The sequence below is a fragment of the Vibrio sp. JCM 18905 genome (genome assembly GCF_055393305.1).
Genome location: NZ_AP043878.1, coordinates 1,150,558 through 1,206,602, shown reverse-complemented (window position 1 = coordinate 1,206,602; position 56,045 = coordinate 1,150,558). Strand labels below are relative to the sequence as shown.

General features: G+C 44.0%; 58 protein-coding genes (2 of these 58 only partly in view). 35 read left to right on the top strand and 23 right to left on the bottom strand.

Annotated features, from left to right (window positions below):
* Positions 1-1,114: the 5' portion of an alpha-amylase family protein gene (locus tag ACZ5ZC_RS05300; protein ID WP_301657613.1), read on the bottom strand. It extends 236 nt beyond the left edge of the window; only the first 1,114 of its 1,350 coding nucleotides appear in the window; its start codon is at positions 1,112-1,114; the stop codon falls past the left edge of the window.
* A 518-nt stretch (positions 1,115-1,632) separates the two neighbouring features.
* Between ACZ5ZC_RS05300 and ACZ5ZC_RS05295 the strand changes: the two genes are divergently transcribed.
* Together ACZ5ZC_RS05295 and ACZ5ZC_RS05290 are read left to right on the top strand one after the other, a co-directional pair.
* Positions 1,633-1,989: a MerR family transcriptional regulator gene (locus ACZ5ZC_RS05295; protein WP_464931462.1), complete on the top strand. Its 357-nt coding sequence runs from the start codon at positions 1,633-1,635 to the stop codon at positions 1,987-1,989.
* 58 nt (positions 1,990-2,047) lie between these two features.
* A complete protein-coding gene (locus ACZ5ZC_RS05290; RefSeq protein WP_053809605.1) occupies positions 2,048-2,425 on the top strand; it encodes a carboxymuconolactone decarboxylase family protein in 378 nt (125 codons plus the stop codon).
* A 77-nt stretch (positions 2,426-2,502) separates the two neighbouring features.
* Here the strand turns inward: ACZ5ZC_RS05290 and ACZ5ZC_RS05285 are convergent, their stop codons facing one another.
* Positions 2,503-2,733: a PAS factor family protein gene (locus ACZ5ZC_RS05285; protein WP_005375384.1), complete on the bottom strand. Its 231-nt coding sequence runs from the start codon at positions 2,731-2,733 to the stop codon at positions 2,503-2,505.
* Between the two features lie 285 nt (positions 2,734-3,018).
* Positions 3,019-5,445, bottom strand: coding sequence for a M9 family metallopeptidase (locus ACZ5ZC_RS05280; protein ID WP_464931461.1), 2,427 nt, complete (start codon positions 5,443-5,445; stop codon positions 3,019-3,021).
* 447 nt (positions 5,446-5,892) lie between these two features.
* Between ACZ5ZC_RS05280 and ACZ5ZC_RS05275 the strand changes: the two genes are divergently transcribed.
* A complete protein-coding gene (locus ACZ5ZC_RS05275) occupies positions 5,893-6,870 on the top strand; it encodes a hypothetical protein (protein WP_464931460.1) in 978 nt (325 codons plus the stop codon).
* Between the two features lie 31 nt (positions 6,871-6,901).
* Here ACZ5ZC_RS05275 and accD read toward each other — a convergent pair whose 3' ends face one another.
* The gene (accD, locus tag ACZ5ZC_RS05270; RefSeq protein ID WP_464931459.1) at positions 6,902-7,765 is read right to left on the bottom strand and encodes an acetyl-CoA carboxylase, carboxyltransferase subunit beta; all 864 of its coding nucleotides are present in this window, start codon (positions 7,763-7,765) and stop codon (positions 6,902-6,904) included.
* Between the two features lie 142 nt (positions 7,766-7,907).
* On the opposite strand from accD, the gene ACZ5ZC_RS05265 reads away from it, so the two are divergent.
* Positions 7,908-8,807 (top strand): LysR family transcriptional regulator, encoded by a 900-nt coding sequence (locus ACZ5ZC_RS05265; protein WP_395185811.1) that lies wholly within the window; start codon positions 7,908-7,910, stop codon positions 8,805-8,807.
* Between the two features lie 131 nt (positions 8,808-8,938).
* Here the strand turns inward: ACZ5ZC_RS05265 and ACZ5ZC_RS05260 are convergent, their stop codons facing one another.
* From ACZ5ZC_RS05260 to ACZ5ZC_RS05250, 3 genes are all read right to left on the bottom strand, one after another.
* On the bottom strand, positions 8,939-10,498 hold the full coding sequence (locus tag ACZ5ZC_RS05260) for a methyl-accepting chemotaxis protein (RefSeq protein WP_464931458.1): 1,560 nt from the start codon (positions 10,496-10,498) through the stop codon (positions 8,939-8,941).
* 345 nt (positions 10,499-10,843) lie between these two features.
* Positions 10,844-11,194, bottom strand: a complete 351-nt coding sequence (locus ACZ5ZC_RS05255; RefSeq protein WP_005392525.1) for a DUF3147 family protein — start codon at positions 11,192-11,194, stop codon at positions 10,844-10,846.
* 51 nt (positions 11,195-11,245) lie between these two features.
* A complete protein-coding gene (locus ACZ5ZC_RS05250; RefSeq protein WP_054867525.1) occupies positions 11,246-12,322 on the bottom strand; it encodes a nickel/cobalt efflux protein RcnA in 1,077 nt (358 codons plus the stop codon).
* 136 nt (positions 12,323-12,458) lie between these two features.
* On the opposite strand from ACZ5ZC_RS05250, the gene rcnR reads away from it, so the two are divergent.
* The 3 genes from rcnR (at position 12,459) to ACZ5ZC_RS05235 (ending at position 14,279) form a co-directional block, all read left to right on the top strand.
* The gene (gene rcnR / locus ACZ5ZC_RS05245) at positions 12,459-12,731 is read left to right on the top strand and encodes a Ni(II)/Co(II)-binding transcriptional repressor RcnR (protein WP_046873754.1); all 273 of its coding nucleotides are present in this window, start codon (positions 12,459-12,461) and stop codon (positions 12,729-12,731) included.
* Positions 12,732-12,927: 196 nt separating this feature from the next.
* Positions 12,928-13,854, top strand: a complete 927-nt coding sequence (locus tag ACZ5ZC_RS05240) for a zinc dependent phospholipase C family protein (protein WP_203342775.1) — start codon at positions 12,928-12,930, stop codon at positions 13,852-13,854.
* Positions 13,851-14,279 carry a hypothetical protein gene (locus ACZ5ZC_RS05235; protein WP_145472132.1) on the top strand — a complete coding sequence of 143 codons (429 nt, stop codon included), beginning with the start codon at positions 13,851-13,853 and terminating at the stop codon, positions 14,277-14,279. The genes ACZ5ZC_RS05240 and ACZ5ZC_RS05235 overlap by 4 nt, the downstream gene beginning before the upstream one ends.
* Before the next feature lie 124 nt (positions 14,280-14,403).
* On the opposite strand, the gene ppiC is transcribed toward ACZ5ZC_RS05235, so the two are convergent.
* Positions 14,404-14,682, bottom strand: a complete 279-nt coding sequence (gene ppiC / locus ACZ5ZC_RS05230) for a peptidylprolyl isomerase PpiC (RefSeq protein ID WP_005375342.1) — start codon at positions 14,680-14,682, stop codon at positions 14,404-14,406.
* A gap of 277 nt (positions 14,683-14,959) precedes the next feature.
* Between ppiC and ACZ5ZC_RS05225 the strand changes: the two genes are divergently transcribed.
* The gene (locus tag ACZ5ZC_RS05225) at positions 14,960-15,874 is read left to right on the top strand and encodes a chemotaxis protein (protein ID WP_054867523.1); all 915 of its coding nucleotides are present in this window, start codon (positions 14,960-14,962) and stop codon (positions 15,872-15,874) included.
* Positions 15,875-15,981: 107 nt separating this feature from the next.
* Here ACZ5ZC_RS05225 and ACZ5ZC_RS05220 read toward each other — a convergent pair whose 3' ends face one another.
* From ACZ5ZC_RS05220 to hutW, 4 genes are all read right to left on the bottom strand, one after another.
* Positions 15,982-16,518: an ATP:cob(I)alamin adenosyltransferase gene (locus ACZ5ZC_RS05220; RefSeq protein ID WP_048625311.1), complete on the bottom strand. Its 537-nt coding sequence runs from the start codon at positions 16,516-16,518 to the stop codon at positions 15,982-15,984.
* A 97-nt stretch (positions 16,519-16,615) separates the two neighbouring features.
* Positions 16,616-17,146, bottom strand: coding sequence for a heme utilization protein HutZ (gene hutZ / locus ACZ5ZC_RS05215; RefSeq protein WP_046873758.1), 531 nt, complete (start codon positions 17,144-17,146; stop codon positions 16,616-16,618).
* A gap of 56 nt (positions 17,147-17,202) precedes the next feature.
* On the bottom strand, positions 17,203-17,706 hold the full coding sequence (gene hutX, locus ACZ5ZC_RS05210; protein ID WP_047008487.1) for a heme utilization cystosolic carrier protein HutX: 504 nt from the start codon (positions 17,704-17,706) through the stop codon (positions 17,203-17,205).
* A 29-nt stretch (positions 17,707-17,735) separates the two neighbouring features.
* Positions 17,736-19,106, bottom strand: coding sequence for a heme anaerobic degradation radical SAM methyltransferase ChuW/HutW (gene hutW / locus ACZ5ZC_RS05205; RefSeq protein ID WP_447820369.1), 1,371 nt, complete (start codon positions 19,104-19,106; stop codon positions 17,736-17,738).
* Positions 19,107-19,266: 160 nt separating this feature from the next.
* Between hutW and ACZ5ZC_RS05200 the strand changes: the two genes are divergently transcribed.
* From ACZ5ZC_RS05200 to ACZ5ZC_RS05175, 6 genes are read left to right on the top strand one after another with little or no spacing between them, the layout of a single operon-like run.
* On the top strand, positions 19,267-20,016 hold the full coding sequence (locus tag ACZ5ZC_RS05200; RefSeq protein ID WP_046873760.1) for an energy transducer TonB: 750 nt from the start codon (positions 19,267-19,269) through the stop codon (positions 20,014-20,016).
* Entirely contained in the window at positions 20,016-20,714 is a 699-nt protein-coding gene (locus tag ACZ5ZC_RS05195; protein ID WP_258676684.1) for a MotA/TolQ/ExbB proton channel family protein, read from the top strand. The genes ACZ5ZC_RS05200 and ACZ5ZC_RS05195 overlap by 1 nt, the downstream gene beginning before the upstream one ends.
* Positions 20,711-21,124 (top strand): ExbD/TolR family protein, encoded by a 414-nt coding sequence (locus ACZ5ZC_RS05190; RefSeq protein ID WP_005392512.1) that lies wholly within the window; start codon positions 20,711-20,713, stop codon positions 21,122-21,124. Before ACZ5ZC_RS05195 ends, ACZ5ZC_RS05190 begins: the two co-directional genes overlap by 4 nt.
* Positions 21,125-21,152: 28 nt before the next feature.
* Positions 21,153-22,022, top strand: a complete 870-nt coding sequence (locus ACZ5ZC_RS05185; RefSeq protein ID WP_054867522.1) for a heme/hemin ABC transporter substrate-binding protein — start codon at positions 21,153-21,155, stop codon at positions 22,020-22,022.
* 9 nt (positions 22,023-22,031) lie between these two features.
* A complete protein-coding gene (locus ACZ5ZC_RS05180; RefSeq protein ID WP_464931457.1) occupies positions 22,032-23,069 on the top strand; it encodes a FecCD family ABC transporter permease in 1,038 nt (345 codons plus the stop codon).
* Positions 23,069-23,851 (top strand): heme ABC transporter ATP-binding protein, encoded by a 783-nt coding sequence (locus ACZ5ZC_RS05175; RefSeq protein ID WP_447820371.1) that lies wholly within the window; start codon positions 23,069-23,071, stop codon positions 23,849-23,851. The genes ACZ5ZC_RS05180 and ACZ5ZC_RS05175 overlap by 1 nt, the downstream gene beginning before the upstream one ends.
* 191 nt (positions 23,852-24,042) lie before the next feature.
* Here ACZ5ZC_RS05175 and ACZ5ZC_RS05170 read toward each other — a convergent pair whose 3' ends face one another.
* A complete protein-coding gene (locus ACZ5ZC_RS05170) occupies positions 24,043-24,504 on the bottom strand; it encodes a TetR/AcrR family transcriptional regulator (RefSeq protein ID WP_005392508.1) in 462 nt (153 codons plus the stop codon).
* Positions 24,505-25,111: 607 nt separating this feature from the next.
* Between ACZ5ZC_RS05170 and ACZ5ZC_RS05165 the strand changes: the two genes are divergently transcribed.
* Positions 25,112-25,411, top strand: a complete 300-nt coding sequence (locus ACZ5ZC_RS05165; RefSeq protein ID WP_005375307.1) for a YfcZ/YiiS family protein — start codon at positions 25,112-25,114, stop codon at positions 25,409-25,411.
* Positions 25,412-25,485: 74 nt separating this feature from the next.
* Here the strand turns inward: ACZ5ZC_RS05165 and ACZ5ZC_RS05160 are convergent, their stop codons facing one another.
* Complete coding sequence (locus ACZ5ZC_RS05160) at positions 25,486-25,758, bottom strand: YnjH family protein (protein WP_046873765.1); 273 nt, start codon at positions 25,756-25,758, stop codon at positions 25,486-25,488.
* A 317-nt stretch (positions 25,759-26,075) separates the two neighbouring features.
* Between ACZ5ZC_RS05160 and ACZ5ZC_RS05155 the strand changes: the two genes are divergently transcribed.
* Positions 26,076-26,675 (top strand): hypothetical protein, encoded by a 600-nt coding sequence (locus tag ACZ5ZC_RS05155; RefSeq protein ID WP_464931456.1) that lies wholly within the window; start codon positions 26,076-26,078, stop codon positions 26,673-26,675.
* 74 nt (positions 26,676-26,749) lie between these two features.
* On the opposite strand, the gene ACZ5ZC_RS05150 is transcribed toward ACZ5ZC_RS05155, so the two are convergent.
* On the bottom strand, positions 26,750-27,859 hold the full coding sequence (locus tag ACZ5ZC_RS05150; protein WP_464931455.1) for a 1-acyl-sn-glycerol-3-phosphate acyltransferase: 1,110 nt from the start codon (positions 27,857-27,859) through the stop codon (positions 26,750-26,752).
* Positions 27,860-28,050: 191 nt separating this feature from the next.
* Between ACZ5ZC_RS05150 and ACZ5ZC_RS05145 the strand changes: the two genes are divergently transcribed.
* A complete protein-coding gene (locus ACZ5ZC_RS05145; RefSeq protein ID WP_047008435.1) occupies positions 28,051-28,659 on the top strand; it encodes a cupin domain-containing protein in 609 nt (202 codons plus the stop codon).
* 127 nt (positions 28,660-28,786) lie between these two features.
* Here the strand turns inward: ACZ5ZC_RS05145 and ACZ5ZC_RS05140 are convergent, their stop codons facing one another.
* Both ACZ5ZC_RS05140 and ACZ5ZC_RS05135 read right to left on the bottom strand, forming a co-directional pair.
* Positions 28,787-29,269, bottom strand: coding sequence for a hypothetical protein (locus tag ACZ5ZC_RS05140; protein ID WP_006742203.1), 483 nt, complete (start codon positions 29,267-29,269; stop codon positions 28,787-28,789).
* Positions 29,270-29,283: 14 nt separating this feature from the next.
* Positions 29,284-29,817 carry a nicotinate-nicotinamide nucleotide adenylyltransferase gene (locus tag ACZ5ZC_RS05135; protein ID WP_104973047.1) on the bottom strand — a complete coding sequence of 178 codons (534 nt, stop codon included), beginning with the start codon at positions 29,815-29,817 and terminating at the stop codon, positions 29,284-29,286.
* A gap of 177 nt (positions 29,818-29,994) precedes the next feature.
* On the opposite strand from ACZ5ZC_RS05135, the gene nadE reads away from it, so the two are divergent.
* Positions 29,995-30,825: an ammonia-dependent NAD(+) synthetase gene (gene nadE / locus ACZ5ZC_RS05130; RefSeq protein ID WP_054867518.1), complete on the top strand. Its 831-nt coding sequence runs from the start codon at positions 29,995-29,997 to the stop codon at positions 30,823-30,825.
* Positions 30,826-30,907: 82 nt separating this feature from the next.
* On the opposite strand, the gene ACZ5ZC_RS05125 is transcribed toward nadE, so the two are convergent.
* Complete coding sequence (locus tag ACZ5ZC_RS05125) at positions 30,908-32,725, bottom strand: hybrid-cluster NAD(P)-dependent oxidoreductase (RefSeq protein ID WP_085344543.1); 1,818 nt, start codon at positions 32,723-32,725, stop codon at positions 30,908-30,910.
* A 268-nt stretch (positions 32,726-32,993) separates the two neighbouring features.
* On the opposite strand from ACZ5ZC_RS05125, the gene ACZ5ZC_RS05120 reads away from it, so the two are divergent.
* Positions 32,994-33,158, top strand: coding sequence for a YqaE/Pmp3 family membrane protein (locus tag ACZ5ZC_RS05120; protein WP_005375297.1), 165 nt, complete (start codon positions 32,994-32,996; stop codon positions 33,156-33,158).
* 155 nt (positions 33,159-33,313) lie between these two features.
* Positions 33,314-34,342, top strand: a complete 1,029-nt coding sequence (gene pyrC / locus ACZ5ZC_RS05115; protein WP_048625318.1) for a dihydroorotase — start codon at positions 33,314-33,316, stop codon at positions 34,340-34,342.
* 98 nt (positions 34,343-34,440) lie between these two features.
* Here the strand turns inward: pyrC and ACZ5ZC_RS05110 are convergent, their stop codons facing one another.
* A complete protein-coding gene (locus ACZ5ZC_RS05110) occupies positions 34,441-35,346 on the bottom strand; it encodes a DUF808 domain-containing protein (RefSeq protein WP_005392495.1) in 906 nt (301 codons plus the stop codon).
* 172 nt (positions 35,347-35,518) lie between these two features.
* Between ACZ5ZC_RS05110 and ACZ5ZC_RS05105 the strand changes: the two genes are divergently transcribed.
* The gene (locus ACZ5ZC_RS05105) at positions 35,519-36,436 is read left to right on the top strand and encodes a M14 family metallopeptidase (RefSeq protein WP_167427679.1); all 918 of its coding nucleotides are present in this window, start codon (positions 35,519-35,521) and stop codon (positions 36,434-36,436) included.
* Here ACZ5ZC_RS05105 and ACZ5ZC_RS05100 read toward each other — a convergent pair.
* Positions 36,431-37,219 carry an AraC family transcriptional regulator gene (locus ACZ5ZC_RS05100; protein WP_005385013.1) on the bottom strand — a complete coding sequence of 263 codons (789 nt, stop codon included), beginning with the start codon at positions 37,217-37,219 and terminating at the stop codon, positions 36,431-36,433. The genes ACZ5ZC_RS05105 and ACZ5ZC_RS05100 overlap by 6 nt on opposite strands.
* 98 nt (positions 37,220-37,317) lie before the next feature.
* Between ACZ5ZC_RS05100 and ACZ5ZC_RS05095 the strand changes: the two genes are divergently transcribed.
* The 3 genes from ACZ5ZC_RS05095 (at position 37,318) to ACZ5ZC_RS05085 (ending at position 39,271) form a co-directional block, all read left to right on the top strand.
* Positions 37,318-38,223: a DMT family transporter gene (locus ACZ5ZC_RS05095; RefSeq protein ID WP_046873773.1), complete on the top strand. Its 906-nt coding sequence runs from the start codon at positions 37,318-37,320 to the stop codon at positions 38,221-38,223.
* 145 nt (positions 38,224-38,368) lie between these two features.
* On the top strand, positions 38,369-38,854 hold the full coding sequence (locus ACZ5ZC_RS05090) for an acyl-CoA thioesterase (RefSeq protein WP_005392490.1): 486 nt from the start codon (positions 38,369-38,371) through the stop codon (positions 38,852-38,854).
* Positions 38,855-39,025: 171 nt separating this feature from the next.
* Entirely contained in the window at positions 39,026-39,271 is a 246-nt protein-coding gene (locus ACZ5ZC_RS05085; RefSeq protein WP_005375277.1) for a hypothetical protein, read from the top strand.
* A gap of 363 nt (positions 39,272-39,634) precedes the next feature.
* Here the strand turns inward: ACZ5ZC_RS05085 and malG are convergent, their stop codons facing one another.
* From malG to malE, 3 genes are all read right to left on the bottom strand, one after another.
* Positions 39,635-40,525: a maltose ABC transporter permease MalG gene (gene malG / locus ACZ5ZC_RS05080; RefSeq protein ID WP_005375275.1), complete on the bottom strand. Its 891-nt coding sequence runs from the start codon at positions 40,523-40,525 to the stop codon at positions 39,635-39,637.
* Positions 40,526-40,537: 12 nt separating this feature from the next.
* A complete protein-coding gene (gene malF / locus ACZ5ZC_RS05075; RefSeq protein ID WP_031780258.1) occupies positions 40,538-42,112 on the bottom strand; it encodes a maltose ABC transporter permease MalF in 1,575 nt (524 codons plus the stop codon).
* 79 nt (positions 42,113-42,191) lie between these two features.
* Positions 42,192-43,370: a maltose/maltodextrin ABC transporter substrate-binding protein MalE gene (gene malE, locus ACZ5ZC_RS05070; RefSeq protein ID WP_005375272.1), complete on the bottom strand. Its 1,179-nt coding sequence runs from the start codon at positions 43,368-43,370 to the stop codon at positions 42,192-42,194.
* 672 nt (positions 43,371-44,042) lie between these two features.
* Between malE and malK the strand changes: the two genes are divergently transcribed.
* From malK to ACZ5ZC_RS05015, 11 genes are all read left to right on the top strand, one after another.
* Positions 44,043-45,161, top strand: coding sequence for a maltose/maltodextrin ABC transporter ATP-binding protein MalK (gene malK, locus ACZ5ZC_RS05065; protein WP_005375271.1), 1,119 nt, complete (start codon positions 44,043-44,045; stop codon positions 45,159-45,161).
* A 423-nt stretch (positions 45,162-45,584) separates the two neighbouring features.
* Positions 45,585-46,985 (top strand): undecaprenyl-phosphate glucose phosphotransferase, encoded by a 1,401-nt coding sequence (locus ACZ5ZC_RS05060; RefSeq protein WP_048625323.1) that lies wholly within the window; start codon positions 45,585-45,587, stop codon positions 46,983-46,985.
* A 10-nt stretch (positions 46,986-46,995) separates the two neighbouring features.
* Positions 46,996-48,201, top strand: a complete 1,206-nt coding sequence (locus ACZ5ZC_RS05055; protein WP_464931454.1) for an outer membrane beta-barrel protein — start codon at positions 46,996-46,998, stop codon at positions 48,199-48,201.
* A gap of 12 nt (positions 48,202-48,213) precedes the next feature.
* Positions 48,214-48,747, top strand: coding sequence for a polysaccharide biosynthesis/export family protein (locus ACZ5ZC_RS05050; protein ID WP_145472145.1), 534 nt, complete (start codon positions 48,214-48,216; stop codon positions 48,745-48,747).
* Between the two features lie 15 nt (positions 48,748-48,762).
* Positions 48,763-50,943, top strand: coding sequence for a GumC family protein (locus ACZ5ZC_RS05045; RefSeq protein WP_464931453.1), 2,181 nt, complete (start codon positions 48,763-48,765; stop codon positions 50,941-50,943).
* Positions 50,921-51,730 carry a putative capsular polysaccharide synthesis family protein gene (locus ACZ5ZC_RS05040; protein ID WP_395218283.1) on the top strand — a complete coding sequence of 270 codons (810 nt, stop codon included), beginning with the start codon at positions 50,921-50,923 and terminating at the stop codon, positions 51,728-51,730. Before ACZ5ZC_RS05045 ends, ACZ5ZC_RS05040 begins: the two co-directional genes overlap by 23 nt.
* A 2-nt stretch (positions 51,731-51,732) precedes the next feature.
* A complete protein-coding gene (locus ACZ5ZC_RS05035) occupies positions 51,733-52,785 on the top strand; it encodes a glycosyltransferase (protein WP_395209691.1) in 1,053 nt (350 codons plus the stop codon).
* Entirely contained in the window at positions 52,751-54,004 is a 1,254-nt protein-coding gene (locus tag ACZ5ZC_RS05030) for an O-antigen ligase family protein (RefSeq protein ID WP_237309034.1), read from the top strand. The genes ACZ5ZC_RS05035 and ACZ5ZC_RS05030 overlap by 35 nt, the downstream gene beginning before the upstream one ends.
* Before the next feature lie 15 nt (positions 54,005-54,019).
* Complete coding sequence (locus tag ACZ5ZC_RS05025; protein WP_006742218.1) at positions 54,020-54,853, top strand: putative capsular polysaccharide synthesis family protein; 834 nt, start codon at positions 54,020-54,022, stop codon at positions 54,851-54,853.
* On the top strand, positions 54,850-55,881 hold the full coding sequence (locus tag ACZ5ZC_RS05020) for a glycosyltransferase family 4 protein (RefSeq protein WP_054867509.1): 1,032 nt from the start codon (positions 54,850-54,852) through the stop codon (positions 55,879-55,881). The genes ACZ5ZC_RS05025 and ACZ5ZC_RS05020 overlap by 4 nt, the downstream gene beginning before the upstream one ends.
* Positions 55,882-55,889: 8 nt before the next feature.
* On the top strand, positions 55,890-56,045 hold the 5' portion of the coding sequence (locus ACZ5ZC_RS05015; protein ID WP_464931452.1) for an oligosaccharide flippase family protein. The gene runs 1,152 nt beyond the window's last position; only the first 156 of its 1,308 coding nucleotides appear in the window; it begins with the start codon at positions 55,890-55,892; the stop codon falls past the right edge of the window.

Here is a 56,045-nt window from a genome sequence, read left to right as displayed (position 1 = left end):
GGATCATTTTCGCCATTCGCGGATCGTTCCATGCGCCTTGCCATCTTGGTTTGCCATTTTTATCTGTAATACCGCTAGTGTTTAAGTCGGTATAAACCAATGGCACACCACCATCGCGGCCTAGAATGTAGGCATAAGCTAACCATTCGTTTTCCTCATCCATGATCAGATCAAGAAAAACGTCATTGTTAGGAATGTCATGCGTGACAACAAATGTAATCGCGCGACCAGGCGAAAGGGCCTGACCGAAACAGTATGGGTCAATCAACGACTTGAAACTGCCCTTTTTAGCAAACGCCTTAAAAATGGTCGAGAACAACGGGAAATCGTAAGCGCCTAAGCGTGTTTCCTGCAAATACGGCTCAAGAAACAACTGATACTCTTCTTCTGTCGCACCGCCATCGGTAATAATTTCACCAAATATATGCACATCGCGCGTGATGTCGTCTGTCCAAACACGTTTAAGGTGCTCTAGCGTCATGTGTTTCGCGGCATCAATACGAAAACCTTTCACACCAATGGCTTTCAGTGCTTTTAGGTAAGCGCGTTGCTGCTCAACGACATGGTCACAAACACGGAGGGTTGGCAAGCCAGGATCGGTTGGTCCACCTGTGATGCGTCCATTTTGTACCTGCCATTTATCTTTCCAGTCTTTAATACCGAACGCTTCAACAAAGTCCTCTTCATCAAAAAGCGGTTGAGATAAGTCGCCAAATAACGTTAGCGACTGATATTTCTGTTTGTTTTGTTGGTATTCCTCCAAGACCTCTTGCCTTGGGTATTGGAGGTCTCGGCGAAGGTGGGCCTCATTTGCCATATGGTTAAACACCACGTCAGCGTAAACCCACACGCCAACTTGCTCCAGTTCACGAACCATACGGATAAAGTCTTTGGTATCACCCAACGCATTGTCGATGACACGGTAATCTTGAGGTTGATAGCGCTGCCACCAGCGATCATCCTGGGCGCTTTTCATTGGTGGCGAAACCAGCACAGAGCCGTAACCTAGCTCGTGGATTTCTTTTGCTCGTTGGGCAATGTCAGCATACTTCCAATCAAACGCATGTAAGATAACATTCGCACCGAATGATTGTATTTCCTGTGAGCCACTCATGTTGTTCTCCTACTCGTTTTCACTCACGATTACTTGTTTGCATTTTTTTGTGAGTGAATTCAATAGTCGAAATTATAAGAGCTATTCATCAGACGCCCTCACCCTTTTCGCCCTAACTCAAGGCTGAAAATGAAGGCGTAGTGACTCCTCCATTGCCCAAGTAGAAACGGTTCTGGACGTAAACGAGTAGATGACATTCAAGCACACCGCACATAAAACAAACTAAATCATTGTTTTGTATTGCAAAAAATTGCATTCAAAATATATAAAAGAAAATGCCCGGGTACGCCCTAAAGGAGGCCAAAGACTAAAAACAGCCAAACCACTCTATTGAGTAACTAATTTTTAATAAAGTGAAACTGGCAGGTGGATCACGTTTGGCGCGTATTCAAAACAGCCCCCTTCTGCGTATCCCACCTTAAAACATGGAAGATTACCGTTTGTATCTATCCCGAAATGACTTCAAAATGCGGAACTTAGCTTATGCCTATTGGTATGAATTACCTTGGAGGGTAATCATGAATATCAAAGAGTTTTCTAGCCTCGTCGGCTTGTCTGCTCATACACTTCGATACTATGAAAAAATTGGCTTACTTAAACATGTCCATAGAAACGCGAGTGGGCATCGAGTGTATGGTGCGAAAGATCTAAGCTGGATTAGCTTCGTAAAGCGATTAAAAGAAACTGCAATGCCGCTTGAAGAGACTCTGGAATATGCAAAATTAAGGGAAGTCGGCTCAGAGTCTGTACGACAACGCCAAGCCTTGTTAGAGCAACACCAAGAAAACCTCAAGCTCCACATTGAACAGCAGCAAAAGCACTTAACGGCTCTAGAAGAAAAAATTGCCTTGTATAAAAGCGGAAAAGTTCGTTGACTTAGAGTTAACTCTAAGGATTAAGGTATGTTTGCATTTATTCACTAGGAACATATCAATGGAACAATCACGCTTTAACAAAGGATTAGAACTACTCTCTCACATTGATGGCGACGCTGGTCATAACGTCATCGAAAGCTTACAAGATATTTGCCCAGATTTAGCTCAGTACACCATTGAGTATCCGTTTGGCGATATTTATGCTCGCCCAGGCTTAGACCTAAAATCGAGAGAAATCGCAACCGTCGCCGCGCTAACGGCAATGGGGAATTGTTCGCCACAACTGAAAGTACATCTCAATGCAGCACTGAATGTAGGCTGCAGCGAGGCTGAAATTAAAGAAGTCATCTTACAGATGTCCGTCTACGCAGGGTTTCCAGCGGCATTAAACGGCATGTTTGCATTCAAAGAAGTGCTAGCGGAAAGAGCAGAGTAATAACGACGTTGGAATCAATTTAAAGGTAATTAAAAACGGCCCTTGGGGATCGGGCCGTGATTTAAACAACGAGTGAATTAGCGCTCAGGTGTTTCAAGCAGTTTAACCGCGCAATCTACCGCGTTGTTAATGCCTTGACTACTCTCCAACTTGCCTGAACTTGCAGGACCAAGGGCACAAGAATACAAAGCCAGCTGCTTATCGAACGGCAGATCCAACTGTTCATATAGATTTTGTCGGATTCTTGCATGTTGTTCTGGTTCTTGGTTAGCAAGGCTAATCAACGTTTCATAAATAAGCGTTTTCATGTCTTTCCCTTTTCACTTTATTGCACGGGGTGCATATATATTGTATCCGTTTGGAAAGCACAAATCAGAAGCTAGGTCACAGAACGCGTCGCTAAAAAAGTTTATGTGCGCGGTAAATTGTAATACAAACCTAAAGCCGTTTAGAAAAAGAGCAAAGGATAACTCGATAAATCAGCCGATTAACTGGCATTCGCCGCTGTTTGATCACAATGGCATCCGATACAAACAAAAACGCCGCTCTATGAGCGACGTTTTTTATCTCGATTTCAGCTAATCGAGCATGTTTTAGTTGAAGTGCACTAACATTTCAACGTCATCACCTTGTTCTGGTGCTTGAAGAGAGAAGTGCACATAGCCCGCTTCAGTAACAGGAATCGCAAGGTATTCGTTGCTACCTGCATAGTTGGAGACGTACTCGTGTTGCTCAACCGTAGGCCAATGCTCTCTGCTGGCGTATAGATCGACATTACCAGTTTGAGAGTGAGCCGTTAGCCATACACGAATCTCTTCAACACCTTTAGGTACATACACTGCCGCATAACGCTGCTTGTGAACGGTCAGCATTTTTGCTTCACCAGACTCTAATACCACCGGTGCCAAATCGTCTTGCACTTGTGTTGGCGGTGTTTGCGCTTCAACGTCTAAAGCAGCCACAAGATTCACTGAGTCATAGTTATCACGGCCAGTTAAACTGATGTAGTAACGACCTGCTTTCACGTAACCATCCTGCTCTGGCTCAAATACAATCTCTTCATTGCTGCCATCGCCATACTGGCTCATTTCAAAGTCGTAGTAATGCGCAACTTTGTTGTAGCTCATGTAAAGATCCGCATCCCCCGCACCTTCAATAGATACATTAAAGCGAACGGTGTTGGCTGGTACGTCAACGTAGAACAGTTTTTCGCTGTACGCTTCGCCACTGAGTTGAAGGCTTTGGTTCGCCGTCAATTCAGTCACTTGTGCTTCAGGTTCTGTTGGTTCTATTGGCTCTTCTGGGTCAGTAACTGGTTGCTCTGGCTCCACTTCTAACGTATCCAACCAGCGTTCAAACTCTGCGTCATATTGTTGACCTAATGTCGTCACCTGTTGCGCCCACTGTTCAAACTGACCAGTACGCGACAACGCCAACAAGCTTTCTACGTCTTGCGGATGATTTTCTAGCATGAATCGAACGGCCAAGTAACCCCAACGATAGATACGATTAGTATCGTGAGAATATGTGGTATCAAACACAGTTGAAAGGCTCAGTTTACCGCCTGCAATCAGTTCGATCGCCGCTTGGTAGCCTTGTTTGTAATGCATGTATTCAGCAAAACCTTCCAGCCACCACACGATATGACCGTGGGCTAAGTTATCACTGAACGAGCCGTACTGGTTAAATCGCGCGTCCAAATAGTGCGTGTACTCATGCTCTAGATTCAAGATCGATAAATCTTCGCCATTCGCATAGCGATAAGCCACGAAACGGGCGGTATTGTCCGCTTTTGATGGATTCCCTTCAAGGTACTGACCACCGTTGTCCGTTGTATTACCAAACAGGAACGAAGAATAATCAACGTAGCTGTCGTTACTAGCAAACACCGCCACCTCAACACGATCATTCAAGTCATCAGCGACAGGTTGATTGCCCGTATTCGCCACTTGATGGAAGTCGGCTTCTTTCGCAGCCAGTACTTCACACGCTTTCGCAGCTTGAGCATCGGTTAGATCTTCAGAGCGAATGATGGCAGGTCCCTGACACTCAAAACGATTTGGCATCACGCGCGCTGCTAGATCTTGCTTCGCTTGATCTAGGTCCAGACCGTTTAAACCTTCAGGTGCGTAGTAGCTCATCATTTCTACGGCAGCAAGCCACAGTTTGTCATGCTCACTGCCCAATGGGTAACGCTGCATCACTTGTTGCATCACAGCCAAGGCTTTGCGTTTGGTCTCCTGATCTGGGCTCGCAAGCAAACGACCAGTTTCACGTAATGCATTGAAAACAATAAAGCTCGCATCCGCATCCAATGCCCAAGCGTTATCAGATGCGAATCTCGCTAATGTATCAATATGGTGAGTATTGTTTGCCATGTAGCGGTAGAACTCATCGTTTGCTACATGACCTGCCATAGAACGGAACAGGTTGTTTAAACCATCGACCCATTGCGTGTCCTGCGCGGTTTTACGGTTAAAGTGCATCAACGCGGCCATCATGCTATCCATGGTCAGCGGCAACTGCTTCACGTTATCAACCATCAACGTCAGGCTCTTCATTGCGCCAACTTGTTCACGGCCTTGATCCAAAGCATGAGGGTTGTTAAGGAATAGGTTCGTCGACTGAGCAAAACGCTGACTCAACGCTTCTGAAAACTCAGGTGTACCTGTGCCAGCATTGTAACGAACGTAGTATGCAGCACGAATAAACTCGCCCAGATTTTCTAGAACACGAGCTTGCTCTGCTTCTCCACGATAGCGGGCAATTTCTTGATCCAACGCGACTTGGATACGGCTTAAGCTCACTTCGCTGTAAATATCGTTCAGCGTTGCGGAAGGAGCTGAAAACCAAGCGTGGTAGCAATCATACTCAGCACCAGAAACGGCAGCAGCCAAGTCTCTCGATTGTTGTAAATCAGCAACAGCGCACTGGTTTTGTGCAAAAGAGAAGCTAGACACACTCGCTAGCATACAAGCAAGCGCCAAACGATGGCGCGGGAAAAAACGGATATGAGACATAACAACACTCATTGATTATTAACATACATGGAGTGGGGGTTTATATTCTTTACAGCTCAAACAGTGAAATCAGTGTCATAAAATTTATGAAATCGCTCCCAAAAATAGGCTTTTTACTCTAAATTTATGGGATCAATCCCAACCCAAGATTTCTCATAATTATCAATAAAAACATTAATTTACCTTTTTCTAAATAACGACTTTATGAGGAAAATTGCCCTTAAACGCCCCCTTAACTCTTCCAGATAGAGTTCACGACAATCAAAGGTTCTAAATTAAATTTTGATGCTTGATACCATCTATTTTTATTTGTGACTCATTCCCAATAAGTCATCGAGTGCATATCAAAAGGTTGGCATTAATGGTAAATTCTCCGCCAAATCAAACACATTTACTCCTCGAGTCATTGATGAGTGAATAAAGCAGATATTTGGCTAGGGATAATACATGTCACTTTGGGGATTTTTGGGAGCGGGGATTGCCTACTTCATGACAACGTTTGCCTTTGTTTTTGGCGGCATTTTTTGGTTATGTGCTGAAGGTAATACATTAAGAGAAACAAAGCGCCAATCATCAATAATGTCCGGGGTTATTGCTTGTACTATTGGAACTTGGGTGCTTGCTTTTGGTGTTTACGTTTACGGTTACTTTTGGGATAACTCTTCTCACTATTATTTTTATTTGCTCGCTCCATGGGGACTTGCCATTTTTGGGGTAAAACTTCGTAACCGCTGGGTTAAGCAATACGCTCGTGTAAAACACTCAAAAGAAGAACAGTGGCAAAAGCGCTGGCGAGAATTATTAGGGGAAAATACTGAAGATCTTCCACCATATCCACATGATTACGAGCTCTACTCGGGCATTTGGCAAGCCAATGAAGCGCTCCGAGAACAGTGCTTTGCAGCGCTTCCTCACGGTAAAGCAGTCTACGAGAGAGTGAAAGCCTTCCAAACGATGGCCTCCCCCGCTGGTGACATAAACGATCAAGTTTTGCTGAGTAAACTCGATCAACTAGAGGATGAAATCATTCAAGTTCTTGAGCAACACTCGCAAAAGAAAGTAAGCATTGAAACTGGCTCAGGTACTTTACGCAAAGAGTCAAAACGCAATGTTTATCACCATGAGAATGGCCCAACAGAAGAGCAACTGTACGACTCAATCAATCTCCAACATGATTTGGATCGAGAGCTACGCAACATTATCTATGATCGGCTCGGTTACGATGGCGAAGATGAGTACTTTTTCCTCCAAGCGCAACTCGAAGAGCTTACCGAGAATGAAACCGCAATCAACTGGATGCTCTGGGGTTTAGTAAGCGACCATTTTGCTGTTGACCCATACCAAACGGCGTTGGATCTCAGCCTAATGAATGCGGAACCAAGATGGGGGCAAAATGAACGGTTTGTAATGATTACGGCTCAATAAACGCAAGTACTAAGCCTAACTTTAATACAACCTATCCTGAGACCACCCTCGCGTTGGTTAACTTAGCCAATAAGCCGCCAACGCGATCACGCATTTCACGTCTGTCCACAATCATATCTAATGCGCCATGTACCAATAAAAACTCACTTCTTTGAAACTCGTCTGGTAGCTTTTCACGTACCGTTTGTTCAATAACACGCCTTCCCGCAAAGCCGATGCTTGCTTTAGGCTCACCAATATTGATGTCTCCCAACATGGCTAAACTCGCCGAGACGCCACCATAAGTTTGGTCCGTCAATACTGAGATATAGGGTAATCTGTGCTCAGATAAGTGGTTTAACGCGACGCTGGTTTTTGACATTTGCATTAGTGCTACCAAAGACTCTTGCATGCGCGCCCCTCCGCAAGCAGAAAAACACACTAGCCCAGATTTTATATTAATCGCAGTTTCAACGGCGCGGACAAATTTCTCGCCAACCACCGCCCCCATCGAGCCAGCCATGAAAGAGAATTCAAACGCACAAGCTACAACAGGCAAGCCTAGTAACTTCCCCTGCATCACAACCAAGGCATCTTTTTCTCCAGTCGTTTTCTGCGCGATGGCAATTCGCTCTTTATATCGTTTTAAATCTTTAAAACCCAAAATATCCTGCGGTTCCAACTCACTTGCCAACTCTTGTTGTGTTCCATGGTCCAGAAAAGAGATCAACCTTTGACGCGCAGCCATTCTCATGTGATGAGAGCACCTAGGACATACTTCCAAATTCTCTTTTAATGCCGCGCGATAAAGTATTTGTTCACATTCAGGGCATTTTGTCCAAACGCCCTCAGGAATAGACGCTTTGCGCGAACCTATTATATTCTTATTCTCAAATAACCTTTCTAGCCAACTCATGAGTACCTCATTATTGATCACCTCGTAGCACGACATCTGCATCGTTTGCCCGCTCTGACTGTTAAATAAAATTGTATGCAACTCAGTCTGAGGATAAAGTGCAATATGCTGGCTTGATAATCCAATAAAGTGGGACAATAGAATGTTTGATAACGTCGACCAAATCTGGTTAAAAAGTTTTCACTGTGTGTATGAAAACAACAGCTTTAAGCGAGCCGCTGAGTGTTTGAATATACCAACATCGAATGTCAGCCGACATATTGCCCTGCTTGAAGAAAAGTTAAACATCAGGTTGTTCAATAGAACGACAAGGCGAATGACGCCTACCGAGGCTGGAGAAGAGCTCTATAGCAGCACTCGTCCATTATTGGAACAACTCAACAACGCGCTAGAAACCGTGACTCGCCACTCGCACACCGTAACGGGAGAGCTACGTATTCTTATGCCAGACACACCTGTACTGGCCAAAGCGGTTGTCACCTTTTGCACGCAATACCCGTCAATCTCTTTGTCTTGCGATACAACGCTAAACCCTAAAGATGATGTTATTGATAGCTTTGATGTCATTTTGAGTTTTCATAGAGGGACTTTGTCTGACAGCAATTGGGTAGCAAGGGAAATCAAACGCTGGCCCAGTGCTATTTTGGCTGCGCCTCAACTGCTTAATAAGTACGCCAGCCCTTACAAAATTACGGATTTAAATCATGTTACCTGTATCACGACACTTACCGCAGTAAATGGTGCTCCCTGGGTGTTTAAAAACCCCGACGGAGGTCATATTACGCAAACAGTACAATCCTCGTTCAAAGTAAACAGTGGCCATCTCGCTAAATCTGGCGCGTTATCAGGGCTTGGATACGCAATACTTCCAATAGAATCATGCAAAGATGAGATCGAGAGCGGCAAGCTTGAAGTCATCCCTCTAGAATACGAACCTGAAGATTTAGTGCTTTATGCGTTTTACTCTTCTAGAAAGCACTTAGCCAAGAAAATCTCTATGTTTGTTGAGCACTTAAAACAACACGCGAAGCTTAACGCCTAGTTAAGCACTAATCATTTATCCCAATAACTATAAAAACTGGCATAGTAGAGCAAATCGACATTCGATTTTCTCAAATAAAAAAGCCAGCAATCGAGATTTACTGGCTTTTGCAAAAGGATTTCCGTTGGCGTTTAAATTCTAAACGCTCCTACGTGGCGATCGAGAGTTCTCGATAATTCCGCAAGTTGTTGACTTGATTCTTCCAATTGCTCACTCGCCGTTAGCGCGTTTTTCACGGAGTGACTGACGGTATCCATATTCATGTTAATTTCATTTGCTACCGTCGATTGCTGTTCTGTTGCCGTTGCCACTTGAGTATTGATATCCAAAATAGTAGTAACTTGATCAGCAATTGCCTCTAGTGCTTGTCGAGCCAGCTCCGTTTCTGCAGTGCCTTCTTCAATAAGGGTTCTACTATTACTCATTGAATTAACCGCACTTTGGGCTTCGGTTTGCAACTGATGGATCATATTGTCAATTTCATCAGTGGACTGAGCCGTTTTAGTGGCAAGATTACGGACCTCGTCTGCCACTACGGCGAAACCTCGTCCGGCATCACCGGCGCGCGCTGCTTCAATAGCGGCATTTAACGCCAATAGGTTCGTTTGCTCAGAGATCCCTCTAATGACTTCGAGAATACTACCAATCGACTGAGTGTTGTCCGCAAGACTTACGATAATATTGGAAGTACTGTTCATCTCGTTTTCAAGATTCGTCATCGCCGTCTTGGTGCGTTCTAGCGTCTTGTAGCCATCTTGAGTCTCATTACTTGCCGTGCTCGCAGCACTTGCTGCACCAGCAGCATTTGACGCGATTTCGTTGACGGTCGCGATCATTTCGTTCATAGACGTGACAACCAACATGGTTTGCTCATTCTGCTCCTGCCCTCTTGCGAGCGCTTGTTGAGATTGTCCACGCAGCGCAACAGCAGAACTATTCAGCTCTACACCAGTATTTACAACTTGTGTAATGATTTCATGTACCTTGCTAACAAACACGTTGAACGCCGAAGAAATTTGTGCGACTTCGTCATTACCTTTTGCTGGCAAACGAACCGTTAAGTCTCCGTCACCTTTCGAGATGTCTTGCAACGCCTCCTTAAGCGCAGATAGCGGTCGCATCAGCTTGTTGAGTAGAAGCGATAGAGCCAAAACACACAGAACGAAGATCACCACCATGGAAATCAGTTGGGAAGTAATAATTCCATTCGTCGCTTGGCTTACTTCTGTAATAGGAATACCAATATCAAACGTTCCGTACAACTGACCATTCACGTAGATCGGCGCCATGATATCAAACACCCACACTTTCTGGACATCGGCATACCACTTTGAATACTGTTGTACACCCTTGGTTGCACCTTCAACGGTGTAGTTATCATTGTAGGTTTTATTTAGCTTTTGCTTATCACTGTGAGCAACCGCCGTCACATTGCGATCAATTACGACTGCATAGCTTACGTCTGAACGTTGTTTCAACCCCTCAACGAGCGATTGTAAGTCTTGCATTGGGTTGGCTGAGTTCTCCAAAATATAACTTGCATTTCCTGCTAAAAACTCAGCTTGAACTTGGGATTTGTTTAAGATGATGTCATCGATTTTCTGACTCGAAATTAGGTACGTTGATGCCATACTTGCTACGACAGCAATACCAAACATGGCGCAAACGGCTAATAAGATGATTCTTTTCATTTTAATTGTCTCGGTACAATTCAATGTGATGCTCACGACAGAGCGTTAAGCCTTTCGCCTCTTATAACCAACACAAACTATATTTTTAGCCTGTCTGGCAAAGCTAGACGTAACTTTGTAGCCACTGTATCTGCCTGATTACCGATAACTTTAGAATGAAGGAAGAAAAGTCTTCAAAACGTCACATTTCTACGAGGTTTGGCTGAAAGACAAGAGAGCAATCGCTAACTTAAAGTAAGCGGCCACACTAGCATCGAGCGTTAAAGAAAGAGTTCTAGTTAGAGCCTTGAAAATATAAATAAGCGAGCGCTTCGACCTATATTCTTACAATTCTCCTTTGCTCAATTAAGTTAATTCTATTCCAAACTCTTTGATAACGATGGTCACAATGAAGAAACAAACGATTGAAATAATGGCGCAAATTCCCAAAGAGAACCAAAACGAATATCGGCTCAGTAAGAAAGGAAAAACTAGAAACATCGGCAATGTAGGCAGTACATACCAAAAAGTATAAAACGCGTGGTTCGCGAGCTTTTCCTGACCTTGACCTTCAATATACATCCAAATCAAAGCTAAAATAGTGACCGTCGGGAGCGCGGCAATCAGCGCTCCCGCTTTATCACTTCTCTTGGCAACTTCAGATATCAGCACCACTATTCCTGCGGTTAACGCGTACTTAGTAATCATCCACAACATGAAAGAGCTACCTTTAATAAACAAAAAGCGACGTAATAATTACAACAGAGCTTAGCTCATTAACGTCGTAAACCCGTGCATGCCCATATACATACCAACGGCACTAATCAAGATCCCCGATAGATAAGGTGCACGACGAGCCACATCGTTCAAACCACTCCACTTCGATGTTGCTTTTTGAACGCCCACTGCCGCGACAACACCAACCGCAACTAAAGTTAACGCTAGACCAATACTGAACGACACCACCAAGGTTGCACCAAGTGTCATGGCCTTAAGTTGCAAACAAATGAGTAAAACAGTGACCGCCGCCGGGCATGGTATTAACCCACCCGTCAAACCAAACAGAAGTATTTGTCCATTGGTAACATCTCGATCGCCAAAGCGCTTTTGAATATCTAGAGCGTGAGCACGCTCATGAGCATCTTGGTACTCTTTATTCTCACCTTCCGAGTGGGAATCCGCATGAAAATGCACCTCGAAATCGTGGGTGTGATCATGGTGCCCGACCATCAACGTGACGAAAAAATCATCAGAGGCTTCAATACAGGAGGCGGATTCCAAATAGCCATCGCGCTCAATAAAGTGATAAATATCAGAAGGCTGCCTGATTGCGTTAGGTAGCACTAGTTTAACGTTTTCAGCCGTTAAAGGCTTACCGTTAAGTGTGCGTAACTGAAAACGGCAGTGATGCCCTTCTTCTACGATAGAAAGCGATAGATGCCCATGACCAGTATCGACAACTTGCGTTCTCCAGTCTCGAGCTTGCTTATGAGCTTTGTGCCAAGCTCGCTCATCGCTCCACGTTCTCCAGAACATCCATAAACCCGTCGAGACGATAATTACCCCAGAGATAAGCTGCATCCATGGCTCCGCAGCTTCTGCAGTAAATCTTTGGCTTATATACATCCCACCCGCAGCAATTATCCATACGATCGCCGTATGGGAAAGCGTTGCAGCCAGCCCCAACATCACCGCCTGCTTCACTGTTCCTTTTACGGCCACAATAAACGCCGCCATCATCGTTTTTGAATGTCCTGGCTCTAATCCATGTAACGCTCCTAATAAAATGGCGCTGGGTATAAAAAACCATCCGTTACCTTGTTGTAATAATGCGACAAAATCCATTGTTATTCTCAATATGCTCTTCTAAAGTTGCCCCAAACTATACTCCCCCCTAGTATTTAATACTACCCCCCAGTATAAGATGAGTGCTACATTATCAGTTAGAATCTCGCAGTCAGTAACTTAAAGAAGATAAGTCATGTCCCATACAACCAGAGATCAAAAGAAGCTCAATACCCGTGTCAGCAAAATACAGGGTCAGGTGAATGGTCTTAAAAAAATGCTGGAAGAAGAACATGAGTGCCAAGATGTGTTGCAACAAATCGCTGCAATTCGAGGGGCTGTAAATGGCTTAATGAAAGAGGTGATCAAAGGCCATCTCATCGAACACGTCGTATTGGAGGAAGAATTAGAAAAGCGTGAAGCTGATATGGAAGTTGTACTGAAAGTGTTGGACTCCTATATCAAATAACACGATTTCACTAATTTTTTGAAGTGCCATTATCGATTTTCATTAAAATAGATAACGCAAGTCCTAAGGCGATAATTTGCAAATGCCTCGCTCGATATCCAACACATAAACATTTATTTTTATAAGACTCGAGTCGCAGCGAACATATTGTCCTCATAGTAAACTCCATGCATTTAAACTGTACATGGAGGTTACTATGCCTGGTGCTTTCGCACATATCACAGCGGTAAATGAAGCTTCTGCTAATAATGCATTGATGAAGTTAAACATACCTCAAGAAGCAAAAAAGGCTTTAGCTCAAAATAAACGGTATTTAGAGCTCGGTTGTGTGAGCCCCGACTATCCTTACCTTGCTCTAATGAATTCTGCGCAAAATAAATGGGCAGATAAAATGCATTACAACCACGTTGGTAAGCTAATTGATGCTCTTATTCAGCAGGTAAAAGCCGCAGATAACGAACACTTTGAAAAAACCTTCTCATGGTTATGTGGCTTTGTAGCACATGTAGCAACCGATATTACTCTTCATCCTGTTGTTGAATTAAAAGTGGGCCCTTACGCAGAGAACGCCCAGCACCACAGAATTTGCGAAATGCACCAAGATGCTTATATTTGGCCATCCAGGATGCAACTCGGAAGTATTGGCCTTGCAGATAGAGTCAGAGAAAACATCGGCAGTTGTGTGGACCAGAGTAACAACAACCTAATAGATCCAGTTATTCGTACTATTTGGTCTAGTGCCCTTTCAGCTACTTACCCTGAATATGCTAAAGAATGTGAACCTGACGTAAACGTCTGGCACGAAGGATTTCAATCCGTTGTGGACAATGCTGAGGAGTCGCATCGCTTATTTCCTTGGGCGAGGCATGTGGCTTCCAAGCTAGGGTTAACTTACCCGCTTCCAAACGAAGTTGACTCTACTTATATTCAGGATTTAGAAACGCCAGATGGTATTAAGCACTACGATGAAATTTTTGATAAGGCGATTAAGACAATCCAAATATTTTGGGAAAAGCTGGCAGCTACCATTTATGAAAACCAAGATACTGGCTTTTTTGAAAATTGGAATTTAGACACTGGCCGAAATGAAAGCGGACAGCTTAGTGCTTGGAGAAATCTATGAAGCTAATCATCGTTATCACCCTTCTTCTCTCATTGACTTCTTGCGCTAACAGCTCTCAATATCCTGAAGAGGTCATGTTTGATATGGCCTCGATTTTAAAAGATGTAGCCCAAGCTGTTGACGGTGAGCTCAAGTTTGGAGACACAGCAGGACTAACAGAGAAAGAAATATTCGAAAATGCGATGTCAGCTAATCCAGCTCAAATCACCAAACTCTCACAGTTAGCTATCGATGGAAACATTTCTAATTATCGAATTCTTTCAGAGTTTCAAGGTAATAATGCAGTTATGTTGATATGTGACGGGGATACAGCACTAATGGAAGATGCAGGTTGCAACTCAGAATTTGATAAGATCTATTGGGACTCCCCAAAACCTTACTCATGCCAAATCAAACTTGATGCGGCAGCTCTTTGTACTGATTAACAGTAGGGGAAATAGAGGAAATTTATGAGTAATACATGACTTTAACTTATGCCTGTCATGTATTACTCACAATATGCAGAAACAGGTAATATTTAAAAAGCTCAAGCTTACCTGTAAGAAATCACTACGTTCTGTAAAGCACCTTTACAACATGCCAGCCGAACTTGGTTTTGACTAGATGTGGCGTCAGAACCTCGCCAGAAAAGCACACTTTGTCGAACTGAGGTACCATTTGACCACGGCGGAACTCACCAAGATCACCACCGCGCTTACCTGACGGGCAAGTGGAATACTTTTTCGCTAGTGTCTGAAACTTTGCGCCTTTTTTCAGTTGCTTGATAATGTCTTCTGCTTGCTCTTTGTGCTTCACAAGAATATGTAATGCGGCTGCTGTATTTGCCATTGATCTATCTCTCACTATTCTGGTCGCGCAAGTGTACCCAATCCCTTTTAACACGCCAAACATTTCTTGTTTATACCTAGGCGGCTTCAAGGCTCAAATACATGGGGCTATCAAACTTTCGGCATGACAAGATTAAAATACAACCAAGTTTTGCTCAGTTAATCACTATTCTTTAAGAGATTGTCTAAAAAGCTCACATTTGTCTCTCCGATGGTTGAAGCCTTCGTCTGATAAGATTAGATTAGACACAATTCGGTGGTATTTATAAGGTTATTTCATGGCAAAAGTCGTTAGTAAAGCGAATCAATCTCAGGGCATGTTGATGTTCAAACTCACCCTGCAACAGAGTTTCGCGATAGGCACGCTAAAAGTCCGTGAAATCGTTCCGTATATGCCAACCACGAAGATCCCTTACTCGCATCATCACGTCATTGGCACCGTTACAATACGTAACTTAACAGTGCCTGTGATCGACATGTCAGCGGCTGTCGGCTTTCGTCCTATCAGTGAAGAAGAATACAAGAATTGCTACTTGATCGTGACAGACTGTTTGCGAACCGTGGTCGCCTTTATGGTTCGTAGTATTGAGAAGATCATTGAATGCGATTGGAAAGCCATTGAAACCCCACCAGCGAGCGCTGGGAAAAATATTTTCGTAACAGGTATTACTCGCTACGAAGACAAAACGGTTCAGATGCTGGATGTAGAACTGCTACTTTCCAAAATTTATCCGCAATACGAAAACTCAAAGATCCCGATGCTGACAGATGTTGAACGTGAGCGCCTAAAAGCATTAAGCATTCTTTTGGTGGATGACTCTTCCATCGCTCGTAAACAGCTGTGTGATGCTCTTGATAGTATCAATATCGGATACCAAATTTGTAAAAATGGTTTAGACGCATTAGAGCTGATGAAAAGCGAGGCTGAGGCTCATCGACCAATCGATATTTTGGTCAGTGATATTGAGATGCCAGGGCTTGACGGCTACGAGCTAGCATTCGAAGTACAAAATGACTCCGCTCTTAATTACTCATACCGCATTTTGCATACGTCGTTATCGAGCGAAATCTGTGTAGACAGAGCTCACCAAGTTGGCGCACACGAGGCGCTTGAGAAGTTCAATGCTGGTGAGCTGATTGAAGCCATGCTGCGCGGTGCAAAAGAACTAGAAGCCAAAGCTATGGCTTCTTAACTCTTAACTCTTAACTAAACAGCCAAGAAGCAAATTGTCGAATATGGTGTTTTGCGGCCATTTTTTCGCGCAGAAGCTTTGATGTTCGCAGCTGCTAGTTTCTCAGGTCACTTCTTTGGCATCGAGTAACTACGAGATACAAACTCTGTCTCTTCGACTTGATTGATGTGATTAATATAAGAAGCCAAGCTATAAAGTACATTCGCCAATAAGTTCGCGTAACGAAATAGAATGGGGGCAGGTTGCTTCTTACCTGCATGTTCGATCGCAACTAATGCTCGTACCGTTTTTTTAGCTTGGCAACGGCACAAATGCAATTGACTGGATGCAGGGTGCCCTCCGGGTAGAACGAAACCTTTGAATCCACCATCAATGCGTTGCTTAAGCAATTCATAATCTGCCTTTAGCTCTTCAACTTCCGCTTCTGTAATCGCTAGCTTTCCGCGAACCGAACCATTTAGGTGATAAACATTAGGCTGCATTCTTGTCAGTATGTCGCGGCTAAACTCGTCCAGATCCATCGCGAGAACTAAACCAATACGACTACAAAGTTCATCAGCCGTGATTTCAAAGTCACAAACCGGACTGTCCTCGTAAATAAACGGATAGCAAATCTCGCTCAATTCCTTGCTCACAGGCTTCATGCTTTTGTTCCAATATAAAAAAGGGAGCCAGTATAACCTAACTCCCCTTATGCGTTCATTATTCCGAATATTCGATATTTACATGACCGGTTTACAATCAAGCACTTTCGATTTTCTTGTGACCTTCTTGAAGGTGAACAAAGTCCACTAAATCGTCGCCAGAGACTTGATACGCTTGACCAAAGCCTTTAACAAACAGTCCCGATTCTGGCTTTAAGTTAAACAACACGAAATCCTCTAGTTGGCTGAGACCATCAATAATCTCACCAAAACGCTCTTTCATTTGTCCAACAACTTGTTGCCACATCTCTGTGTCTCGCTCAACCACATTTGCTACCGCATCAAAAGTTAAGCGCTTACGAGCAAACAACTGCTTTGAAGATTCTTCATCTTCGATCATCATCAAAGAAACGTTGGGATTTTCTAGAAGGTTACGAGCATGACGAGCGATTTTAGAAATGAGTACGAAGTAGCCTTCCTGATTTTGGACATAAGGCGCGTAACTTACATTAGGGCGACCTTCTGCATCGACAGTTGCAAGCTGAAGCGTACGACGCTCCTGACGAAACTCTTTGATCTCTGGCCCTAAACGACCTTGCAAACGCTCTTGTTTAACTTGTTGATCCATATTGATACCTGACTTTACTAATTAGTATTCGAGTTGAGCCTCGATTATGTTTGTGATTACTTTTTCAATTCGGCTTGTAAGGCGCGGAATGCGGTGACTTGATCTTCAAGTAGCTCGCGCTTTTCGTTACGGCCTAAATAAACTTTGAAAATATTGCTTCCGCACTCAGAGAAAAAGCCAAAATAGTGACTCTCTCTACCCATAAACGGTTTGCTGACCAACGCTACATTTTTAACATTATCTAGCTTCAAGTGACCGTGTAGCTCACCTTCTCTGCCCATTAAATTGTAATAGCCACGCGCCACTTTTCCCTTTGGGAATGGCGCTTTGACTTCAAAAATAGAGCCAAAAGAGTGAACAATAGTCGTCACCGGGCCGAAACCAACCAAACCTTCTAGAATGCTTTGTGCTTGCGCTCCTGGAGCGATGGCCACCATTTCCTGCGGCAAAGCCGCAACAACCTCAAATTCAGAAATACCGAGACGTTCTGCCATCGCTGCTGGCAATAATTGCGGTTCTTGCTCTAGTAATGCTTCAACTTGTTGTTTGATTGATTCCATATGTTTTCCGTCTTTTTTCAATTTTTTCATTAATTATTGGATACTTTCGGTACGGTTTCGTTCATCTCTGACGTAAGTACCTGAATACAACCTTGAGCCAATGAAACGGCCCAGAAACTGCCTGCAAGAGTAAGAAGTAGGCTACGTTCATGCAGTTCCACTAAACCTTTTTGCTGCCACACTTTAAATAGAGGCATTAAAAACCCGAACGTGTCCTCCCCCATAAACGATGGCAGTTGGTTTGCCTGAACGATACCGCGATCAAACCCAGATTTGAGTGCAGCAAATAGTGGCTCTAGAGGGCTTTGCTTCATCATCATAGCGATGGTGCTTTGCCCTTCTTTGATGGCTTTAATATAGGTCGCCAATGTGCGATGTTGCATCATTCCGTAACCACCGATATTACCTCCAGCGCCACAGCCAATTGGCAGTACCTCTGCATATGTCTTGGCTAAACTGTTGTATAAACTACGTTCACGGTTATCGATTGCCCAATGGTTCACACTCAGTTGCTTCATATGGTGTTTGGCCATAAAGTTCACACCGAGCTCATACATGCCTGCTTTTTCTGGCGTGGTAGCTGGTGGGGGGATTTTTCCTTTTTCTACAAGGTTAAGCATGGGTGCTGAACCACCGACTACCAACTGATATAAGTCCAACCCGTGTGCGCCAGTCGAGAGAAAATCATTTAAATCTTGCTCTAACACTTCTTTGGTTTGATAAGGCAAGCCGTAGAGTAAATCGATAATGACAGGAATTTTGTCTTCGTTGGCAATCTCGCTAACTCGCTTGAGCACATCTTCTCTATCATCTAATCGTTTCGCGCTGCGACGCACTTGTGTATTAAAACTTTGCACACCAAAAGAGAAACGATTAAATCCACCGTCGAGAGCGCCTTGGTATAGCTCATCAGAAAAACGGTTGATGCGACCTTCTAAGGTGATTTCACAATCCGCAGCCAAAGGAAAGTGCTCATGAATCGCCTGACCCAACACGCGAACCTGTGCTGGAGACAGATCCGTTGGCGTTCCACCACCAATATACACAGCATGGAAAATACCGTTTTGTGTCCAAGGCAATGCAGCTTTCTCCTTGAGCTCCTGCATCAGTGCGTCAAAGTACTCATCAACCAGTGCGCGGCTCGCAGCATTTTGAAAGAAGTTACAAAAGGTGCAACGTACGCGACAAAATGGAACGTGAATATAAAGACAACGTTTATTGGTCGCTTTAACCGAGTTAGCGGTAACGCTTGAAAAAATCGCCTGTTGCTGAGGTGGAGGTACAGGCACGCTCGCTCCGCCAGCGTGCGCCGAATGTTTCTTAACAAAGGCAAATCGCAATGGGTCAGGGCTATCGCTTCCCAACACTAATTCGTCAAATTTATCGATATCGACGCTCATATATACTCGCTTAGCTCCCACCATATAAGGGGTAGAGGCTGGTCTTTAAAAATCTGCAAGAATCATAATTTGAGCGTAATGATAATGCAATTGATAATTGATCTTATTTCGGTTGTGAGTAATAATCTGCTCAAGTTTTCATAGTTTCCCGAGATATTCCGTGAACGTACAAAGATATGTCATTGCAGGAGGTGCTTCCCTTGCCATCCATGCCGCACTTCTTTTTGTTTCTCAAGAAACGAAAGTGTTCGCGATGCCTGCTGGAAATCCAGCAAGTTCGGTAAGTTTAAACCTTGTATCGGCTCCACCACCTACCGTCGAAAAATCCACGCCAGAAAATGTGGCGCCACCAAAAGAGCCGCAGCCTCAGGAGCAGCCTGAGCCAGAAAAGAAGATCGTAAAGAAACAGGTCGTTAAGAAAGACGCTGTTAAGAAAAAGGTAGTGAAGAAAAAAACAGAGCCGGTTAAACAATCTAAGCCTAAGACGGTGGAACCAGCCAAAGCCATAACAAAACAAGAGAATCAGCCCGAAGCCAAACCGAAGAAAAAAACGGAACCGGCGAAGAAAGAGATGGTCGCTCAGCAAACCGCGCCAGCGAGCCAATCCAAAGGGGCAACGTCTCAACCTATTTTGGTCGACAAACCAACGTTTGTGAATCAACCAACTCAGCCTCGCTACCCAAGATCTGCACAAAGGCGAGGTATCGAAGGCGTAGCCCTATATGAAATATGGCTCGATGAAAATGGCAATCAAATTAAACAGGTTTTGATTGAGTCTTCCGGCACAGAATCGCTGGACGCCTCAGCGCTTCGTGCCATCAAACAGTGGCAATTTACACCACATATTTCGGGCGGGCTAAAAGTGGCTCACCGAGTACAAGTACCTGTTCGTTTTAAGTTGGATGGATAATGGAACAACTACAAGAATTACAAACTCAACTTGGCCTAATGACATGGCCTTTGATCATTTGCTCAGCCCTCACCGTCATGATCATTACCGAGCGGTTATTCCACGTTTTGATTAGCCTTGGCGTCGGGAAACGAGCCATTCGCCAAAAACTCATTGGGTTAGACCCAACGAATGGAAACGATCTTGAGACGCTTGCAGAAGAATTGTCGCATAAGCGACCGCTCCTTTATCGTGGCGTTGCCATGTTGCTTGCCCATCACTCTTTCTCAAAGTCTCTAAGAGAAGATGCCGCAGGCATTTGGCTACAAGAAAAACGTCATCAGCTGCATTCTGGCCTTCGCTTACTGACGTTGATTGGCGTCATTAGCCCTTTGATTGGTTTGCTTGGTACGGTACTTGGCTTAATTGAGATGTTCAAAGGCATCGCTGTCTCAACGGGGAATATCACCCCGAATGATTTGGCAGACGGTCTAGGTTTGGCCATGCGCACTACTGCAGCAGGTCTTATTATCGCCCTTCCTGCGATTTCAGGAGCACAAATCATTGGTTTGTGGGCGGATCGTGTGATCGCCAAACTCGAACACACATTAAACTATGTCAACTTATGGCTTGAAGGTATCTCTCTGCAACACGTGTCGCCAGAAAATTCAACATTAGCAGTGCGCTCTTCTGCAAAGGTCGAGGCAGAAGCACAATGATTAAAACGCCACAAGACAACACTCGTAACGACTTAACTCCAGATTTAACACCGCTCTTGGACATCATTTTTATCGTAATGGTTTTCCTGATGTTAACTGCAGCGGTCAAGCTCGATTCATTAGATGTCAATTTACCGAGTACAGAATCTCAGGCCGTTGCAGATGTCGATAAGCAATCCATCACGGTAAATATTCTCAAAGACGAGCCTTACTGGGCCATTAACGGCAAGACATACATCGATTGGGACAACTTTACCCTCGCGCTGCTAGAAGAGAGTAAATCAAGCGATAAACCGATTGTGATTGGAGCAGAAAAAACCGCGAACATTCAGTCGCTAGTTCAACTTCTCGGCTTTTTACAAGAAAACGGAATTCAGGCAACTCAGTTACTCACTGAAGAGCCATCATAAAAATAAGTAAGATAGAGATCCTTTCAAAATGAAGAACACACGTGCCACCATTCATGCTGTTGTTACGGCAGCCATTTCCCTACTTGCGAGTAGCCAACTTTTTGCCAATGAAACACCATCATCAGAGCGTGTTGTTAGTGCAGGCAGTGCCGTCACTGAACTGTTGCTTGAACTCGACGCCAAAGATAGCTTGGTTGCTATCGACGTAACCAGTCAGTTACCAAAAGGCATGGAGCTGCCCAAAGTAGGCTACCATCGCCGCCTTTCAGCAGAAGGGTTGCTCGCCTTACGTCCGACAAAAGTCATTGGCTCTGATGAGATGGGACCGAAAACGGCATTGAACCAATTAAAATCGGCGGGGGTAGATGTAGAAATCGTCAATACCGATGCCAACGTTGAGGGCCTTTACCAACGTATCGATCAAATTGCGAACCTTATGAATCGCCAGGCTAAAGCGGAAGATTTAAAGCAAGATGTGAAAGCACAAGTTCAAGCACTCAATGCAAATCAACCTGCTCAAGCTCAGAAAAAGAAAGTACTGTTTCTACTCATCCATGAAGGTCGACCTGCGAACGTTGCAGGATCAGAAACCACACCCGATGCAATTATTCAGCTAGCAGGCGGACTAAACCCAGCTGCTGACCAGCTGTCTTCTTACAAGCCTTTATCCACAGAAGCCATGGTAGAGATGCAGCCTGACGTTATTCTCGTTAGCGGTCGCAGCTATGAAACGCTGGGCGGTGCCGATGCGATTTTAAAAGCAATGCCACTTCTCGCCGCAACACCTGCGGGAATGAATAAAAATATCATCACGATTGACGGTCACGCCCTTGTTGGTGGTTTGGGTCTTAAAAGCCTTGTAGAAGCCGAACGTTTGAATGCGCTGCTTTACCCATAGAGACATGACATGTTGTTAAGACGTATCTCCCTTTCAACGACGTTATCCGTACTTAGCGGCTTTTTAGCATTTGTTGCTATCGCCTCTATTACCGTTGGTCCAATGAGCATTAGTTTCACTGACAGTTTGCGTAGCCTAACAGGAAGCAGTTCTGATCTCGCTCCTCACATTCAGTTGGTGATTAATGAGATCCGATTACCTCGCACCATTTTATGTATGTTCATCGGGGCTATTTTGGCGATTTGTGGCGTGGTTATGCAGGGCTTATTCCGTAACCCGTTGGCCGAGCCCGGCATCATTGGCGTGTCTGCTGGCGCTGCTCTTGGTGGTGCATTCGCTATTGTTGTATTTGCTGAGTTTAGCCAAAACTATCCGCAACTGATGAACTTAGCTGCGCTGCCTCTTTTTGCTTTCCTAGGTGGTGCGTTGACGACCATTCTCGTTTATAAACTCGGCACAAGTAAGTTTGGTACCTCAGTTACGATTATGTTGTTAGCCGGCGTTGCCATCAGCGCGCTCTCGGGTGCTGCGATTGGCTACATGAACTTTATCGCAGATGGTCAGATGCTGCGAGACTTGACGCTTTGGTCGATGGGCTCATTAGCTGGTGCAAATTGGTCAGGGATTGCTCTATCTGCTGTAACACTCGTCATCCTATTACTCTGGTTCCAGAAGAAGTCGATGGCGCTGAATGCTCTTCTGCTAGGGGAATCAGAAGCAAGACACTTGGGAGTTCCGGTCCAAAAACTCAAACGACAGCTTATTTTGCTCTCTGCATTGGGGGTTGGTATTACGGTGAGTATTAGTGGTGCAATTGGTTTTATCGGGCTCGTGATTCCTCACTTAGGACGCATGCTAGCAGGCCCCGACCATCGAACGCTACTGCCAATCTCTGCACTCATGGGAGCGCTGCTTCTTACCGCTGCTGATATGTTTGCTCGTATTGCCGTGGCACCAGCAGAATTACCCGTCGGTATCGTGACCGCCTTGATCGGTGCCCCCTTCTTCATCTACTTATTGTTCCAGCAGAAAGGGAAGATTTTGTAATGAACCAGATCGTTTTATCGGGTAAAAACATTTCAATGAAATTTGGCAAGCGCGTTGTTCTCGATGACATCAATATTGATATCCGAGCTGGTGAAGTGACCGCCCTACTCGGCCCCAACGGTGCGGGCAAAAGTACTTTGCTCAAGCTTCTGTGTGGTGAAATCTCTTCAAATCATGACATCGCCTACTTCGGTAAACAAAAGCATGATTGGGAGCCTGAAAAAAGCGCAAAACACATTGCGATGCTCCCACAGCACAGTACGTTGACCTTCCCATTTTTAGCCAGAGAAGTGGTCGAATTAGGCGCGATTCCGCTATCGCTGTCCAATAAAGAAACCACTAAGTTAGCTTTACATTACATGAAACAAACCGATGTAATGCATTTGGCAGAAAGCCTCTATCCATCTTTATCTGGTGGCGAAAAGCAACGATTACATCTAGCACGCGTGATGACACAGCTACACCAATCTGGCGAGGAACGAATCTTGATGCTTGATGAGCCAACCTCTGCGTTAGATCTCGCCCACCAACACAACACGTTAAAGATTGCTCGTGAGGCCGCGAAAACACAGAACGCCGCGGTCGTTGTCGTGTTGCATGACTTGAATTTAGCCTCCCAGTACGCAGACCGACTTGTACTTTTACATAACGGAAAACTGGTTTGTGATGACACACCATGGAATGCACTGACGCCAGAACGCATTGAGCACGTTTATGGCTACCGCTCCATCGTGACAAAACATCCAACTTTAGACTTTCCTCAAGTTCACGCCGCCGCTTAGCGTGTATCTCTTCTGAGCCGTCTCTTCTGCTTTCCAAACGACAAAGGCCCGCAATAATCATATTGCGGGCCTTTGCTTTGATATTTAATCGAATCTTGGGCTCAAAAGAGCGGCGAGAAAATTACTGTGTTCTGCCTTGGCTTTACAACCAAAGCAGCAAACAAGTGTTCATCTAGCGCTCTCAATTGCGATTACTTACTCATTTGGATCAATGAACGACCAATCAACCACTCGAGCTCTTTGTCACCACCTGCGCCAAACTGGCTTTCAACCATTTTGTATAAACGGTCAATTCCGTTAGCAGCAAATTCTTGCGCATTTTCGGCCGTGACAATGTGATGGAATAGCAGTCGTAAAATCGCGAGGAACTCAGCATCTTCCAGTGCTTTAATCCAACTTTGTGAAAATGCACTTAGCCCTTTATCAAACTCTAGGTGTTCAATAAACATTTTAAAGATACGGCCATCCAGTGCGGCGGTGAAGTCCGTTTTCTTAGGGAAGTGATGGCTAATACCGGTACGAGATATACCTGTCTGCTGACTTAGAGTCGTGTACGACATTTTGTCGTAACCTAGTCTTAGTAGCTGATCAACAACGGCATCCATGATCTTTTGGATAGTGATTTCGGTATCTTCTTTACTACGCTTTGGCATATTTTAAGCTCTTCTCTTTGTAAATCCATCTAACTCACTATTAAATGAGGCCAGAATGAAATCATTCTTAGCATTATACCCAAGTTGCCCAAGGCACTTCGTTAAGCGAAACCTAAAAATTGAACCGCTAACACCTGCGCATTAAGGCCATTTGGATATATGTACTGCGACTACTTAATATAAAGTTAAGTTCCAAATCATAACGTCTTTACACTGCGTAATGTGCAATTTGCAGTTATGTTTTTGTCAATACATGCTACTCAAAATAAGGCGAAAAGTTAGTCTCATCAAAACCTTGCGCCAATTATTCATCGAAACTATTCAAAGACCAAGAATGATAATTATTAAAAATAATCAATCAAGAAATAGTCTTATAAATTGTCCATTAGTTCAACTGGGCTGAGCGAAATCTCGTCACTATGTTCGTTAATTGATTTTAAATGTTGATATATATCACATTAACGTTCTTGATGATTTAGTAATCCAATCTTTAACCCTTACTTAACAAGCGCCTATTCTGTTCTTTTTTTATTCAAAACTCGTCATTTTTGTAGATACAGATCAAATACCTGATAGAATACCCTTAGTATTTACAAGAGGATTCGTTATGAGTGTCGAATTAGAAAAAAACCAAGTATGTGAAGCTTGCGGCTGCGCAGGCGAGATTGGCTTCATCATCAAAGAAGGTGACGAAGTTGCCGACGTAACGGTTTTCGCACAGACAAAAACAGAGCTAGAGTCTGAACTACAAAAATACATTGAGCTCGCTAAATCAGTATGTGCTGATGTTGAATACAATGTTTCTGAAATAACAGAAGAGTCAAACCAAGCGACGGCTCGATTCAAATTTGAAGTAAGTGCTGAAAAGCTTATCTTTGAATTAAAAACTCGCTCACTCGCGCGTTAATGGAAAAAGCGAGCTCTGTGCTCGCTTTTTTATTTTTCCGTTATCCTAATATTAAACAGACCGTTTTTTGGCGTTTATTTATCTTTTTTGAATACCACCCACTTTAACGAACCATTCGTTTCAAAATCGTTCTCAGCTGTACACATCAGTAATACACCCTCAACATTAATCACGGCTCCGGTGGTGTAGGCTTTATCATCGTAGTAACAGATACGCTGACCTACCTTGCCGTCAGCGACCACCAGCGCTTTGCTTTCTGGCGTACTGTATGATTTAGCAAAAGCGGCCCCAGATAGTAGTACTGCTACAACACCAGCGACAAAAATAGACACTCTTTTTAACTTCATGAAAATCTCCCTCAGACGCTCATGATACTAACAAGGACGCTTGTTCAGTTCTTGGCAGAACCTCATATTCTTCATATCTCTACTGATATTTTTCTCACATTTACTTTTAAATAAACTATATAATCAATCACTTAATCATTCCCTAACTTGCACACTGAAGCAACTCGGCATCGTGAGAGCGTGTATGCTTTCAGATAAAGCCCTAATTTGAAGTTCTTGGGCTAAAAATCAAAAACTGTTAACAAAGTATGCATAATGAGTCTATTTAAGTATAAGATGAGCACTTAAGATCTCTATGTTTAACTAAGTCTCTGGCTATGCGTTTTGTTTCCCTTTTCCTTACTTTGATGCTGCTCTGCTTCTCATCTTACGCATATGAGCTAGATTACTACTCTAAGTTTGGTCACACCGATAATTACGGTAATCTTGATCTACGAAACAAACCTTACACCCAATTACCTTCTGGGTTAGTGGTCAAAGGCAACTTAAATATCTCGCAAACCCCGATCAAAAAGCTGCCTAAGGGGCTTGATGTTGGAGGCAGTTTGGAAGCAACCAACAGCGCGCTCAAAACCATTCGCTCAGGTACAAAGATAAAAGGTTATGCGAATCTACTGGGTAGTCAGATCGAAAGCTGGCCTAGGGGCATCAAACTCGGCGGTTATCTGAACTTGACGGATACACCATTAAAAACGCTCCCAGCTAAACTTCGAGTCAAAGGCGATTTAAGTGTTATTCGCACTCCTATCTCTGCTCTTCCTGAAGGATTGGTGGTTGATGGTAACCTTTATATAGGAGGATCCGCGCTACAAGTATTTCCAGACACGATGACGGTGAAAGGGAATATCTTTTTAGGTGGTAACAAGATCACCAAGTGGCCTAGCAATTTAACCCTTGGCGGGGCTGTTGCACCTTAAAAAGCAGACAAGAAAAAGCCCCGGGAAACCGAGGCTTTAAGGCGTTCATAATCCATCAAGTTCAGTGATGAATATTACTCTTGATTGTTCACTGGGTTGGCATAGCTCGCCACCAAATAAGGTCTTGCCCCTTCAGGTAACTGCTCCAATTTATCCGCGAGGTGACGCTTCACCGCCTCTGTGATGATGCTTGAATCTTCGCGTCCAGCAGCTAGCAAGTTGATTGGGTACAACTTGTAGTTGTTGTGAATTTGGCGGTCGATTTCGCCGGCAAGAGATTCTGGCGTTTCAAACTCTTGATCAATCACATCACCAAACGCGACATGCACACGGCCTTTATAACCAATGATGCCCTGAATGATGCTTTCGATATCTTCAAATTCACCTTTTTCATAACGGCCATTTTCTGCTTTTTCGTACAGCTCTTTTGCTTTGGCAATGTCACATGGATCATTTTCATAGGCAATCGAGACAGGAACGATTTTCAAAGAACGCGTGTATTCACCAAAGCTGATCTTCTGCTTGCGGCCTTCAACATGGAACATTTTTAAAATCGCAGGATCAGTAAAGTCGTTTCCATCTTTGGCACGACCTTCCTTTTGGGCAATCCAAATTGAATTACCGGTATCAAGCGAGTGTTTAATGTAGCTCGACAGTTGTCCTAATGCTTTCATCATTTCTCTAGGCGCCTTAGCAGAGCGCTTAACGATGAAGCTTTTATTGAGTCGCATCAATTCAGTCGCACATGGCTTCTTCAGCAGGTTGTCACCAATCGCAATACGAACTGTACGGTGCCCACTTTGGTACAAGCCATAGTTTACTAGCGCAGGGTCCATCGCAATATCACGGTGGTTAGAAACGAATAAGTACGACGTTTTTTTATCCAGCTTATCCAAACCAGAAAAAGTGACGCCATCCGTTGTCTTATTCAATGTATCTTTCAGATACTTCTTCACTTCAATCTGAATCGCTTCTACAGAATCAAGCTTGCTCCATTTAGCTTTCAGGTAGATGCGCAGGATCGGGCTCATTAGCGTTTTAAACCACGCTGCTTTATTAGCAAAGCGATGATCGAGAATAGCAGTGATAAATTCATCATCTTGGATTAGACGATCCAGCGCTGCTGGAATTTCTTCGTCATTGTAAGGACGAATTTCAATATAAGGATCGGTATTGGCAGTCATTGTTCATTACATATCAAAAAAAGCTGGCACATTTTACGCATAGTTTTGCTGACAAGCAGCATTTCAACCCATACTTTTAACATGGTCATACCAGTTAGGCTACAATTTCTCATGCTAAAAAATTCTCTCAGCTGGTTGGAATCGTATAGGTTTAACGTTACCCTTAGCGCCAAAAAACACTGGTACTCATAATGAACTACGCAATTGAATTTCACGACGCTAAATACCCCTTTCTTGAAGTAGCTGCGCGCAAAAAAGCACTGAAGCACAGTCTACTGTCTGTCGTAGAAGGGTTAGCCGTCATTAAATTGGGTAAGCAGGAGTATGCCATTGAACCAGGCCAATATTTTTGGATTCCTCAAGGATGTTTGAGCTCCCTCACCTTTTTACCTAATTCTCGTGTATATCGTTGTGATTTTTCTGTGCGTTTAAATGATGACTTCTCACAACAAGCAGGTTTTGTGAAACCTTCACCGCTGCTAAAAGCCCTCGTCGAGAAACTAGCAACAACAGCCGAGCGCTCAGATCTGCAAACCGATCTGCTGACGGTAGTAAGACATGAAGTATTGACTCTCTCTCCTAAACTAGCGCACTCAACGTTAACAAAAACCATCAATCAGTGGACGCCTGGTTGTGACATGGACATTTCTAAAGAGCTGTGCTTGGTACTCACACTCCGTGAAGCAAGAAAAATGAAGCTGTCGGGAAAAAAAGAAGAGCAGATTGTCGATACGCTTTTTGCGGGTAACACAGAAGAATATGAGCAACTTTGCTTTTTGGTCTTTGGAGAAGCGCTATAACTCGCATTCTAAAGAGTCATCTTTTCAGTATTACGCAGAGTGACGCGCGCAGAAAATAGAGACTCAGATAAAAATAAAAAGGGCGTACATGGATGATGTACGCCCTTTTTATGTTCGCTCAAGGTGACTAGAAGGGAACTTCTATCTGCATCATCCAGTCAGCGTCGTAATATTCGTGCCAACGATAATCAAATCGCATTCTCGGCTGTCCGTCGGATTTATCACCAAAACCCACGCTGAACATCAGGCCATGACTACGGAGCCACTCTTCTGTGTCCATTTTGCTCTCTTCGTCTCGGAGCTCTTCCGGCATCCAAAAACCAAGCCCAAAATAATTCTTTTCTAGATTCTGGGTTAGGAGTGGTGTGTCTTCCGGCTTAATCGCCCACTCTTCCCAATAGTTTTCTGTTGGCCCTTCGAATTTCGCTTCCGCAGCATACCAAATCAACGCATCCGTACTTAATACGCCAATGGAATCTAAAATTTCTTCACAGATAGGAAGGGTGTTATCTTCAAACACAACAGAACGATCAGAAAAATAGTTACACGCAGAATGAGCTTGTGTGACCACAAGCAGCGCACATGCACTAAATACGGCTAATCTGACCATGAAAATCTGACCTCTCAGTTCCCAGATAATGTTTCTTTGTATAAGCCTTCGTTAAGCAACAATTCACAAACGGACGGGGTTGTGTAGGCGTTTATGTCTTCACCCGTAACCAATGCGTTACGTATATCCGTGCTTCTGACTTTTACTTTTTCAGGGCACGCCATAACAGTCCAACGTTCCATAATCTCGTCTGCTCTACTAAATTTAGCAAATTTGAAGAAATTATCAGGACCTATGACAAAAGTTATATCGGCTGTTGGGTAGATTTCTTGAATTTTTTCTAACAACGCATAGGTTGTCACACTTTGTCCGGGTTGGTATAAAGCTTGCTCTGCATCAGAACGCTGAACATTAGAAAGCCCCATGTCTTTGATGAATGCATCAACCATTTTGCACCGAGTTGGGTAATCGAGCATATTCTTGCCCCAAGCGTGTGCAATGCTAGGTTCAAGTAGCACAAGGTCAAAGTGGCTCAATGACTCAATAACACTTTTATGCCCTAAACTAGGTGGGTTAAATGCACTACCAAAAATGGCGATTTTTTTCATATCCGGTGATTACCTGGTTGAAGAGAGTTTTCTAATCTGATGATTTCGGTATGATACTACTAATCTTTACAGCTTTTGACCCTAAAGTCGTGTTTATCAGTCTCAATTGCATGGTTTATCACCATTTGAGCAAGCGGGCTTTGGTGTCTGAAATATTTGCAGGAAAAGGAACCCTAAATGGAACAATCCATCCGTGATGAAATGCGTGTACTCCCTTCAATTGATCCGCATTTTGAAATTGAACGCCGTATTGCTTTTATTAAGCGTAAGCTACAAGAAGCAGGTTGTAAGTCACTCGTGCTTGGCATTAGTGGCGGTGTTGACTCAACCACGTTAGGTCGCCTTGCCCAGCTTGCAGTAGAACAATTGAATGCGGAATCTGGTACTGACAAATATCAGTTTATCGCAGTACGTCTGCCTTACGGTGAGCAAAAAGATGAAGATGAAGCGCAACTGGCACTCTCTTTCATCAAGCCAACACACTCTGTGTCTGTGAACATTAAAGATGGTGTTGACGGTTTGCATGCGGCGATTGATACCGCGTTGCAAGGGACGGGCCTGCTTCCGACTGAAGCCGACAAAATTGATTTCGTAAAAGGTAACGTAAAAGCGCGAGCTCGTATGATTGCACAATATGAAATCGCTGGTTACGTTGGCGGCTTAGTATTGGGAACAGACCACTCAGCAGAGAACATCACTGGTTTTTACACTAAGTTTGGTGACGGCGCGTGCGACCTTGCCCCTCTATTTGGTTTAAGCAAGCGTCAAGTCCGCGAGTTGGCTGCAACATTAGGCGCACCAGAGCTACTTGTTAAGAAAGTACCAACGGCAGATCTAGAAGAACTAGAGCCGCAAAAAGCAGATGAAGATGCTCTGAACTTAACTTATGAACAGATCGATGACTTCTTAGAAGGCAAACCCGTTCCACAGCAAGTGAGTGATCGTCTGGTAGCGATTTACAAAGCAACGCAGCACAAACGTCAGCCAATCCCAACGATTTACGACTAAGCGATATTTTCCGTTCACTTTTAAACTCAAAACGCTGCTAAAGTTAGCAGCGTTTTTATTGAGAACCGGGGAGCCTTCTCGCTTAGTTTGTTACCGTCACGTCCGTCTCTGGAACAGCACAACACGCCAATACGGTTCCCATCGCACGTTCCTCATCTGTCAACGCAGGCACGTCCGGATGATGTACTTGACCCGACGTAAGCTGAACCTTACACGCTCCGCATAAGCCAGCACGGCAGCTATTGCTAACAACCTTCCCTGCGTCTTCAAGCTGATCTAACAACGTTTTCTGATTATTCCCTACAACTTTCGTCCCATTAAAATCGATCGCTATGCTCTTCTCTGGTCTTGAAGTGACTGAAGATACGCCAAACGCTTCTTGATGGTAGTTTTCTTCTGGCAGCCCTTTTCTTAGTAGGAGATTTTTCGCTTTCTCCATAAAACCATCAGGACCACACACAAACACTTGGCGCTGTTCAATATCTTTGATTTGCTTAATGTGTGACAAACTTAAACGCCCTTTTAACCCAAACCAATCAACGGCAGGCTGCGTCAAGCAGATTTTCACTTCTAACCCCGGGTGCTTACGCTTTAACTGCTCCAACTCAGAGCGACAAGGAATATCATTTTCGGTACGACATTGATGGTAGAAAACCACGTTCTCCAACTGATTGTGATCCGCTAAGTAACGTACCATCGATAGCATTGGTGTTACTCCACTGCCTGCAGAGAGTAACAATAGAGGCTGCGCTTCATGAGTTTTTAGGTGGAACTGGCCATCAGGTTGTTCTGCCTCTAAAACATCACCGACTTGTAAATTGTCTAAGAGCGAATTAGAGACTCTTCCACCTGCAATACGCTTAACAGAAATAGCATAGCGACCCGGACGAGACGGACTGGATGATAGCGTATAGCGTCGACCTACTTTCTTACCATCAATATTCACTTCTATTGGCAGGTGTTGTCCTGGCAAGTAATTAGGTAAAGAACCTTTGTTTGGTTCTAACCATAAGGTCACGAAGTCTTGGGCGATTTCTTCACGCTCAACACATGTTAACGTCATGCGCACTGGCGAGTTATCTGCGTAAAACTCCGGCTCTTTGTACTCCAATACTTCAACTTTATCGCCTTGACGAATAATGCCTTCATTTCGCGCGACAAGATTCTGGCCAAAGAACACACCACCGACATCGTTTGCACGGAACTGTTGCAAGGTTTTGAGCGGCTCTTTGCTCTCACGGAATGTGCCTCTTTGGGTATTCACCGTAGTCAGGATACAGCGCTCGCAAGGTTTGAGAGACTCAAACTCTACCTCACCGATTCGTATGCGCTTCCATGAATCTTCTTCAAACGGCTTGGTATCAGAGACCACTAAGTTAGTACGGAACTGATCCATAGAGTGTTGCTCAGAGCTTCTTCGGTTCAGTTCATCAAGGGAAGCCTGGCTAATCACTAACACCGGATAACCATCGGCAAAGCTAACGTTTTGTCCTAGCTTTTCGCGAACACGATTCGATTGCTCACCACTAAACAACAACTCAACACGTTGACCCAATACACGACTAAACCAATCATCTGCATCATCTGTAGTGGTATATGCAGTAAAGGTGTCTTTCCAAACTGTTGCTGGCGTTTCCTGCATTTTAAAGTCTTGATAACGGATTTTAAGCGGCTCCATCCCCAAACTGCTAAACACAACCCCATCGGATAATAAGGCGGACTTAATGGTTACCATTTGCGGATACTTTCTCGCGGTAATCATAGCGCCATCAGCTTTCGCAATCATAAAACGACGATCGAAGCTCAATCCTTGCTTCTCAACCCATACTGACGACAGCGATAATCCGCCAACTGACTTAACCGGAAAAACATTAATTTGGGACAAAATGGGTTGCGACATAGCCTTCTTCCTACAGGGTGTTTTTTATTTGTTGCAGTATTGTATACCCAAATCACATTAAGGTGCAGAGTCTATTGCCGCTTCATCCAACTCAATTTTTTCTGAATGCTATTCTTATAAATTTGGTTTGAGCGACAAGTATTTACTACACTCAACATTCGCGTTTTTTAACATCGTTCTGACCAAATACCGTTTGATAAAGTGTGATACGGCACACATAATTCATCTGAGTTATCACTGCCCCCATTTATTGATTTGGAGCTTAATTATGGATACAAGAAAACTGGTTCTGATTTTGTTATGTATCTTTCTTCCGCCTGTCGCGGTGTTTATGGAGAAAGGTCTAAATAAAGACTTTTTGATTAACCTAATATTGACGTGTTTCTTCTTTCTGCCGGGTACGATCCACGCGCTTTGGTTAACAATGAAGTAATCACTTACACTCTCACTCTGTAGAAAAGTGAAAAATGGGATGAAATGTGAGGGCAATTCCTCTATCATCCTGTCGCCTAAGCGCAAGCGTTTGCTCAAAAGCAAATACGGCGCTTGGGCTCCAATCAGACAACTTTTCAATGGTGGGAGCAATTAATGACAACACTGACAATCACTCGTCCTGACGACTGGCACGTTCACTTACGCGATGGGGAAGTTCTTAAAGACACCGTTCGCGACATCAGCCGCTACAATGGCCGTGCGCTGATCATGCCAAATACCGTCCCACCAGTTACTACAACTGAGCTCGCCCTAGCCTACCGTGACCGAATTCTAAAAGAGCAACATGGCGAACAGTTTGAACCTTTGATGGCGCTTTACCTCACAGACAACACCACACCAGATGAAATACGTAAGGCTAAAGCCACCGGAAACATTGTTGCTGCCAAGCTTTATCCTGCTGGAGCTACCACAAACTCAGATTCCGGTGTGACCAATGCGAAGAACATTTACCACGTTCTCGAAGCGATGGAAGAAGTCGGAATGTTACTTTTGGTTCATGGCGAAGTAACACATCACGATGTTGATATCTTCGACCGAGAGAAAGAATTCCTTGATACTGTCCTCGCTCCTATCGTCAATGACTTCCCTAATCTTAAAATCGTTCTAGAACACATCACTACCGCCGACGCAGCAAACTTCGTTAATAACGCCTCAGATAACGTAGCTGCTACCATCACTGCTCACCATCTTCTTTTCAACCGTAACCATATGCTTGTGGGTGGTATTAAACCTCATTTCTACTGTTTGCCAATTCTTAAGCGCGGAACCCACCAGCAAGCGCTGATAGAAGCAGCAACTAGTGGTAGCAAGAAGTTTTTCCTAGGTACAGACTCGGCACCACATGCGAAAGGGGCAAAAGAGTCCGCTTGCGGTTGTGCTGGTTCTTACACTGCACACGCAGCGCTAGAGCTTTATGCAGAAGTATTCGAGAATGAAGGCAAGCTGGAAAACTTGGAAGCGTTTTCAAGCTTCAATGGTCCTGATTTTTACGGCATTGCGCGCAACACAGATACGGTAACGTTAGAAAAATCCGCTTGGGATGTGCCGGAAACGATGCCATTTGGCAATGATATCGTTGTGCCTATTCGAGCAAATGAACAAATTGAGTGGAAAGTGAAGTAACCACTTTACTGACGTTCCATCCATAAAAGAGGGTCATGCCTTTCTGTGAAAAGAAGTCATGACCCTTGTTGTTCTTGTCTTGCTTTGGGCTGTGATTACTAGTGGCCGCGAATTTTTTCTACAGCAGCCCACACAGCAACCACAATCAACCCCGCCACAAAGCCGATAATGCCGTTAAGCAAAATAGGCAGAATCGCTGTAGCAACCGAATGACCACTAAAGTTCATAATAATCGGCTCTACAAAGTGATGAATGGCAGGTACGTTGTGCACTACAATCCCCCCGCCAACTAAAAACATCGCGGCAGTTCCCACAATCGTTAACAACTTCATCAGCTTTGGTGCAAAAGCAACTAAAGCACTGCCGACTTTCGCCATCCAGCCCTTACCTTTTGAGCGAATTTCAAGGTAGAAGCCCAAGTCATCCAATTTCACGATGCCTGCTACTAAGCCATAAACACCAATGGTCATGATGACTGCAATTAAGCTCACCACTAAGATTTGCGTCACAAGGCTCGCCCCAGTCACGGTACCCAACGCAATCACAATGATTTCCGCTGAAAGAATAAAGTCCGTTCGAATCGCACCAGCAACTTTGCGTTTTTCATACTCTTCTATCGACTCGCCAGTATTAACTAACTCTTCTTTTTCTTCGTGCGGATGGGAGTGAGGGAATACTTTCTCAAGCACCTTTTCTGCCCCTTCAAAGCAGAGAAACAAGCCGCCAATTAGCAATAGTGGCATGATAAGCCATGGAATAATCGCGCTAATTAGCAATGCTGAAGGAACTAAAATCAATTTGTTTTTGAACGAGCCTTTCGCAACCGCCCAAACCACTGGAATTTCTCGCTCAGATGCAACACCAGACACTTGTTGAGCGTTTAACGCTAGGTCATCACCCAACACACCTGCGGTTTTCTTTGCCGCCATTTTCGACATTAAGGCGACATCGTCGAGTACCGTGGCAATATCATCCAACAGTGTGAGTAAACTTGCTCCAGCCATTTTTTGTCTCTTATATGAAATTGAGTAAGTAACAAAATGTAACACCAATAAATCACTCATCAAAGTGATGATTTTGCAAAGAATACTATCCCAAATGGTGTTTTATATTGCCGTTAAGATAAGACAGGTCTAGTCTTGTGGTACCTTTCAGCAGTCAAAAGAAAAAGTATAGATGAAAAGTGGATACATTTACCCAATCGGTACCCCTGGCCAACCTTGGAGCGAAGAAGAACGTCAAGCTTGGTTAGCAACGCAAGAAGTAAAACGTAGCTACCAAGATGAAGTTGTCAGTAAAATCGATGCTCTACGCGAGCGTTTTGATATTGAACAATACGGTGCACTCTCATACAACGAGGCACGTTTCCCTCTGTTTTGTATCAAAACTCGCAACTGGGATTCAACGAAGCCTGTTGTTTTGGTCACAGGTGGCGTGCACGGTTACGAGACGAGTGGTGTACATGGCGCTTTAAAGTTTGTAGAAACAGAAGCAGAGCGCTACGCAGAGCATTTCAATATTGTCGTTGCACCTTGCGTGAGCCCTTGGGGTTACGAGGTGATCAACCGCTGGAATCCAAACGCGATTGATCCAAACCGCTCTTTCTATAAGGATAGCCCCGCCGAAGAATCCGCCAACCTCATGAAGCTCGTTGCGACATTAGGCGATGTATTAATGCACATTGATTTGCACGAGACGACAGACTCCGATGAAACAGAGTTCCGTCCTGCGCTTGCCGCTCGTGATGGCATTGAGTACATCGAGGGCATGATCCCAGACGGTTTTTACACAGTTGGAGATAGTGAAAACCCTCAACCCGAGTTTCAAAAAGCGGTGATTGAATCGGTTGCGAAAGTGACTCACATTGCACCTGCAGATGAAAATGGCGAAATCATTGGTTCACCAGTCGTACAGTTTGGCGTTATCAACTACCCAATGGTGAAGCTGGGTCTGTGTGGCGGCGTAACAAATTGCGTTTACGGCACGACAACGGAAGTGTACCCAGACAGCCCAACGGTGACCGACGAAGAGTGCAACGATGCGCAAGTTGCAGCCGTGGTCGGTGGTCTGAATTACGTTCTGGCTCAGTTATAATAAGCGGTTCTTATATTGCTCCGGTGTCATGCCGGAGTATTTCTTGAACATTGCGATAAAAGGGCTAGCTTGGTTATAACCTAACGTCAACGCGACTTCCTTTACGGTCTGCCCTTTACGCAGCAACTCCATAGAATGTAAATATCGCACACGTAAGCGCCACTCAGTAAAGCTCATGCCCAACTCACTCTGGCAATGTCTCGCTAACGTGCGTTCTGTGGTATGCACTTTTGCCGCCCACTCCGCCAAACTGATCTCATCCGTCGGCGATTCTTCTACTGCTTTTAAAATCGGTTCAAGATACTTATTGTCGGTTGTCGGTAAAAAGTGATGTTCGACTTCTTGCTTTGCAAGCTGGTCCAATAACACTTGTACCAATCGCTTGTCTTCATCAGTTTGCGCCACGTTAATGTCTCGCTGACGAAAGTCCTCAATAATCGATGACACGATTGGAGTCACTTTGATCAAGCTCGTTTTAGTTGGGAAATGCGCCGTCAATTCAGGGGCAATATTCAAAGAACAATATTCGATTGGCTTACGGTTGTAGCTCGTGTGACGGATTCCGGCGGGAACCCAAATTGCAAGATGCGGAGGCGCTAGAAATCTTGTATCTTCTGCATCCATCTCTAGGATCCCACCGCTGATCAGCTGCACTTGCCCCCAAGGATGGCTATGAATTCGCGTTTCTGTATTAGAGAGAAAGGCTTCAAAATTCATAAATACATCCGATGGTGCGCGGTCGATTGATAATGAGGGATGAAGATTTCTGGCGCTCTTTTTCAAAATTGTCTTCCTATCGCTTACGATGTCTTTTAAGAGATACTTTTTATTATAAAGACCTGCCAGACTAGCGCCATCAATAATTGTGCTATAGGGTTCTCATGATTTATTTACTTCCGTTTTTCACCGTTATGATTTGGGGTGGTAACTCAATTGTGAATAAGATGGCAGCAAGCGCCATTGAACCAAGTGCGATGAGTTTCTACCGTTGGTTTGTCGCAATGGTACTTCTAACTCCATTTTGTCTGCCTGCGATCATCAAACAACGACACATTATTCGACCTTACTTAGCTAAGTTGGCGTTTCTTGCGTTACTTGGTATGGTTCTCAACCAGTCACTTGGATACTATGCCGGTTTAACAACAACGGCCTCTAATATGGCCCTAATCACCTCTTTAGTTCCTTTGATCAGTGTGTTTTTAAGTGTTCCTCTGTTAGGCAAGTCTGTATCAATGTTAAGTATCGTCGGTGGTGTGATTTCGCTCGGCGGCTTGGCGTTTATGCTTGGTCATGGTGATATCACCTACTTTTTACATCAAGACATGACCCAAGGTGATAGCCTTATGCTGATTGCAGCCATGGTATACGCGGCTTATTGCGTGCTGCTAAAACGCTGGAAGATGCCTTTCAGTAGTTTGACTCTGGTTTACATGCAAGGCTTCTTCTCGGTTGTGATGCTTACACCACTTTGGCTATCTAGTGAGCAACTGTTACCAAGCCAAGACGCGCTACCATTAATCGCCTATGCTGGCATTGCGGCTTCCATTTTTGCGCCGTTAATGTGGGTGAAAGCGATCGATTCAATTGGCGCTGATTCAAGTGCCATGTTCATGAACTTAATGCCCGTGGTTTCTGTCGTACTTGCTTCAACGTTGATTGGTGAGAAAATTTACGCTTACCACATTATTGGCGGGCTGTTAGTCATCTCTGGCGTTATCCTGTCGCAAATAAAAATACGACACAGAAAGCCATTGCCCAATTCCGAGATTGCCTCCACCGCCAATTAATCCCAGTTCCCCAAGCCACAGAACTACGCTGTGGCTTTTTGTTTTCATCGTTCGAATAAAAGTTAATATTTTGTTTCATTCTCTATTCCCGAAAATTCATCTTGCTGCTAAATTGGGAAAACAATAACCCATCAAGGAAAGACAGATGAGCAGTGGTCAAAGAGACATTACCCTTCGCTTTTTAGCAGAACCCAGTGACGTCAATTTCGGCGGAAAAGTGCACGGCGGCGCCGTAATGAAATGGATCGACTTAGCAGCCTACGCCTGCTCTGCAGCGTGGAGTGGCAAGTATTGCATTACTGCATACGCAGGTGGTATTCGTTTTGTTGCGCCGATTCATGTCGGCAACTTAGTCGAAGTTAGCGCGAAAGTCATTTATACCGGACGAAGCTCAATGCACATCGCGATTGATGTGCAAGCCAGTGACCCAAAGCAAATGAAAAACAGACTCACCACCCACTGTATCGTTATTATGGTTGCTGTGGATGAAAACGGAAAACCAACCGACGTACCGAAATGGGTTCCAGAATCTGATGAAGATAAAGCCTTGGAACAATCCGCTATCCGCCTTATGAACATGCGCAAAGAAATCGGGGAAGAGATGGAAGCGCACGTAAAGTATCTCAAGTAACCTACATCCGTTAAGAACGCTATTGACTACCTCAACGTTACTTATAACCAGAGTGTGGAGCAACATCATGGTTTTGCCATTTGCTTCACACTCGGCCTCCTCTGTCATAAATCCTTCACCTAGCTTTGCTTAAATCCATCCACTATTTTGGAGTTGGATAGAGTTTGGATCTTGAGACTAAAAGAAACGACCTTAAGTGAAGAGACGTTGACCAATTTAAAAGCGGTCGAGTACCAGTGGGTAAGAACCATGTACGTCGAGGGGTATAACGAAACAGAAATTAACCATTACATTCAAACCTGCTTTGGCGGTGATGTCACCTTTGCAAATTTATTTCGTCGCGTCGCACTACAGCAAGAAAGCTTATACACGCTGCTTCAATACGTTGGATGCGCCCCATCCAGTCGAGAGTTTTAATCCTTACCTACCTTAATTTTACTGATACCTGAGCTCAGGTTATTTATGTGAAGTGCTACGCAGGGCATTCCCCTAGCCCTGTGTAATCCATTGCAAAGCCGCTAATCTTTACCTGCTTATTGAACAACTGTATTTAACAAGTATAAAAAAACCTGAGTCTAGACTCAGGTTATGGTTACAAGAAACTGTTAGTGATTGAATCGTAAGGAACTAAGCTAACAGCCAGCTATGCGTAACGCCAATAAAAGCCAAGATATTACTGATCGGCGGCCAAACCAAAATTGTAATATCCGTGCTACGTATAAGGGCGACCATGTGGTCGCCCTTTTCTAGTTATTCTTATCAATCTCAGACCACAAGAGATTATCCTTTCACACCACCAGCGGTTAGACCACCAACCAACCAGCGTTGAGCAAGTAAGAATACGGCAGTGATTGGCACTGCTGAAAGTACAGCAGCTGCAGCAAAGTCACCCCACAAGTAGTTTTGTGGATATAGGTATTGCTGCATACCCACTGCAAGTGTGTACGAGTCTACATCAGAAAGTAGTAGTGATGCTACAGGAACTTCACCAATTACCATGATGAACGACAAGATGAATACTACCGCTAGGATTGGCACAGACAATGGAAGCAATACCAAACGGAATGCTTGCCATGGTGTCGCACCATCCAGTGCCGCCGCTTCTTCTAACGAAGAGTCAATACTTTCGAAGTAGCCTTTAATCGTCCAAACGTGCAAGGCGATACCCCCTAAGTAAGCGAATATCAGACCGCCGTGCGTGTTCAGGCCAAGGAATGGAATGTACTGACCCAGTTTGTCGAACAACGCGTACAGAGCAACCAGTGCCAACACCGCAGGGAACATCTGGAAGATCATCATCGCTTTAAGAATGGTGTTCTTACCTTTGAACTTCATACGAGCAAACGCGTAAGCCGATGTGGTTGATAGCGCCACGATTAGGATTGCAGAAATACCACCCACTTTTACCGAGTTCCACAACCATGTCATTACTGGGAATGGTGGCGGTGTAACTGTACCGTCTGGATTAGTCACCGAGAAACCTAATGCCAATTTCCAGTGATCAAGTGTTGGGTTGTCTGGGATCAGGCTACCCGTTGCAAAGTTACCTTCACGGAATGAAATCGCGATGATCATCAGTAAAGGGAAAATAATCAGTGCCAAGAATGCCCACATCGCAATATGAGTAGCCCAAACACGATACTTTAATGACTTACCTTGTACCATTGCCATTGTAATTTCTCCTTAGTCCTGAGCTACTTTAGTTACGCGTAGGTTGATAAGTGCCAATGCGCCAACCAATAGGAAGATAAGCGTTGCTACCGCACTTGCTAGACCGAAGTCTTGACCGCCAGCACCTTCGAATGCGATTCGGTAGGTGTAACTTACTAGTAGGTCGGTGTAACCCGCAGGCTCTGATGTACCAATCATGTTTGGACCACCGCCTGTCAACAACTGGATAAGCACGAAGTTGTTGAAGTTAAAGGCAAAGCTCGCAATCAACAATGGTGTTAACGGCTTCAACATCATTGGTAGCGTGATACGAGTAAAGTTAGTAATAAAGTTCGCACCATCAATTGCTGACGCTTCATATAAATCATCAGGAATCGCTTTGAGTAGACCCATACATAGAATCATCATGTAAGGGAAACCAAGCCACGTGTTCACAATCAGAATCATGGTTTTCGCCATGAATGGGTCTGAGAACCAAGCGGGGCTAATACCGAACAAACCTTCCAGAAGCATGTTGATCTCACCAAAGCTTTGGTTAAACAAACCTTTAAAGATCAAGATAGAAATAAACGCCGGTACCGCATAAGGCAGAATCAGTAAGAGTCGGTAAACCGAACGGCCTTTTAATGCTTCCCACTGAACAACACTTGCTAGAACAAGACCAATTACAAGCGTAAATAGTACGGTGAGTGCCGAGAACACAATCGTCCAGATAAAGATACTGATAAACGGCTCTTTGATGCCATCATCTTTCCACACACGCTCAAAGTTGTGGGTACCAATGTTCACAACAAAGCCAGGAGACACTGTGCTACCAACAAACTGACCGTTTTCATCGACAGGTTGGTAGTAACCTACTTCCATATTTGGACGTAACGTCTCTTCAGTACGGTTGTTGTAAAGCGTTTCGCCGTCTTCTTGCAGCGTGTACAAAGGCACAACTGCCGCAAACTTACGTAACCCGCTCATGCGGATGTCTTCACCGCTCGGCAGATGCAAATCAACACTGCTCAACGTATTACGGCTCTTAACAATCGTCTTGATTGATTCTTTCTCGCCCGTAGCTTCTTCAATTGGCGATAGGTCAAGATCCGATGCTGAAAGGCTATCTAGCTGAAAAGTGGGCGTAGCAAGTAGCTCACCATCTTTTTCAACCACAAGCTGATGTCCTTGATCCGTTTTATATAAAGTGAACGGGTAGCTATCACCACTTTGATAAGTTCTGTCCAAAAGTACGCTCTGCGCACGATCAAAAGAGAGTTGGTTTTTCGCGCTGTAGTTGGTAAACGCCAAACCTATGGTGTACGCCAGAGGGAAAAGAATGAAAAGGATCATCCCTGCGATACCAGGGTATATGTAACGGTGTGCGTACGTCTTTTTACTACCAAAGATGAACAACGCTAAAGCGGTAAGAATGATCGTAAGTAGTGCAAACGCAATCTCACCGCGTGAATACATAAGGATTGTTGCGTAGCCATTGATAATGCCGACTGTGCCTAAAAGTGACCATTTCATGAACACTTTTTTGCTGCTCGGAAGGCTGGCTTCTGGTGCTGTCATAGCATTTGTACCTTGAACTGACTGCATAGGGAACCTGCTAGCGAATATAGAATAAATATAGAAAAGTAAGGAGGAGTTGCCTCCTCCTTAAAAAGGTCTTACTTAATTATTTAGTCATTTGTTTTTCTGCGTCTGCCAATGCTGCATCGACAGTTTGACGACCATCAACTACGTTGATGATTGCGTTCTTAGCCGCGCCCCAGAATGCGTTCATTTGAGGAATGTTTGGCATAATTTCGCCGTTCATCGCGTTGTCCATTGTCGCAGCGATACGAGTATCTGAATCTAGTTCACGTTGGAACGAGTTAAGCGCTACCGCACCTAGAGGCTTATCGTTGTTAACCATACGTAGGCCGTCGTTTGTTAGTAGGTAGTTCTCAATGAACTCAACCGCTAGGTCTTTGTTTGGAGACGCAGTGCTGATACCAGCCGTTAGAACACCAACGAATGGCTTAGAAGATTGACCTTGGAACTTAGGTAGCGTAGTCACGCCGTAGTTAACGCCAGACTTCTCGATGTTGCCCCAAGACCATGGACCGTTGATCGTCATCGCTGTCTTGCCTTGGTTGAATGCAGACTCAGATACTGAGTAGTCCATATCTGCAGAGATTACGCCTTTGTCTACCAAGCCTTTTACGAAGCTCATCGCGTCTTTAACGCCTTCTTTCGCGATACCAGCGTCTTTAACATCGTAACCTTCAGAAGTGTATTTGAACGCGTAGCCGCCATCAGCAGCCATTAGTGGCCAAGTGAAGTACGGTTCTTTTAGGTTCCACATGATTGCAGACTTGCCGTCTTTTTTAAGTTTTGCATCTAGCGCTGCAACTTCTTCCCAAGACTTCGGTGGGTTTGGAACTAGGTCTTTGTTGTAGATTAGAGATAGAGACTCAACCGCAACTGGGTAGCCGATCAATTTACCGTCGTAACGTACAGCATCCCAAGCGAAATCAACAATACCTTCTTGAATGTTCTTAGAAGGTTTAATTTCTGCTAGCAGGCCAGCTTCTGCGTAACCACCGAAACGGTCGTGAGCCCAGAATACGATGTCAGGACCGTCACCAGTCGCTGCAGTTTGAGGGAATTTGTCTTGAAGGCCATCTGGGTGAGCCACTGTCACTTTAATGCCAGTGTCTTCTTCGAATTTTTTACCAACTTCAGCAAGGCCGTTGTAACCTTTGTCGCCGTTGATCCAGATAGTAAGTTGTCCTTCTTCGATGGCAGCATTAGCACCAAAAGAACCCAAAGCAACAAGAGTACCTAGTGCTACAGCGCTTAACTTTTTCATGTTCGTATCCTTTTTATATTTTTGATGTAGGGCTAGTCCATTGAGGTTCAGCCGTATTTCGACATATATCATCTGAAATAATCCAATATGTCTCATCCTCCTAATCCCTACGCCCTTACAATTATGACGTATTTTCGTGATCTAAATCGCCAAGGGTAAGAGACTCAAATCACAAAACGGATACTTCCTGTGATCGGTTTCAACTTTAGGTGGTGCAATAATGTGATTTCCGACCAACTGCTTTATTCCTCCTCCTTTTTTACTCCTCCCTACCTACTCCCCCTACAATTATTTCTATTAGGAGGATGTCGCACCTCGCACAATCTTACAAACTTCAGTCATCCAAGAGTGGATGGTAAGAACCCTTTCCCAGCAGTGCCTACGTATTAGGAAAAAGATTTGCTGGTTTTGCATTGCCAGACGAGTGGAATGTCATTATTGGTGTTGTTTGTGGTAATTATTTCACGGGGGAGACAACACGAATAATGTGGGGGAGAGAAACTCGTACTTGGCTATGATGGGTAGCACTTCTATTCAGGACATTTTATTGAAGTGCTACCCTACTTTTCTTACCAACCGCAATAACTTACCGATTCCTACTGTTACTGCTCGCTAGATAATTCATATAATGATGAGCGGTGAATAATAAAAAATTGATCGAGGACGAGCTACATGGCGAGTGTCACGTTAAAAAATGTTTGTAAAGCGTATGGCGACGTACTGATTTCTAAGAACGTAGACCTAACAATCAACGAAGGTGAATTTGTTGTTTTCGTAGGTCCATCAGGTTGTGGTAAATCTACCCTTTTACGTTGTATTGCCGGTCTTGAAGACATTACTTCAGGTGATTTGTATATTGGTGACCAGCGCATGAATGACGTCGAACCATCCAAACGTGGTGTTGGTATGGTATTCCAGTCTTACGCTCTTTACCCACACCTTAACTTATATGACAACATGTCATTTGGCTTAAAATTAGCAAAAGCAGACAAAGCAGAAATCGACAAACGTGTTGAACAGGCTGCAGAAATTCTACAACTGGGTCACTTACTTGAACGCCAACCAAAAGCGCTTTCAGGTGGTCAGCGTCAACGTGTGGCTATCGGTCGAACACTGGTATCGCAACCTAATGTATTCCTTCTAGATGAACCACTATCAAACTTGGATGCCGCACTGCGTGTAAACATGCGTGCGCAAATCACGAAGCTACAACGTCAACTTGGTTGTACCATGATCTACGTAACACACGATCAGGTGGAAGCAATGACAATGGCAGATAAAATCGTTGTACTAGACGGCGGTTATGTATCGCAAGTTGGTAAGCCACTTGAACTTTACCATTACCCACAAAACCGCTTTGTAGCAGGCTTTATCGGTTCTCCGAAAATGAACTTCATGAGCGTATTCATTGATGAAGTAGAAGCAGAGCGCGTCAAAGTTCAACTATCTAATGGCGTATCTTTCTGGATTCCAGTGGATGGCACGACGGTTAACCGTGGCGACCGCATGTCTTTAGGCATTCGCCCTGAGCACCTATTATCCGCTTCTGAAGCTGATGCAAGCATTCACGGTGAAGTGATGATTGTTGAGAAGCTAGGTAACGAAACTCAAGTATACCTAAACCTAGAAGGTGCGGACGCGGACGTTATTTTCCGTCAGCCTGACACGCTCGCAGTCGATACCGGCGATAAAATCGAGATTGGTATTCCAGCACACCGTTGTCACCTGTTCCACAGTGATGGTCGTGCATGCCGCCGCCTATACAAAGAAAACGGCGTAGAAGTCGAATAATTCATTCGTCCTGATTCACAATAAATCCCTCTCACTTGAGAGGGATTTTTTTATCCTAATAAATATAAGTAATTCGATACTAAATCATTAATCGTTAACGAATAAGATCACCCGTTTCTTCTACCTTTACATAAACCATTGTCTTTGTACTGATACTTCATTTTTAATACTTTTCCTCATCCCTCTTGAGTAAGTACCAGCTTTTTCCTAACCCGCCAAACTTAGCCAAAGGTCTAAATTTCATTCTTATTTCCACTTACCTCAACAACGCAAATTTTTACACTTATCAACGAAATTACACGTGACAAAAAACTCAGAAGCATTCAACAGAATGCTCTGTTCACCAACTACTAATAACGCTCACGACACGGCAATTGGGGGAGACACCCAAGGGCGGTAGCGTGTAAGAAGGGAAACTGAGTCATGAAACAAAAAGGACTTATCCGCTCTCACGAGATGGAGTTCGCTTTTTTATATCGCATCTCAGATCTTGCTGTCATCGTCTCTTTTATGCTGCTTTTAGTGTTCAAAGACATGAATACTGCGATGGGGAAAGATTACGTCATACTGGCTTTTGTTGGAGGCATCTCCTTTCTATTTATGGCAGAAAGCGGCAACCTGTACCGCTCTTGGCGAACCAGTTCGTTTAAAGAGCAGATGATTATTGTCTGTGTGGCCTGGGCAGTAACTTCCGCGCTTATCTTTATTGTTCTGTATTTTTCGGAAGTCTATGACTTATTTGATAACACTATTCTGGCATTGTGGTTTGCGATTACGCCCGCTCTACTTTTGGCATGGCGAGTGACATTCCGTACCGGATTAGCCTATTTAAGAAAAAAAGGATTCAACACTCGTACTGCGATCATCATCGGCCAAACTCCTCACGGCATTACCCTTGCTAACGAAATTCAAAACCACACTGAACACGGTGTACTTTTTGATGGCTTTTACGATGAGCGTTCTTCCGACAGATTGCCAAATTCTGCTTACCCTATTAAAGGGGCAGTTGACCACGCTCTTGAGCGAGCCAAGAAAGGGGAAGTGGATTACGTCTATATCGCAATGCCAATGCACGCAAAAGAGCGTATTGCATCGCTTCTTAACCAATTCTCAGACACCACCGCAAATACGTATCTGATTCCCGACTTCTTTACCTATAACCTTTTGCATTCTCGTTGGGCGCAAATCGGCCAAGTTCAAACGCTCAGCGTATTTGATACGCCATTTGCTGGAATTTCTTCCTGGGTAAAACGGTTTGAAGACATTTTGTTTTCGAGCATTATTTTAGCCTTGATCTCTCCAGTCCTGCTCGCCATTGCGATTGGCATTAAGCTGACCTCTAAAGGTCCGGTCATTTTTAAACAGCATCGTTACGGCCTCGATGGACGCAAGATTGAAGTCTGGAAATTCCGTTCAATGACCACTATGGATCAAGGCCCTCACGTGAAACAGGCGACAAAGAACGACCCACGCATTACGCCTTTTGGTGGTTTTTTGCGTCGCACCTCTTTGGACGAACTGCCTCAATTTATCAATGTACTGCAAGGGACCATGTCTATTGTTGGTCCACGCCCTCATGCCGTGGCGCACAATGAAGAGTATCGCCAGATTGTTGACCGATACATGCTACGTCACAAAGTAAAACCAGGCATTACTGGCTGGGCGCAAATTAATGGCTATCGCGGCGAAACAGACACCTTAGAAAAAATGGAAAAGAGAGTCGAATTTGATTTGGATTACATCCACCACTGGTCGGTTTGGATGGACATCAAAATCATCTTCATGACCGTTTTCAAAGGGTTCACTGGTGCTAACGCTTACTAAGGTTGAGATTATGAAGAAACTGACAATGGCAATAGCATTGAGTCTGTTTTCAACTGGCTTACTCGCAGAACCGATGGCTTACCAAACCGAGTCTGGCATTGAGTTTATTCCCCTCGTAAGAACTTTCTACGAGGGCGATGACAACATCAACAAAGCGGAGGAATCCGGCAATGTAGAATCGGTCAATATTTGGGGTATAGAGCCAAGCTTATTAGCACGTATAGAAAGGAATCGCTATCGCGCAGATATTTTATACAAGTTGAAAGCAGGTTTTTCATCCGATGACCGCAACGACTTCGACGATCATACCTTTCAGTTTTCCAACTTTTTTGAGTTCAATCATCGTCATCGTTTAGTGGTTGATTACCGTTTTCGCGCCCAGCATGAAGTTCGAGGAGAAGATATTACCGAAGGTAATGGTAGCGCAATCGACTCACCAATAGAGTTCAACCGTAACGATATCAAAACCAATTATGTCTTTGGCTCTAACGGTGCAAAAGGCAGACTCGAATTCGGTTTAGGCTACAGTGATAAAACCTATCAAAACTACCGTGACGGCTTGCCTGGGCGCACAAACGCTAAAACAAAATACAACGATTTTCGAGCCCCCAATGCACACTTGGAATTCTATTTAAGGGCGACGCCAAGAACCTATTGGTTGGTTGGGACAAAACAAATAGTAACCGACTATCAGCACCGAAATTCTTCGCAACCATCCAAAGATAACAACACCAGTTTCTATTACACCGGTGCCGAATGGGAAGTCACAGGAAAAACCAAAGGCATCGCTCGACTCGGTTATCAAATCAAAGATTTTGACAGCGCTCACCGAGAGACATTTAAAGGCTTTAGTTGGGATATCGGCTTTGAATGGCTGCCTCAAGAACAAACTCTAGTCAGCGTGAAAACCACTCAAGCGGCAGTTAACCCAGATCAAGATGGCGATTACAACCTACAAACTCGTTATCGACTGAACCTCAAGCACGATTGGAATAGTTACCTTGCAACTCGCTTAGGTGCTATTTATCAACAAGATGACTATACGGGGATCACCAGAAACGACGATCGCTACACCCTATCTTTTGGTATCGATTATCAAATTAAACGCTGGATACAGCTGCAAGCCGACTGGCAATACCAAGATAAAACCTCTAACCGACCAGGTTATAGCTTCGAACAGAACATTTGGACTTTAAGCGCACAGTTTTCTCTGTAACAAGGATTATTAATGAAGGCATTCATCACATTTATGAGTGTAGCGTTGTTGCTATTTAGCACTTTGGTCAACGCTGACTCAAACGAGGAAGATTACTTACTCGACACGGGCGATACCATTTCCGTGCAGGTCTATGGTGAAGAAGATCTTACGATTAAAAATATTCTAATAACGTCAGATGGCTATTTTGATTACCCCTACCTTGGCCGAATCAAAGCAATCAAAAAAACACCGAAACAACTCAAGTACGAAATAGAAACGGGTTTAAAAGGCGATTATCTCATCAACCCAAAAGTGATGGTCACTATCAATAACTTTCGTCTGTTTTATGTCAATGGCGAAGTCAGGAAACCAGGTGGATTTGAATATCGACCAGGATTAACTATCGAAAAGGCCATCGCTTTAGCTGGTGGCTTGACCGACCGAGCCTCACGCAAAGGCATTAACCTCACCAAACATAAAACGGGTCAAACGATGGAAGGGGTCAGTATGCACCGCAACGTGGAACCTGGTGACATTGTATTTATTGACCAGAGCTTCTTTTAAGTGACAGGGAATCAAATGAACGGGACTCATCCAAATAATCTCCAGATGAACAAAGTAGAACTGATTCGTTTTGGTCATCACTTTAAAGCGATTAAAAAGAATTGGCTAAGCATCGCAGCTTTCACGCTTCTGTTTTCATTGACTTGTACTTGGTATATCTACTCCAAAGCATCGATATACCAAGCTACAGCAACGCTACTCATCCAAGAAGAACAAAAAAGCGCCCTTTCAATCGAGGAAGTATATGGCGTCGACACGACAAAAAAAGAGTACTTTCAAACGCAAATCGCTATTTTAAAATCGAATCATATCGCAGATAAGGTCATTAGAGAGCTGAACCTAACTCAACTACCGGAGTTCACACGCTCAGGTGGATTAAATCAAAAGATCGACCAAATAAAGTCGATCTCTTTTGTTCAAGACATACTGAATGTGTCACCAAGCCCAAAAGAAACCGCCCAATTTTCAGAGTCCTATTATCAGGCACTTCAAGCTTTCAGAAGTAAACTCGATATTGAGCCAGTACGTAACACCCAATTAGTCAGAATTCGCTTTCGTTCTACCGATCCTAAGCTTGCTACGACAATCGCTAACGCGGTCGGCCAAGCCTACATTGACGCAAATTTTGAAGCCAAATTGGTCGTTACACAAAATGCGGCTACTTGGTTGACAAATAACTCACAAAAATTGGAGGAGCGATTACGTAACTCTGAGCAAGCGCTGCAAGAGTTCTTGTTAAAAGAAGGGTTGATCGATATAAACGGTATTGATGAAATTTACGCCAATGAGCTAGAGGAACTCACTCGCAAGCTAAATGTCGCTGTTAATAAGCGCATTGAAGCGCAGACGTTAATCCAACTGTTAAGACGTAAATCTTCACAAAGTTTAGACAGCTTGCTGTCAATTGATGAATTCGCTAATCAAGCGCAGATCCGCGACCTCAAATTATCGGAAGCACAGGCAGCCAAAAATCTCTCTGAACTGGCACAGCGCTACGGCCCCAAGCATGACCGAATGATTCAGGCAAAAGCGCAGCTTGCTGAAATTCAAGCAAGAACCCAGCAACTCATTCGTGACATTTCCTTCAGCAAGCAACAAGACCTTCTTGCTGCAAAGGCGCAAGAGGACATGCTTCGAGCAGAACTCGATAACAAAAAGTCTGACTTCCAATCGTTAGGGTCACAAAAAGCGCGTTATGAACAGTTAAAACGCGAGGTTGAATCCAATAAGGCACTCTATGAAGCGTTCTTAAATCGTGAGAAAGAGACCAACGCCACCAGCGACTACAAAAATGTCACTGCGCGTTTTACTGACAAAGCCATCATCCCTCTATTTCCGGTAGCACCGCAACGAATCAAACTGGTAGTGATTGCCACCTTTTTTGGCTTTGCCATTGCTTGCGCTCTGATCATCATCTTAGAAACGATGCGAGAAGTTATCCGAAGCACAGCCGATGTGCAGGAAAAACTTGGTGTTACGTGTTTAGGTGTGATTCCTATGGTCAAAAAACGCAATTTGCGTAAAAACGGCGTCAGTTATACCGCGTATTTAGATGATGAAGAAAAGCTATTTAGTGAAGCTTGCCGCTCCGTCAGAACCTCGCTTCTGCTCAGACTAACCAACACGAAGCAAAAGATATTGCCCTTTACTTCTACCATTCCAGAAGAAGGAAAAACATCGACCAGTATCAATATGGCGGTGTCGTTTTCAAAAATGGAAAAGGTATTGATCATCGACTGCGATTTACGCCGACCTTCCATCGCAAAACGGTTTGGTATTGCTGAATCAAGCCCAGGCTTAACGCATATCCTGACTATGGATACGCCAATCAAAGATTGTGTTACACATATAGAAGAAGCCAACTTAGATGTATTATCGGCCGGTCTAATTCCGCCAAACCCACAGGAACTGCTAGCTTCTGATCGCTTTAAAAAGTTGCTCGAACATTTTCAAAATAAGTATGACCGGATCATTATCGATACACCGCCCCTACTGTCAGTGAGTGATGCACTTATTCTTGGTCAGTATGCCAATGGTCTGATTACCGTCATTCGCTCAGAATCGACAAAATCATCACTGGTTAACCTTGCGTTATCTAAACAAATACAACACTCAGTTCCATCTCTTGGCGTCTTAATCACACAAGCCAAGACTAAGGAAGGAGAAACGCTTTATGTCCAGAAATACGCCTACTAACTCAAACGCATCTTGGTACCAAACGTTGAAAAGCCAAGAACAACCGGTATTGATCTATCAAATGGGCAAAGTAGGTTCGAGTGCATTAGAACATTCCATTCCTAACTCGATTCACTTGCACGACCTTATGACTGTCGATGCGCAAAAACAGATATCCCCTGTTAGAGCGCAATTGCATAAACCTCAGATCAATGCGTTAAAGCGACGACTCAAGCGCATAGCGATGAGCCGTATGTTAAAGCACAAGAAAAAAGTTCGAATTATCTCACTGGTGCGTGAACCGATCGGACGAAATATTTCAATGTTCTTTCAAGCACTTCCGTTTTGGATGGCGGACAAATACCTAAAAGATGATAGCGCAATCCGTACCGAACGTCCGCAGTTACTCCAAGAGGCATTTGATAAGCACATGAATCATCAATATGCGCTGCAGTGGTTTGACAACGAAATCAAACAACTAACAGGGATTGATGTGTTTAACGAACCTTTTAATCACGAAGTAGGCTATCAGACATACCATAACAATAACTTTTCACTGTTGGTCATTCGAAGTGACAAGCTAAAGCAGGCTAACTCCGCAGTCGAAGGCTTTTTAGGTTACCCCGTGGATGTCGTTTATGAAAATCAGTCAGACAACAAATGGTACTCGCCACTAATGAAAGAATTCAAAACGCAATTTCAACCTACACCCGAGTACGTTGAAGAAATGCTGAATTCTAAATTGGCGAAGCACTTTTTCTCAAATGCAGAAATCACCGACCTTAAACAACAATATCTGACCAATTAATCATGAAAACCAAGATTCTACATATTATTAATGATCTTTCTCAGAACGGCGGTGCTCAGAAGTTCTTAGTCGACCTTGTTTTAGAACATAAGCCTGAATACGAAATCAAAATTTTGGTCTTGTGTGATGAAAATGATTTCTTACCAACGCTATCCGCCCAAGGGATAGAGTGTTTTAACTGGCGCACTTTGTCATTGAGTGAGAAATACTGTTTGCTGCGTTGGCCGCATGTCGTTCACGGGCACCTCTACCCTTCCATTTATCTAGCGCTATTGGCGGTAGGTAAAAAACGAATCCAGACTGAGCACTGTTCTTACAACCGTCGACGTGACTACCCGCTGTTTAAGTTCATGGAGTACGTCTTATATTGGGGCCACGACTTGACGGTCAGTATTAGTGAAAAAGTACAAGATGAACTGGTGAAGTTCATGCCTCGCTACCAACATAAATATCACGTGGTGCACAATGGCGTTGATTTAAAAAGGTTTCCTATGATGCCGAAGAGCGCCAGCCACCTGATCGACAAACCAGTCATCAAGATTGGAATGGTGGGCCGACTTCACCAACATAAAGATCATGAAACGCTTATCCAAGCACTTGTCCATTTACCGAGACGATACGAGCTCCATCTTGCTGGAGATGGCGAAAAAAAATCGTCACTGCAAGCGTTGGCAACAAAGCTCAACGTCACGCAACGTGTTCACTTTCATGGGGTAGTTTCTGATGTTCCAGCGTTTTTGAACGACATGGACATTTACGTGCAATCATCGCATGTCGAAGGCTTTGGCTTGGCGGCGGTTGAGGCCATGGCAGCAGGCTTACCCGTATTATCATCGGACGTACCCGGTTTGGATGACGTCACCGGACGTGCCGAATATTTATTTCAGGTTGGTAACTCAAATGAGCTGAGCCAGAAAGTGCTCCAGCTGTGTGAAAGTGTTGAGCGGTATGACGCTGCAAGTCAATACTCAGTCAATAGGGCCTCTCTCTACACCATCGATAAATTTCGTGAAGGTTACTATGGAATCTACCAGCAGCTTTGCACCAACAAATAGCTCCGCGCCATCGAGCCATCGAGCCTCATTGCTTGCAGCATGCCTATTAGCATTGTTCTTTATTCCTATGAAGTTTCGTGCTGGAGGAATAGCACTAGCACCATCAGACATCGCAAGCCTTTTGTCCATTGGTTTTACTGCATTAGTGGTATTGGAAGGAAAAGCTGAAAAACTCATGCATCCCTGTATGGGGTTCCTTGTACTGTTCACTGGATATGTGTTCTTAAATGGCCTGCTAAATCGCGTCCCCTTAATGCCGCTAGTTATAGAAACCGTGCAATGGCTGGCGATTCTCTGCTTGCTTAGCCTAATGTACGCCTATGGCGTGTTTGATGATGAATGGGTAATGGTTTATTTCACTTATCTGCTGTTTTTCATCTGTACGCTCGTTGCCTTATGGCACTTTGCTCAAGGCTATCAAAGCGGGTTTAAGTTACTCGGGGTAAGTAAATACGGGTTCGGTGTACTTTGCTCACTACTGTACCTTTATCGGGATAAAATTCGCGCTTTCCACCTTTTGATGCTCGTTGCTTTGGTATTACTGGTGTTGTCGCAAGAAAGAAAAGCACTACTTGGTTTTTGTCTGCTTTTCTTCTTTGACCAGCTGCTCGTAAAAAACCTGATGAGAAAATCACTTAATGAAACGTATACGTGGACCATTTTATTGGCCTTAAGCTTTATGGTGTTCACTGCCGTCGCAACTACACTCTATGTTGGGTTTGAAACGTTAGCAGACACATTGGAAATAACCCAAGAAGACGTCTTATTTGCCAACCAAAGTGAAGCTCGCTGGGTGTCGAACCTTCATAGAAAACTCTTACTTGCCAATGGGCTAGATATTTTACTTCAACACCCGGTGTTAGGTGTCGGCGCGAAAATGTTACCCAACTTTATGATCAGTTACTTTAACTATGATGAGCTGGCGATCTACACCCACAACTTTGTGTTAGATACCGCAATTGAATACGGGTTGCTCGGTATCGCCCTATTATTTGGTGGTTATTTTCTTTTTATTCGCTTTTGCTTCCGTAGTCTCAATGACAACAGGAAAAGCCTCTTACTCGCGATATACGCCCTCATCATGGTGTTCTTCGTTGCGGTAAATACCACCATCATTTTAATACTCTTATTACCCGTCATGATAAGCATGAGCCGCGAGTCAAAGGTCAACACCATTGCTCATACTTTTCCGGTAAACCATCACCACGAATTTGAATAATCAAGGATAGGATAGATGAAGTATTCAATCTCTCGACAATTTGAAAAGAACCGAGAACTCCAAGCTGACAATTTTGTTTTAGTTTACCAAATGGGCAAAGTTGGCTCATCGTCAATTGAGCACACGCTGGGAGAAAGAAATATCCCAAGCTATCACATCCACACCTTTGATGATCACGAAGAATTTCACATGTATCACAATAAAAAAGACGTGAGTAAATTTTTCGATTTCAAAAACCGTGCGCTCTACCGCTTAGTGCTCAAGCAACGAAAACGTATCTTACAAAAACGCGAACAAATCAAAATCGTCACACTGGTCCGCGATCCAATCGCAACAGTCTTTTCTCGTTTCTTTCAAGACCTCCATTTGCAATTTATCGAAGGCAAAAAGAATGACGCAATTCACCGAGATATGGCAGTCACGTATCAGCACCTCGAACATTGTTTCGATAACTATATCAATCTCAACTATTTTGCGGACTGGTTCGACAACGAGTTAAAACGTAACTTCAATATCGATGTGATGCGTCAAGAACTGGACAACACTCAACCTTTCTTCACATTCAAGAACGAGCAAGCCAACGTCATGCTAATCAAATGCGAAAAGCTCAGCTCTCTCGATAAAGAAATTGGTGAGTTTCTCGGGCTGCAAGACTTCGTGCTGAAAAACAGCAATGAAGCGAAAAACAAGTGGTACTCCAATATCCACCAGCACTTTAAGCATCACTACGACTTTTCAAAGCTGTTCTATATGTACGATCTTCCCTTATATCGCCACGTTTATTCAGAACAAGAACGTGATGCTTTCAAGCATAAATGGATGCAGACAGCAGGAACAAAATCATCATGAAAAAAGTGCTCCATATTACAGAAGCCTTCGGAGGTGGCGTTCAAACCGCCCTCTATAGTTATGCTCACTCCTCTCGAGATGAGCCCTATCAACATTTCTTGCTAGCCAGAGCTCGAGAAAGCGACTTAACCAATGAGAACAACCATCATATTTTCACACAGACCAAATGGGTGGAAGGCAGCTTACTTCAATTTGTTCGCGATGCAAACCACATGATTGCATCACTTACGCCTGACGTTGTGCATTTGCACTCGAGTAAAGCGGGATTTCTCGGGCGATTTCTAAAACTTGGCAAGGCGCGCTTGGTTTACACTCCGCACTGTTATGCTTTCGAACGTGAAGATATCTCCGAACTCGCGCGCCAGCTCTATAAAGCGCTAGAGAAAGTAAAACTAAGCAAAATTGATGTGGTGGCAGGCTGTAGCCAACGAGAATGTGATCTGGCGATTAGCATTGGCGCGAAACGTGCTGAACTGCTCAACAACTACGTGTCTTATCAAAGTGAAGAGCGTTTAGTGCGAAACAAACAAGAAGCGCTGCGACTTGTTGTGCTTGGTCGTGTTGCGCCCCAAAAGGATCCACAATTTCTCATCGACACATTGCAACACCTTAATCGATATGCGCTTAACCGCCCATTAGATATCACTTGGATAGGTGGCGGTGACTACACACTTGAACAAAAATTGCGTACAGAAAATGTGGATGTGACTGGCATGTTGCCTCGTGATGAGGTGGTTAAAAAGCTCAAGGGTTCAGACCTTTACTTACATACTGCAGCATGGGAAGGGATGCCGTTAACTATTCTAGAAGCAGCCAAATTACATCTTCCTATGGTAATTCGAACTATCGGCGCGACCAAAGATCTCAACTACCCATTTTTAGCGCTAACACCTGAAGAAATGGCCAAGCAGATCGCGCACTGTGTCAATCATTATGATGAAATTGATTTTTGCCAATATACAACTGAGTTAAACGACGCCTTCAGTGAAGAAAAACAGCGCCTCGCACTCAATAATATTTACGGTTAAATGCCTCTATGTTTCACACTATTCAACAAAAATTACTGTTGATGCCCAGCGGTAAAAAAAGCTTGTTATCTACTGGATTGAAAACCGCAATCACGCGTGTGTTGAGTGCGCTATTTGCTTTTTTGCTGACACTGATTGTATCGAAGACCAGTGACGCTTCGACG

Excerpts from the sequence above, each read along its gene's own strand:
- ACZ5ZC_RS05160 (WP_046873765.1), bottom strand. The coding sequence starts at position 25,758 with ATGAAGTTAAAAAGAGTGTCTATTTTTGTCGCTGGTGTTGTAGCAGTA.
- ACZ5ZC_RS05175 (WP_447820371.1), top strand. The coding sequence starts at position 23,069 with ATGAACCAGATCGTTTTATCGGGTAAAAACATTTCAATGAAATTTGGC.
- ACZ5ZC_RS05140 (WP_006742203.1), bottom strand. The coding sequence starts at position 29,269 with ATGGTCAGATTAGCCGTATTTAGTGCATGTGCGCTGCTTGTGGTCACA.
- ACZ5ZC_RS05135 (WP_104973047.1), bottom strand. The coding sequence starts at position 29,817 with ATGAAAAAAATCGCCATTTTTGGTAGTGCATTTAACCCACCTAGTTTA.
- ACZ5ZC_RS05040 (WP_395218283.1), top strand. The coding sequence starts at position 50,921 with ATGTCCAGAAATACGCCTACTAACTCAAACGCATCTTGGTACCAAACG.
- ACZ5ZC_RS05050 (WP_145472145.1), top strand. The coding sequence starts at position 48,214 with ATGAAGGCATTCATCACATTTATGAGTGTAGCGTTGTTGCTATTTAGC.
- pyrC (WP_048625318.1), top strand. The coding sequence starts at position 33,314 with ATGACAACACTGACAATCACTCGTCCTGACGACTGGCACGTTCACTTA.
- malG (WP_005375275.1), bottom strand. The coding sequence starts at position 40,525 with ATGGCAATGGTACAAGGTAAGTCATTAAAGTATCGTGTTTGGGCTACT.
- malF (WP_031780258.1), bottom strand. The coding sequence starts at position 42,112 with ATGCAGTCAGTTCAAGGTACAAATGCTATGACAGCACCAGAAGCCAGC.
- ACZ5ZC_RS05090 (WP_005392490.1), top strand. The coding sequence starts at position 38,369 with ATGAGCAGTGGTCAAAGAGACATTACCCTTCGCTTTTTAGCAGAACCC.
- nadE (WP_054867518.1), top strand. The coding sequence starts at position 29,995 with ATGGAACAATCCATCCGTGATGAAATGCGTGTACTCCCTTCAATTGAT.
- hutZ (WP_046873758.1), bottom strand. The coding sequence starts at position 17,146 with ATGGATCAACAAGTTAAACAAGAGCGTTTGCAAGGTCGTTTAGGGCCA.
- malK (WP_005375271.1), top strand. The coding sequence starts at position 44,043 with ATGGCGAGTGTCACGTTAAAAAATGTTTGTAAAGCGTATGGCGACGTA.
- ACZ5ZC_RS05170 (WP_005392508.1), bottom strand. The coding sequence starts at position 24,504 with ATGCCAAAGCGTAGTAAAGAAGATACCGAAATCACTATCCAAAAGATC.
- ACZ5ZC_RS05025 (WP_006742218.1), top strand. The coding sequence starts at position 54,020 with ATGAAGTATTCAATCTCTCGACAATTTGAAAAGAACCGAGAACTCCAA.
- ACZ5ZC_RS05035 (WP_395209691.1), top strand. The coding sequence starts at position 51,733 with ATGAAAACCAAGATTCTACATATTATTAATGATCTTTCTCAGAACGGC.
- ACZ5ZC_RS05280 (WP_464931461.1), bottom strand. The coding sequence starts at position 5,445 with ATGTCTCATATCCGTTTTTTCCCGCGCCATCGTTTGGCGCTTGCTTGT.
- hutW (WP_447820369.1), bottom strand. The coding sequence starts at position 19,106 with ATGAGCGTCGATATCGATAAATTTGACGAATTAGTGTTGGGAAGCGAT.
- ACZ5ZC_RS05285 (WP_005375384.1), bottom strand. The coding sequence starts at position 2,733 with ATGAAAACGCTTATTTATGAAACGTTGATTAGCCTTGCTAACCAAGAA.
- hutX (WP_047008487.1), bottom strand. The coding sequence starts at position 17,706 with ATGGAATCAATCAAACAACAAGTTGAAGCATTACTAGAGCAAGAACCG.
- ACZ5ZC_RS05105 (WP_167427679.1), top strand. The coding sequence starts at position 35,519 with ATGAAAAGTGGATACATTTACCCAATCGGTACCCCTGGCCAACCTTGG.
- ACZ5ZC_RS05030 (WP_237309034.1), top strand. The coding sequence starts at position 52,751 with ATGGAATCTACCAGCAGCTTTGCACCAACAAATAGCTCCGCGCCATCG.
- ACZ5ZC_RS05190 (WP_005392512.1), top strand. The coding sequence starts at position 20,711 with ATGATTAAAACGCCACAAGACAACACTCGTAACGACTTAACTCCAGAT.
- ACZ5ZC_RS05110 (WP_005392495.1), bottom strand. The coding sequence starts at position 35,346 with ATGGCTGGAGCAAGTTTACTCACACTGTTGGATGATATTGCCACGGTA.
- ACZ5ZC_RS05225 (WP_054867523.1), top strand. The coding sequence starts at position 14,960 with ATGGCAAAAGTCGTTAGTAAAGCGAATCAATCTCAGGGCATGTTGATG.
- ACZ5ZC_RS05220 (WP_048625311.1), bottom strand. The coding sequence starts at position 16,518 with ATGAAGCCTGTGAGCAAGGAATTGAGCGAGATTTGCTATCCGTTTATT.
- ACZ5ZC_RS05235 (WP_145472132.1), top strand. The coding sequence starts at position 13,851 with ATGAAGCTAATCATCGTTATCACCCTTCTTCTCTCATTGACTTCTTGC.
- ACZ5ZC_RS05045 (WP_464931453.1), top strand. The coding sequence starts at position 48,763 with ATGAACGGGACTCATCCAAATAATCTCCAGATGAACAAAGTAGAACTG.
- ACZ5ZC_RS05185 (WP_054867522.1), top strand. The coding sequence starts at position 21,153 with ATGAAGAACACACGTGCCACCATTCATGCTGTTGTTACGGCAGCCATT.
- ACZ5ZC_RS05265 (WP_395185811.1), top strand. The coding sequence starts at position 7,908 with ATGTTTGATAACGTCGACCAAATCTGGTTAAAAAGTTTTCACTGTGTG.
- ACZ5ZC_RS05180 (WP_464931457.1), top strand. The coding sequence starts at position 22,032 with ATGTTGTTAAGACGTATCTCCCTTTCAACGACGTTATCCGTACTTAGC.
- ACZ5ZC_RS05195 (WP_258676684.1), top strand. The coding sequence starts at position 20,016 with ATGGAACAACTACAAGAATTACAAACTCAACTTGGCCTAATGACATGG.
- ACZ5ZC_RS05255 (WP_005392525.1), bottom strand. The coding sequence starts at position 11,194 with ATGTTGTGGATGATTACTAAGTACGCGTTAACCGCAGGAATAGTGGTG.
- ACZ5ZC_RS05055 (WP_464931454.1), top strand. The coding sequence starts at position 46,996 with ATGAAGAAACTGACAATGGCAATAGCATTGAGTCTGTTTTCAACTGGC.
- ACZ5ZC_RS05060 (WP_048625323.1), top strand. The coding sequence starts at position 45,585 with ATGAAACAAAAAGGACTTATCCGCTCTCACGAGATGGAGTTCGCTTTT.
- ACZ5ZC_RS05295 (WP_464931462.1), top strand. The coding sequence starts at position 1,633 with ATGAATATCAAAGAGTTTTCTAGCCTCGTCGGCTTGTCTGCTCATACA.
- ACZ5ZC_RS05275 (WP_464931460.1), top strand. The coding sequence starts at position 5,893 with ATGTCACTTTGGGGATTTTTGGGAGCGGGGATTGCCTACTTCATGACA.
- ACZ5ZC_RS05095 (WP_046873773.1), top strand. The coding sequence starts at position 37,318 with ATGATTTATTTACTTCCGTTTTTCACCGTTATGATTTGGGGTGGTAAC.
- ACZ5ZC_RS05125 (WP_085344543.1), bottom strand. The coding sequence starts at position 32,725 with ATGTCGCAACCCATTTTGTCCCAAATTAATGTTTTTCCGGTTAAGTCA.
- ACZ5ZC_RS05145 (WP_047008435.1), top strand. The coding sequence starts at position 28,051 with ATGAACTACGCAATTGAATTTCACGACGCTAAATACCCCTTTCTTGAA.
- ACZ5ZC_RS05250 (WP_054867525.1), bottom strand. The coding sequence starts at position 12,322 with ATGGATTTTGTCGCATTATTACAACAAGGTAACGGATGGTTTTTTATA.
- accD (WP_464931459.1), bottom strand. The coding sequence starts at position 7,765 with ATGAGTTGGCTAGAAAGGTTATTTGAGAATAAGAATATAATAGGTTCG.
- ppiC (WP_005375342.1), bottom strand. The coding sequence starts at position 14,682 with ATGGCAAATACAGCAGCCGCATTACATATTCTTGTGAAGCACAAAGAG.
- malE (WP_005375272.1), bottom strand. The coding sequence starts at position 43,370 with ATGAAAAAGTTAAGCGCTGTAGCACTAGGTACTCTTGTTGCTTTGGGT.
- ACZ5ZC_RS05120 (WP_005375297.1), top strand. The coding sequence starts at position 32,994 with ATGGATACAAGAAAACTGGTTCTGATTTTGTTATGTATCTTTCTTCCG.
- ACZ5ZC_RS05240 (WP_203342775.1), top strand. The coding sequence starts at position 12,928 with ATGCCTGGTGCTTTCGCACATATCACAGCGGTAAATGAAGCTTCTGCT.
- ACZ5ZC_RS05290 (WP_053809605.1), top strand. The coding sequence starts at position 2,048 with ATGGAACAATCACGCTTTAACAAAGGATTAGAACTACTCTCTCACATT.
- ACZ5ZC_RS05165 (WP_005375307.1), top strand. The coding sequence starts at position 25,112 with ATGAGTGTCGAATTAGAAAAAAACCAAGTATGTGAAGCTTGCGGCTGC.
- ACZ5ZC_RS05020 (WP_054867509.1), top strand. The coding sequence starts at position 54,850 with ATGAAAAAAGTGCTCCATATTACAGAAGCCTTCGGAGGTGGCGTTCAA.
- ACZ5ZC_RS05155 (WP_464931456.1), top strand. The coding sequence starts at position 26,076 with ATGCGTTTTGTTTCCCTTTTCCTTACTTTGATGCTGCTCTGCTTCTCA.
- ACZ5ZC_RS05150 (WP_464931455.1), bottom strand. The coding sequence starts at position 27,859 with ATGACTGCCAATACCGATCCTTATATTGAAATTCGTCCTTACAATGAC.
- ACZ5ZC_RS05260 (WP_464931458.1), bottom strand. The coding sequence starts at position 10,498 with ATGAAAAGAATCATCTTATTAGCCGTTTGCGCCATGTTTGGTATTGCT.
- rcnR (WP_046873754.1), top strand. The coding sequence starts at position 12,459 with ATGTCCCATACAACCAGAGATCAAAAGAAGCTCAATACCCGTGTCAGC.